This is a genomic window from Nonomuraea sp. NPDC003709 (genome assembly GCF_040610775.1).
GTDB classification, from domain to species: domain Bacteria; phylum Actinomycetota; class Actinomycetes; order Streptosporangiales; family Streptosporangiaceae; genus Nonomuraea; species Nonomuraea angiospora_A.
On record NZ_JBEXMW010000008.1, the window covers coordinates 1 to 55,927 of the forward strand.

At 71.0% G+C, this 55,927-nt stretch carries 55 protein-coding genes (1 of these 55 cut by a window edge); 26 read left to right on the top strand and 29 right to left on the bottom strand.

Translation table 11 applies throughout. The features are described from left to right. Positions 1–371, bottom strand: a 371-nt coding sequence (locus tag ABZX61_RS24385; RefSeq protein WP_355197858.1) for an MFS transporter, incomplete at its 3' end; no start/stop codon positions are given. Between the two features lie 166 nt (positions 372–537). Beyond that, positions 538–900, bottom strand: coding sequence for a hypothetical protein (locus ABZX61_RS24390; RefSeq protein ID WP_355197860.1), 363 nt, complete (start codon positions 898–900; stop codon positions 538–540). 175 nt (positions 901–1,075) lie between these two features. Between ABZX61_RS24390 and ABZX61_RS24395 the strand changes: the two genes are divergently transcribed. Beyond that, entirely contained in the window at positions 1,076–2,365 is a 1,290-nt protein-coding gene (locus ABZX61_RS24395) for a HAMP domain-containing sensor histidine kinase (protein ID WP_355197862.1), read from the top strand. A gap of 3 nt (positions 2,366–2,368) precedes the next feature. Here ABZX61_RS24395 and ABZX61_RS24400 read toward each other — a convergent pair whose 3' ends face one another. Then, positions 2,369–3,046 carry a response regulator transcription factor gene (locus ABZX61_RS24400; RefSeq protein ID WP_355197864.1) on the bottom strand — a complete coding sequence of 226 codons (678 nt, stop codon included), beginning with the start codon at positions 3,044–3,046 and terminating at the stop codon, positions 2,369–2,371. 100 nt (positions 3,047–3,146) lie between these two features. Then, a complete protein-coding gene (locus ABZX61_RS24405) occupies positions 3,147–3,578 on the bottom strand; it encodes a calmodulin-binding protein (RefSeq protein ID WP_355197866.1) in 432 nt (143 codons plus the stop codon). A 271-nt stretch (positions 3,579–3,849) separates the two neighbouring features. On the opposite strand from ABZX61_RS24405, the gene ABZX61_RS24410 reads away from it, so the two are divergent. Together ABZX61_RS24410 and ABZX61_RS24415 are read left to right on the top strand one after the other, a co-directional pair. Further along, a complete protein-coding gene (locus tag ABZX61_RS24410; RefSeq protein ID WP_355197868.1) occupies positions 3,850–4,719 on the top strand; it encodes a hypothetical protein in 870 nt (289 codons plus the stop codon). 78 nt (positions 4,720–4,797) lie between these two features. Further along, positions 4,798–6,267, top strand: a complete 1,470-nt coding sequence (locus ABZX61_RS24415) for an SDR family oxidoreductase (RefSeq protein ID WP_355197870.1) — start codon at positions 4,798–4,800, stop codon at positions 6,265–6,267. A 136-nt stretch (positions 6,268–6,403) separates the two neighbouring features. On the opposite strand, the gene ABZX61_RS24420 is transcribed toward ABZX61_RS24415, so the two are convergent. From ABZX61_RS24420 to ABZX61_RS24430, 3 genes are all read right to left on the bottom strand, one after another. Continuing rightward, positions 6,404–7,990, bottom strand: a complete 1,587-nt coding sequence (locus ABZX61_RS24420) for a cellulose binding domain-containing protein (RefSeq protein WP_355198568.1) — start codon at positions 7,988–7,990, stop codon at positions 6,404–6,406. Positions 7,991–8,029: 39 nt separating this feature from the next. Then, the gene (locus ABZX61_RS24425; RefSeq protein ID WP_355197872.1) at positions 8,030–9,289 is read right to left on the bottom strand and encodes a cellulose binding domain-containing protein; all 1,260 of its coding nucleotides are present in this window, start codon (positions 9,287–9,289) and stop codon (positions 8,030–8,032) included. 156 nt (positions 9,290–9,445) lie between these two features. Further along, positions 9,446–10,468, bottom strand: coding sequence for a LacI family DNA-binding transcriptional regulator (locus tag ABZX61_RS24430; protein WP_355197874.1), 1,023 nt, complete (start codon positions 10,466–10,468; stop codon positions 9,446–9,448). A 206-nt stretch (positions 10,469–10,674) separates the two neighbouring features. Here ABZX61_RS24430 and ABZX61_RS24435 point away from each other — a divergent pair, with 206 nt between their 5' ends. Further along, positions 10,675–11,961, top strand: coding sequence for a glycoside hydrolase (locus ABZX61_RS24435; protein WP_350739579.1), 1,287 nt, complete (start codon positions 10,675–10,677; stop codon positions 11,959–11,961). Here ABZX61_RS24435 and ABZX61_RS24440 read toward each other — a convergent pair. From ABZX61_RS24440 to ABZX61_RS24455, 4 genes are all read right to left on the bottom strand, one after another. After that, on the bottom strand, positions 11,918–12,694 hold the full coding sequence (locus ABZX61_RS24440; protein ID WP_355197877.1) for a cupin domain-containing protein: 777 nt from the start codon (positions 12,692–12,694) through the stop codon (positions 11,918–11,920). The genes ABZX61_RS24435 and ABZX61_RS24440 overlap by 44 nt on opposite strands. Beyond that, positions 12,691–13,599, bottom strand: a complete 909-nt coding sequence (locus ABZX61_RS24445) for a PmoA family protein (protein WP_355197879.1) — start codon at positions 13,597–13,599, stop codon at positions 12,691–12,693. The genes ABZX61_RS24440 and ABZX61_RS24445 overlap by 4 nt, the downstream gene beginning before the upstream one ends. After that, positions 13,592–14,725, bottom strand: coding sequence for a Gfo/Idh/MocA family oxidoreductase (locus ABZX61_RS24450; RefSeq protein ID WP_355197881.1), 1,134 nt, complete (start codon positions 14,723–14,725; stop codon positions 13,592–13,594). Before ABZX61_RS24450 ends, ABZX61_RS24445 begins: the two co-directional genes overlap by 8 nt. Positions 14,726–14,831: 106 nt before the next feature. Next, a complete protein-coding gene (locus ABZX61_RS24455; protein ID WP_355197883.1) occupies positions 14,832–15,857 on the bottom strand; it encodes a LacI family DNA-binding transcriptional regulator in 1,026 nt (341 codons plus the stop codon). A gap of 177 nt (positions 15,858–16,034) precedes the next feature. On the opposite strand from ABZX61_RS24455, the gene ABZX61_RS24460 reads away from it, so the two are divergent. From ABZX61_RS24460 to ABZX61_RS24480, 5 genes are all read left to right on the top strand, one after another. Then, positions 16,035–17,387, top strand: coding sequence for an extracellular solute-binding protein (locus ABZX61_RS24460; protein WP_355197885.1), 1,353 nt, complete (start codon positions 16,035–16,037; stop codon positions 17,385–17,387). Between the two features lie 5 nt (positions 17,388–17,392). After that, positions 17,393–18,322, top strand: a complete 930-nt coding sequence (locus ABZX61_RS24465; RefSeq protein ID WP_355197887.1) for a sugar ABC transporter permease — start codon at positions 17,393–17,395, stop codon at positions 18,320–18,322. After that, positions 18,319–19,143, top strand: coding sequence for a carbohydrate ABC transporter permease (locus ABZX61_RS24470; protein WP_350739560.1), 825 nt, complete (start codon positions 18,319–18,321; stop codon positions 19,141–19,143). Before ABZX61_RS24465 ends, ABZX61_RS24470 begins: the two co-directional genes overlap by 4 nt. Positions 19,144–19,386: 243 nt before the next feature. Beyond that, positions 19,387–20,562, top strand: coding sequence for a glycoside hydrolase family 68 protein (locus ABZX61_RS24475; RefSeq protein ID WP_355197889.1), 1,176 nt, complete (start codon positions 19,387–19,389; stop codon positions 20,560–20,562). 52 nt (positions 20,563–20,614) lie between these two features. Further along, complete coding sequence (locus ABZX61_RS24480; RefSeq protein ID WP_355197891.1) at positions 20,615–21,688, top strand: LacI family DNA-binding transcriptional regulator; 1,074 nt, start codon at positions 20,615–20,617, stop codon at positions 21,686–21,688. Here the strand turns inward: ABZX61_RS24480 and ABZX61_RS24485 are convergent. Then, the gene (locus ABZX61_RS24485) at positions 21,657–22,493 is read right to left on the bottom strand and encodes an alpha/beta hydrolase (protein WP_355197893.1); all 837 of its coding nucleotides are present in this window, start codon (positions 22,491–22,493) and stop codon (positions 21,657–21,659) included. The genes ABZX61_RS24480 and ABZX61_RS24485 overlap by 32 nt on opposite strands. A 71-nt stretch (positions 22,494–22,564) precedes the next feature. Between ABZX61_RS24485 and ABZX61_RS24490 the strand changes: the two genes are divergently transcribed. Then, positions 22,565–23,530, top strand: a complete 966-nt coding sequence (locus tag ABZX61_RS24490; RefSeq protein WP_355197895.1) for a DUF5937 family protein — start codon at positions 22,565–22,567, stop codon at positions 23,528–23,530. On the opposite strand, the gene ABZX61_RS24495 is transcribed toward ABZX61_RS24490, so the two are convergent. Beyond that, on the bottom strand, positions 23,503–24,684 hold the full coding sequence (locus ABZX61_RS24495) for an FAD-dependent oxidoreductase (RefSeq protein WP_355197897.1): 1,182 nt from the start codon (positions 24,682–24,684) through the stop codon (positions 23,503–23,505). The two genes, ABZX61_RS24490 and ABZX61_RS24495, sit on opposite strands and share 28 nt — an antisense overlap. Positions 24,685–24,824: 140 nt before the next feature. Between ABZX61_RS24495 and sigJ the strand changes: the two genes are divergently transcribed. Further along, positions 24,825–25,769, top strand: a complete 945-nt coding sequence (gene sigJ / locus ABZX61_RS24500; RefSeq protein WP_355197899.1) for an RNA polymerase sigma factor SigJ — start codon at positions 24,825–24,827, stop codon at positions 25,767–25,769. A gap of 1 nt (position 25,770) precedes the next feature. Here sigJ and ABZX61_RS24505 read toward each other — a convergent pair whose 3' ends face one another. Continuing rightward, a complete protein-coding gene (locus ABZX61_RS24505; RefSeq protein ID WP_355197901.1) occupies positions 25,771–26,724 on the bottom strand; it encodes a hypothetical protein in 954 nt (317 codons plus the stop codon). 144 nt (positions 26,725–26,868) lie between these two features. Here ABZX61_RS24505 and ABZX61_RS24510 point away from each other — a divergent pair, with 144 nt between their 5' ends. Next, on the top strand, positions 26,869–27,783 hold the full coding sequence (locus ABZX61_RS24510) for an endonuclease/exonuclease/phosphatase family protein (RefSeq protein ID WP_355197903.1): 915 nt from the start codon (positions 26,869–26,871) through the stop codon (positions 27,781–27,783). A gap of 103 nt (positions 27,784–27,886) precedes the next feature. Here the strand turns inward: ABZX61_RS24510 and ABZX61_RS24515 are convergent, their stop codons facing one another. Then, complete coding sequence (locus ABZX61_RS24515) at positions 27,887–28,492, bottom strand: histidine phosphatase family protein (protein ID WP_355197905.1); 606 nt, start codon at positions 28,490–28,492, stop codon at positions 27,887–27,889. Positions 28,493–28,556: 64 nt separating this feature from the next. Further along, positions 28,557–29,783, bottom strand: coding sequence for a PEP/pyruvate-binding domain-containing protein (locus tag ABZX61_RS24520; protein WP_355197907.1), 1,227 nt, complete (start codon positions 29,781–29,783; stop codon positions 28,557–28,559). Between the two features lie 59 nt (positions 29,784–29,842). Here ABZX61_RS24520 and ABZX61_RS24525 point away from each other — a divergent pair, with 59 nt between their 5' ends. Further along, positions 29,843–30,238 carry a DNA-binding protein gene (locus ABZX61_RS24525; protein ID WP_355197909.1) on the top strand — a complete coding sequence of 132 codons (396 nt, stop codon included), beginning with the start codon at positions 29,843–29,845 and terminating at the stop codon, positions 30,236–30,238. Then, positions 30,235–30,870, top strand: coding sequence for a transcriptional regulator (locus ABZX61_RS24530; protein WP_355197911.1), 636 nt, complete (start codon positions 30,235–30,237; stop codon positions 30,868–30,870). The genes ABZX61_RS24525 and ABZX61_RS24530 overlap by 4 nt, the downstream gene beginning before the upstream one ends. 88 nt (positions 30,871–30,958) lie before the next feature. Here the strand turns inward: ABZX61_RS24530 and ABZX61_RS24535 are convergent, their stop codons facing one another. Continuing rightward, positions 30,959–32,155, bottom strand: coding sequence for an MBL fold metallo-hydrolase (locus ABZX61_RS24535; protein ID WP_355197913.1), 1,197 nt, complete (start codon positions 32,153–32,155; stop codon positions 30,959–30,961). A gap of 267 nt (positions 32,156–32,422) precedes the next feature. Here ABZX61_RS24535 and ABZX61_RS24540 point away from each other — a divergent pair, with 267 nt between their 5' ends. The 4 genes from ABZX61_RS24540 (at position 32,423) to ABZX61_RS24555 (ending at position 37,128) form a co-directional block, all read left to right on the top strand. Then, entirely contained in the window at positions 32,423–32,866 is a 444-nt protein-coding gene (locus ABZX61_RS24540) for a hypothetical protein (protein ID WP_355197915.1), read from the top strand. Positions 32,867–34,734: 1,868 nt separating this feature from the next. Beyond that, positions 34,735–35,874, top strand: coding sequence for a hypothetical protein (locus ABZX61_RS24545; protein ID WP_355197916.1), 1,140 nt, complete (start codon positions 34,735–34,737; stop codon positions 35,872–35,874). Between the two features lie 59 nt (positions 35,875–35,933). Continuing rightward, entirely contained in the window at positions 35,934–36,797 is an 864-nt protein-coding gene (locus tag ABZX61_RS24550) for an SDR family oxidoreductase (RefSeq protein ID WP_350739519.1), read from the top strand. A 64-nt stretch (positions 36,798–36,861) separates the two neighbouring features. Continuing rightward, the gene (locus tag ABZX61_RS24555) at positions 36,862–37,128 is read left to right on the top strand and encodes a hypothetical protein (RefSeq protein ID WP_355197918.1); all 267 of its coding nucleotides are present in this window, start codon (positions 36,862–36,864) and stop codon (positions 37,126–37,128) included. Between the two features lie 7 nt (positions 37,129–37,135). Here ABZX61_RS24555 and ABZX61_RS24560 read toward each other — a convergent pair whose 3' ends face one another. The 3 genes from ABZX61_RS24560 to ABZX61_RS24570 form a co-directional block, all read right to left on the bottom strand. Next, complete coding sequence (locus ABZX61_RS24560) at positions 37,136–37,813, bottom strand: DUF2071 domain-containing protein (RefSeq protein ID WP_355198570.1); 678 nt, start codon at positions 37,811–37,813, stop codon at positions 37,136–37,138. A 79-nt stretch (positions 37,814–37,892) separates the two neighbouring features. Continuing rightward, positions 37,893–38,471, bottom strand: a complete 579-nt coding sequence (locus ABZX61_RS24565) for a DUF4232 domain-containing protein (protein ID WP_355197920.1) — start codon at positions 38,469–38,471, stop codon at positions 37,893–37,895. Positions 38,472–38,741: 270 nt separating this feature from the next. Further along, positions 38,742–40,310, bottom strand: a complete 1,569-nt coding sequence (locus ABZX61_RS24570; RefSeq protein ID WP_355197922.1) for a M28 family metallopeptidase — start codon at positions 40,308–40,310, stop codon at positions 38,742–38,744. A gap of 216 nt (positions 40,311–40,526) precedes the next feature. Here ABZX61_RS24570 and ABZX61_RS24575 point away from each other — a divergent pair, with 216 nt between their 5' ends. Further along, positions 40,527–42,032: a phosphoesterase gene (locus ABZX61_RS24575; RefSeq protein WP_350739507.1), complete on the top strand. Its 1,506-nt coding sequence runs from the start codon at positions 40,527–40,529 to the stop codon at positions 42,030–42,032. Between the two features lie 99 nt (positions 42,033–42,131). On the opposite strand, the gene ABZX61_RS24580 is transcribed toward ABZX61_RS24575, so the two are convergent. The 4 genes from ABZX61_RS24580 to ABZX61_RS24595 all read right to left on the bottom strand — a co-directional run bounded on the left by ABZX61_RS24580 (position 42,132) and on the right by ABZX61_RS24595 (position 45,376). Further along, positions 42,132–42,488 carry a BlaI/MecI/CopY family transcriptional regulator gene (locus ABZX61_RS24580; RefSeq protein ID WP_355197925.1) on the bottom strand — a complete coding sequence of 119 codons (357 nt, stop codon included), beginning with the start codon at positions 42,486–42,488 and terminating at the stop codon, positions 42,132–42,134. A gap of 45 nt (positions 42,489–42,533) precedes the next feature. Continuing rightward, on the bottom strand, positions 42,534–43,799 hold the full coding sequence (locus tag ABZX61_RS24585) for an MFS transporter (RefSeq protein WP_355197927.1): 1,266 nt from the start codon (positions 43,797–43,799) through the stop codon (positions 42,534–42,536). After that, positions 43,796–44,884, bottom strand: a complete 1,089-nt coding sequence (locus ABZX61_RS24590) for a PLP-dependent cysteine synthase family protein (protein WP_350739499.1) — start codon at positions 44,882–44,884, stop codon at positions 43,796–43,798. The genes ABZX61_RS24585 and ABZX61_RS24590 overlap by 4 nt, the downstream gene beginning before the upstream one ends. 93 nt (positions 44,885–44,977) lie before the next feature. Beyond that, positions 44,978–45,376 carry a hypothetical protein gene (locus ABZX61_RS24595; RefSeq protein WP_355197929.1) on the bottom strand — a complete coding sequence of 133 codons (399 nt, stop codon included), beginning with the start codon at positions 45,374–45,376 and terminating at the stop codon, positions 44,978–44,980. Between the two features lie 190 nt (positions 45,377–45,566). On the opposite strand from ABZX61_RS24595, the gene ABZX61_RS24600 reads away from it, so the two are divergent. Then, complete coding sequence (locus ABZX61_RS24600; RefSeq protein ID WP_355197931.1) at positions 45,567–46,979, top strand: aminotransferase class V-fold PLP-dependent enzyme; 1,413 nt, start codon at positions 45,567–45,569, stop codon at positions 46,977–46,979. Here ABZX61_RS24600 and ABZX61_RS24605 read toward each other — a convergent pair. Beyond that, a complete protein-coding gene (locus tag ABZX61_RS24605) occupies positions 46,962–47,777 on the bottom strand; it encodes an alpha/beta fold hydrolase (RefSeq protein WP_355197933.1) in 816 nt (271 codons plus the stop codon). The two genes, ABZX61_RS24600 and ABZX61_RS24605, sit on opposite strands and share 18 nt — an antisense overlap. Positions 47,778–47,904: 127 nt before the next feature. Between ABZX61_RS24605 and ABZX61_RS24610 the strand changes: the two genes are divergently transcribed. After that, positions 47,905–48,798, top strand: a complete 894-nt coding sequence (locus ABZX61_RS24610; RefSeq protein ID WP_355197935.1) for an NAD(P)-dependent oxidoreductase — start codon at positions 47,905–47,907, stop codon at positions 48,796–48,798. A 99-nt stretch (positions 48,799–48,897) separates the two neighbouring features. On the opposite strand, the gene ABZX61_RS24615 is transcribed toward ABZX61_RS24610, so the two are convergent. From ABZX61_RS24615 to ABZX61_RS24630, 4 genes are all read right to left on the bottom strand, one after another. Next, complete coding sequence (locus ABZX61_RS24615) at positions 48,898–49,905, bottom strand: GDSL-type esterase/lipase family protein (protein ID WP_355197937.1); 1,008 nt, start codon at positions 49,903–49,905, stop codon at positions 48,898–48,900. 172 nt (positions 49,906–50,077) lie between these two features. Beyond that, complete coding sequence (locus tag ABZX61_RS24620; RefSeq protein ID WP_355197939.1) at positions 50,078–50,854, bottom strand: DNA-formamidopyrimidine glycosylase family protein; 777 nt, start codon at positions 50,852–50,854, stop codon at positions 50,078–50,080. 34 nt (positions 50,855–50,888) lie between these two features. Next, positions 50,889–51,812, bottom strand: a complete 924-nt coding sequence (locus ABZX61_RS24625; protein ID WP_355197941.1) for an NADP-dependent oxidoreductase — start codon at positions 51,810–51,812, stop codon at positions 50,889–50,891. 5 nt (positions 51,813–51,817) lie between these two features. After that, complete coding sequence (locus tag ABZX61_RS24630) at positions 51,818–52,303, bottom strand: luciferase family protein (protein WP_355197943.1); 486 nt, start codon at positions 52,301–52,303, stop codon at positions 51,818–51,820. Positions 52,304–52,412: 109 nt separating this feature from the next. Between ABZX61_RS24630 and ABZX61_RS24635 the strand changes: the two genes are divergently transcribed. The 5 genes from ABZX61_RS24635 to ABZX61_RS24655 form a co-directional block, all read left to right on the top strand. After that, on the top strand, positions 52,413–52,772 hold the full coding sequence (locus ABZX61_RS24635) for a helix-turn-helix domain-containing protein (protein WP_355197945.1): 360 nt from the start codon (positions 52,413–52,415) through the stop codon (positions 52,770–52,772). Positions 52,773–52,863: 91 nt separating this feature from the next. Next, positions 52,864–53,235: a metalloregulator ArsR/SmtB family transcription factor gene (locus ABZX61_RS24640; protein ID WP_355197947.1), complete on the top strand. Its 372-nt coding sequence runs from the start codon at positions 52,864–52,866 to the stop codon at positions 53,233–53,235. Further along, positions 53,232–53,909: a cation transporter gene (locus ABZX61_RS24645; protein ID WP_350739464.1), complete on the top strand. Its 678-nt coding sequence runs from the start codon at positions 53,232–53,234 to the stop codon at positions 53,907–53,909. Before ABZX61_RS24640 ends, ABZX61_RS24645 begins: the two co-directional genes overlap by 4 nt. Before the next feature lie 92 nt (positions 53,910–54,001). Next, entirely contained in the window at positions 54,002–54,466 is a 465-nt protein-coding gene (locus tag ABZX61_RS24650; RefSeq protein ID WP_350739461.1) for an SPW repeat protein, read from the top strand. Positions 54,467–54,673: 207 nt separating this feature from the next. Next, on the top strand, positions 54,674–55,927 hold the 5' portion of the coding sequence (locus tag ABZX61_RS24655) for an endo-1,3-alpha-glucanase family glycosylhydrolase (RefSeq protein ID WP_355197950.1). The gene runs 702 nt beyond the window's last position; the window shows 1,254 of its 1,956 coding nt (coding positions 1–1,254); its start codon is at positions 54,674–54,676; its stop codon lies off the right edge, out of view.

Below are 55,927 nucleotides of genomic sequence, written 5' to 3' on the forward strand. Positions count from 1 at the left end.
TTCTGGGCGAGGATCGCCTGCTCCACCCCGGAGAACGGGGTGTTGTCGTTGGTGGAGGGCGAGATCGTCCCGATGAAGGCGGCGGCGACCAGCACAGGGTACGACTCGCTGAATGCGAACACGACGCCGGTCACCGCCATCAGGCAGCCGCACGCGATCAGCGTTCGCCGCCGTCCCCACACGTCGGCGAACAGGCCCAGCATCAGGCTCGCGAACACCGAACCGGCGGCGGCCACGGCCAGCAGCAGCCCGGTCTGCCAGGGTGCGTCGCCGTCCTGGGCGAGCAACTCGGCCAGGAGCACGCTGGTACATCCGTACCCGAAGGTCCGCAGTGCCCGGGCCGCGATGACCAGCAGGCCGTTACGCCCCACTTCGGTGGGAAATCGACCCCTGAGCTGCGCATTCGGCATGCGGCATGATGGCGCGGGCGATACCCCGGGCACACGGCGAACGCGCGAAGACAGGCAAAGATCTTCCTGCGGTCGCCGCACGCTCGCGACCGAGCCGGGCACCCGAGCGGGGTGCCCGGCGCCTGGTTCAGCCGTCCTCGGGCTCGGAGGCGTCGCCCTTGCCCTCCTGCTCGTGCTGGTCGTCCGCCTGGCCCTGCTTGCCTTCCTGAGCGTTGTCGTCCTGGCCGTCCTCGGCTTCGGACTGCTCGCCGACCTGGTCGTCGTCGCCGTCCTCGGCCTCGGCCGTCTGGCCCTGCTCGTCTTCCTTGGTGCCCTCGCCGGGCTCCGCGCTCTCCTGGGGCGTGGCTGCCTCGTTCTCGGCGGGGGCGGCGGACTGGGTGGCGGCGGGGGCAGGGCTCTGGCCGGTGGAGGAGGCGAACGCGGCGGCTCCGCCGCCCGCGACGAGGACGGCCACGGTGGCGAGTCCGGGGATGAGCATGGACTTACGCATTGAAATATCTCCGATGCATTGACGTCGTACTGACCCCGTCAGTCTGCGCAAACGTGGGACAGCGGAAGGTTCGGCCATTCATAACGCGGGGTTAATCCTGGTCCGAAGCCGGGCGGAGAGCGTCCCCAACAGCGGGTTAGCGGGGCGTTTACCTGGCGTCTGCCACTCTGGAGGGGTGACAGCGCGGGGCGTGCCGCTGCGGCGGCGGGTGCTGGTGGTGATCGTGAGCGTGACCGCCCTGGCCGTCGCGCTTTTCCTGGTGCCGCTGGCGGTCGCGGTGAGCCTGCTCTTCCACGACCAGACCGTGGCGGCCCTGCAACGCGACGCGGCCTGGGTGGCCGCAGCCGTGCCCGACGAGCCGCGGACGCCGTTGAGACTGCCGACGGGCATGTCGGGTGGCCTGGCCATCGGCGGCTACAACGTGACCGGCGCCCGGCTGTTCGGCGACGGTCCCGCTCACTCACGGCTGACCGTCTCCAGCAAGGACGGACGCGTCCACGACGCCGTCGAGGGCGGTTTCCTGGCCGTGTCCGCGCCGGTCCCCTCCGACGAGGGCACCGCCATGGTCATCCGGGTGGCGACACCGAACGCGCAGGTCGAGGAGCGCGTTCACGAGGCATGGTTGCTGTTGGGCGGACTCGCGCTGATCGTGATCGCGTTGGCCGCGGGCGCGGCCGTGCGGCAGTCGGCCAGGCTCGCCGCGCCGCTCGAACGGCTCACCACCGCGGCGCAGGCCCTCGGCGGCGGCGACTTCAGCGTCCGCGCCTCCCCTTCCGGCCTGCGCGAGGCCGACCAGGCCGGGCAGGCCCTGGAGTCGACCGCCCGCCGCCTCGGGGCCGTGCTGTCGCGCGAGCGGGCCTTCAGCGCCGACGTCTCCCATCAGCTCCGCACGGGTCTGACCGGCCTGCTGCTCGGCCTGGAATCCGCCCTGTCCCGCCCCGGAGCAGACCTGGTTCCGGCGGTACGGGCCGCGCTGAGCAGGGGCGAGCGGCTGCAGGAGGTGATCGACGATCTCGTACGACTCAGCCGCGACAGCCGCGTGCCGACCGAACACCTCGACGTCGGCGGGCTGATGGAGGAGGTCCGGCAGGAGTGGCACGGTCCGCTGGCCGAGCACGGCCGCCGCCTGACGATCACCGTGGAGCCGGAACTGCCGCCGGCGACGGCTCAGCCCGCGGCCGTCCGGCAGATCCTGCGCGTACTCGTCGACAATGCGGTACGTCACGGCCATGGAGAGGTCGCGGTCACCGTCTCCGACGTCGGCCCCGGGCTGGCCATCGAGGTGGGCGATCATGGGACGGGCGTGGCCGAGGGCGTCGATCCGTTCGTCAGGTCCAGCGGCGACAGCCACGGCATCGGCCTCGCCCTGGCCCGCTCGCTGGCCGAGGCCGAAGGCGGCAGGCTGGTGCTCAGCCGGGCCAGACCGCCGCTGTTCAGCCTGCTGCTGCCCGGCCACGGCAGGTGATGGTCATGGCTCGTAGCGGTATCCGCGCCCCCGTACCGTGACGATCCGCTCCATCCCCTCGCCGTGCTCGGCCAGTTTGCGGCGCAGCGCGAACACGTGCACGTCCAAGGTCTTGGTCGGACCGAACCAGTTCTCGTCCCACACCTCGTCCATGAGCTGCTCGCGCGTCACCACCTCGCCCGCCCGGCTCACCAGCGCCGCCAGCAGATCGAACTCCTTGGGCCGCAGCGCCACCTCCGCCTCCCCGACGTAGGCGCGCCGGGCGGGCAGATCGAGCCGCAGCCGCCCGGCGGTCAGCAGCCGTTCCCCCTGGGCCGGTCCGCGCCGCCGCAGGTGGGCGCGGATCCTGGCCATCAGCTCGGTCAGCCGGAACGGCTTGGTCAGGTAGTCGTCGGCACCCGCGTCGAGCGCCACCACGACCTCGAACTCCTGGGTACGGGCCGTGAGCACGACGATCACCGTGTCCGGCGCCCTTGCCCGGAGCCGCCGGCACAGGGCCACCCCGTCCACGTCGGGCAGCCCCAGATCCAGCAGGACGAGATCGGGTTGCCGCCGCTCCGCCGCCCGCAGCGCCTCGGCCCCGTCCGCGGCCGGCTCCGCCTCGTAACCCTGGGCGGCCAGCGCCTCGACCAGCTCGGACCGGATGACCAGGTCGTCCTCCACGACCAGCACGCACGTCATGCGCCCGATGGTACGGGCTGCGTCGTCAAGGGCGGTCGAACTGCGCGGGCGGCCCCCGGATCGCTTCTCCGGGGGCCGCGATGGCAGACGACGTCAGGGCCTATGCCGTCGGAATTTCGCGCACGAGCCGGGAAGACCAGGGGCACCAGACATAGCCGGGCAGGAACGCCCCGCCGGCCTCGTCCAGGTTCTCCTCGACGTAGGGAATGGTCGCGTCGCAGACCTCGATCGCGACGTCGAAGAAGTCGATCGTCTCGGGCCGCAGCTGGTAGCTCCAGCGAGGGTTGTAGGGAGCGGGGCGCGGCACGATGCGTCCGATGACGTGTGGCCTGTCCGCGGTGGCGCCGCTGAGCAGGTCGCGGGCGTGCTGGATCTTGTCGGGGTCGGTGATCTGGACGATGAATTGTGCCCGGGTGAAGTCGGTGAACTCGAAGTAGGCCGGGGCCGCTGCCTGGGCGGGCACGGGGGCGGCGAAGCCGAGCGTCGCGATGGCGGCGATAGCCGTGACGGTCCTGGTCAGGATGCTGCGCATGGAGACCTTTCACCTCGTACGATTACTGTGAGTAGCAATTCCATGCGCTAAGTAATCACAGGAAGATTGGGGCGTCCCCTGACGTCACAGTGATAACGCTGTCACCGCGTGCAACGGCCTCGGCGCACTCCGGTCCGCCGCCCGTCCAGGCGCTCACCCCCGGACTGCGGCTGTCGAACGGGAAACCACGCCGCCGACCGGCTCACCACGGCGCCGAGATCATCGAGACTGGCACCGGGTCCTGAGACTCGGAAAGCCAGGCGGAGGTCTCATGCGAAGAGTGATCGCGTTCCTGTCCCTGATACTGCTCCTCTCCTCCTGCGGTGGGGTCTCTCCGGCCGGCGGGTCCGATGAGTTCAAGAGGCGCGCTCGTGAGGTGGCGGAGCGCTGGCAGGGGTCGGCCGACGACCGCGCCTGGCGCAAGGGGTTCGTCGCGCTGGAGGTGCTGAATCCGCAGGGATGGAACCATGTGCGCCGAATCCCGGCCTGGGTGAACAGGAGCTCGCACAACGGCGCCTGGCGGTTGGCCGCCAGGCTGCCCACCGGCTCCCCGGCCCGCGCCGAGGTGCGATGGCCGGACGGCGAGGTCTCGCAGGTGCCGCTCATCACGGCGGAGCGGGCGTACGCGGAGTTCAGCAAACCGGCCGGTCTCATCGAAGAGGAGTGTCCGGCCAAGGGATGCCGCCTCCTCCGGGTGACCGGGGCCAAGCTGGGCAAGGTCCCGCTGGAGACCAGCCGCGGCGCGATCCAGGTGCCCGCCTGGATGTTCACCGTCGAGGGGGTCGAGCAGAAGAAGGTCCACGTGGCGGTCGACCCCTCGGCCGTCACCGCCCGGCCCGAGCGGGAGCAGGGGAGCGTCGAAGAGGTGATGGCGTTCGACCTCGTCGCCGGCAAGCCAAGAGAGCTGCTGCTCCGCTACGGGTACGGCGCCTGCGACACCGTTCACGGGGCACGCGCCTACGAGACCGGACAACTGGTGGTGGTCGACGTGGACGAGGAGGACTCCGGCTCGGGCAAGCCCTGCCCGGACATACTCAAGACGGCCACGACCACGGTCACGCTCGCCCGGCCGCTTGGAGACCGCCTGGTGCTCGACTCCGGTACGGGGCTGCCGGTGCTGCGGCGCGCCCGCGACTCGTAGCGCTCTGACGTGCGGTTATGTCCCGATCTGCTGGGTAGCCCGGCCCGAAGGGCACACCCTACAGCGGAGGGTGCGGAGATGGCGCGTTGTCTGGTCACCGGGGCGACCGGCTACATCGGCGGCCGGCTGGCCCCCGAACTGCTCGCGGCAGGTCACGAGGTCCGCTGCATGGCACGATCCCCTGAGAGACTGCGGGACCTGCCCTGGGTGGCGCGGACGTCGGTCGTCAAGGCGGACGCCACCGATCCCGGACAGACCCGGGAGGCCCTGGACGGCATCGAGGTGGCCTACTACCTGATCCACACGATGGGCGGGGCCGGGCAGTTCGCCGAGAACGACCGCAGGGCTGCCGAGACGTTCGCGGCGGCGGCCGAGCAGGCGGGGGTACGTCGCATCGTCTACCTCGGTGGGCTCGTCCCCAGCGAGCGGCTTTCCCCTCATCTGCGGTCCAGGGCGGAGGTGGGCGAGATCTTCCTGCGGGCAGGCGTGCCGGCGGTGGTGCTGCGGGCCGCGGTCATCATCGGCTCCGGTTCGGCGTCGTTCGAGATGTTGCGGTACCTGACCGAACGGTTGCCGGTCATGACGACGCCCCGCTGGGTGCACACCCGCACGCAACCCATCGCCGTACGGGACGTGCTGCGTTACCTCACCGCCTGGGCGAGCGTGCCCGACGAGGTCAACCGTGCCTTCGACATCGGCGGCCCGGACGTGCTGACCTACGCCGACATGATGCACGGGTACGCGTCCGTGGCCGGTCTGCCCCACCGCGCGATCATTCCCGTGAGGGTGCTCACCCCGAGGTTGTCGAGCCTTTGGGTGGGCCTGGTCACCCCGGTCCCGTCGGGGATCGCGCGGCCGCTGGTCGAGTCACTGCGCAATGAGGGGATCTGCGGCGAGCACGACATCGCTCGCTACGTGACCGACCCGGAGGACGGGTTGATCGGTTTCCGCGAGGCCGTCTCACTGGCGCTCAAGAAGATCAAGGAGGCGGACGTGGCCACTCGCTGGTCCTCGGCCTCCACACCCGGCGCCCCGAGCGACCCGCTGCCGACCGATCCCGACTGGGCGGGCGGCAGCCTCTACATCGACTGCCGCAGCCTCCGGGTGGACGCGGCCCCCGAGGCGTTGTGGCAGGTCATCGAGGGTATCGGCGGTCACAACGGCTGGTACTCCCTTCCGGTCGCCTGGCACCTGCGCGGCCTGCTGGACAGGCTCTTCGGCGGCGTCGGGCTGCGCCGCGGGCGGCGTGACGCACACCGGCTGAGGACGGGCGACACGCTCGACTTCTGGCGGGTGGAAGAGGTGCTGCCCGGTCGCCTGCTACGGTTGCGCGCCGAGATGCGACTGCCGGGCCTGGCCTGGCTGGAACTGAGCGTCTCCCGCTCCGGCGGTAGCACCTTCTACCGGCAGCGGGCGATCTTCCATCCGCACGGCCTGCTCGGGCACCTCTACTGGTGGGTGATCAGCCCCTTCCACGGCCTGATCTTCGGGCGCATGCCCGTCAACGTGGCGGCGGCCGCCGCCCGGCGAAAGGCCGTGCCCGCGTAGGACCCCCGGCGGGAGGTACGGGCCGCCGCCACGGCCGATTCACCGGTAGCCGGCACCGGCCGTCGACAATGCGACGACGAAGGCGGCCGGGAGTGCCACTCGTCGGCGTAAAGAGCTGACCTGTCGCATGGGTCGCTTACCTTCCTTGAGAGGTCGGGGTCGTGCAGGTGACGCCGGTGGGGGCGGTCGAGCCGTTGCCGTTGGCGGTGAAGCCGAACGTCGTCGTCCCGTTGGCGGCGATGGTGCCGTTGTAGGAGGTGTTCTTGACGGTGACCATGCCGGTGGTGCCGGTGTTCACGCCGTTCCACAGGCTCGTGATGGCCTGTCCACCGGCCAGCGTCATGTTCACGGTCCAGCCGTTGAGTGCGGACGGCCCGTTGTTGGTGACGGTCACCTCGCTCTGGAAGCCGGTGCCCCAGTCGTTGACCAGCCGGTACGTCGCCGTGCACCCGCCCGGTTGCCCGCTCGGCGTGGGCGTGGGAGTGGGCGTCGGCGTCGGTGTCGAGGAGGTGCCGCCGCTGACCCGGTAGACGACGGTGCCGTGCGAGGGCACGGCGGCCGAGATGGTGCCGGTGCTGGTGCTGACGGTGTTCGTCCAGGCGTCGTGCAGGGTGAACGAATCGCCCGCCAGGCCGATCGCCGTCGCGGTGGTGCTGATCGTGGTGGTGCTGCCGCCCTGGTTGAACAGGGCGACCGCGACGTCGCCGTTGCCGAGCTTCTTGGCCAGCACGCGCCGGGTTCCGTCGTTGCTGACCTGGTGTGCCTGCAGGCCGAGCGGGTCCTGGTTGATGGCGATCAGGTTCGGGTTCTTCAGGATGGTCGTCGTCGCCGGGTCCATGGCGCGCAGGTCGTTCCCGGCGATGAGGGGTGAGGCCATGATCGCCCAGAGGGCGAAGTGGCTGCGCATCTCGGTGTCGGTCATGCCGCCCCGGCCGATCTCCATCATGTCGGGGTCGTTGAACGCGCCTGGCCTGGCGTACGAGGCGAGCGGGACGGTGACGTCGACGATGTTCTGGATGCCCATCGGGTATCCGTTCGTCTGGCCGGTGTTCCACTTGTTGGTGATGTCCTCGGTCGTCCGCCACAGGTTGGCGACGTCGCCCCAGTTGCGCTGGGGCCCGGTCTTGGCGTGGATGCTGTTCGGGTTGATGCTGTAGACGATCGGCCGCCCGGTCGCCGCCAGCGCGTCCCGCATCTTCGCGAACGTGCGGACCTGGTCGTCGATGGTGCCGTTGGGCGAGCACCAGTCGTACTTCAGGTAGTCCACCCCCCAGGCGGCGAACTGCTTGGCGTCCTGGACCTCGTGCCCCTGGCTTCCGGTCGCGCCCGGGTAGCTGCCGAAGTACTGGGCGCAGGTCTTGTCCACGGGCACCTGGTAGATGCCGAACTTCAGCCCATTGGCGTGCAGGTAGTCGCCGAGGGCCTTCATCCCGCCGGGGAATCGCGACGGGTTGCCCCGCAGGTTCCCCGCCGAGTCGCGGGCGGGGTCGAACCAGCAGTCGTCGACCACGACGTACTTGTAGCCGAGGTCGCGCAGGCCGGAGTTGACGATGGCGTCGGCCATCTGCTTGATCAGCGCCTCGTTGATGCTGCAGCCGAAGGTGTTCCAGCTGTTCCAGCCCATGGGGGGTGTGCGGGCGACCCCGTTGTCCAGGGCGCCGGCCTGGTCTTCCAGGGCGATCAGACCGCCTATGAGAATGCCGGCGGCGAGAAGCGTTCTCACCTTGCGCAAGGGCCCTCCAAAAGCCGGATGAACGAGAGGTCAGGGGCTGGTGCAGGTGGCGGTGGGGGTGGCCGCGGTGCCGTTGGCGGTGAAGCCGAAGGTGGTGGAGGCGCCTGCGGCGAGGGAGCCGTTGTAGGAGGCGTTGCGGACCGTCACGGCGGAGCCGGAGCTGCTCTGCGTGCCGTTCCACAGGCTGCTGATGCTCTGCCCGCCGGGCCAGGTCCATTTCACGGTCCAGCCGTCGACCGGCGCGCTGCCCGCCCGGACCGTCACCGTCGACTGGAACCCGCCGTCCCAGCTGTTGACCGTCTCCAACGTGGCCGAGCACGCCCCCGGAACAGGCGTCGGTGTGGGTGTGGGTGTCGGTGTCGGTGTCGGGCCGCTCTGGAACTGGGTGAAGAACTTCCACACCTCTGCCGGGACCCAGGTCCTGGAGCCGCTGTCGCCGCCGGCCCCGTCCTGCGGCGCGGCGATGTGACCTTCGTCGAACGCCGCCCACACGACCGGATGGTCGGCCGAGCATCCGGAGTAGGTGGTGACTCTGTGCGTCAGGCTGCCCTGCGCCGGCTCGGGCGGGCTCTGGGCGGTGCAGCCGTTGTTCCGGACGAACCGGTCACGCAGGGATCGTCCGCCGGAGATGTTGAGCACGTTGTCCCTGATGCCGTGGATCCCCATGTAGGCGATGGGCTGGGTGCCGCCACTGCAGCCGCTGAGCTGGCCGCCGGACTGGACCGCGACCGCGCGGAAGACGTTGGCCCGGGCGCAGGCGATCGCGTACGACATGGCGCCGCCGTAGCTGAAACCCGTGGCGAACAGCTGCGTGGTGTCGACGCAGAGAGCTCCCTCGATCTGCCGGACCAGGTCGTCGACGAAGGTCAGGTCCTCACCGTTGGAGTTGCCCCAGCCGTTGTTGAAGCCCTGGGGCGCGACGAAGATCGTGCTGTTGTTCGCCAGGCGCTGGAGCCCGTAGTAGGCCCAGACGTCCCGTTGCACGGTCTGACCGGTGGCGACGTCGGTGGCGGTGCCGCCCAGCCAGTGGAGCCCGAAGATCAGCCGGTAGGGGTGGTTCATGTCGTAGTTGTCGGGGACCTTGAGGATGTAGCTGCGGTTCTTGCCGCTGGTCTGGATCGAACGCGTACCGCTCGCCAGCCCCGGTGCCTTGCCGCATCCCGCGGTCGCCGCGACGGCACCGGGTGACGTCCTGCCGGAGTCGGCGCTCAGCGCCGGGCCGCCGGTGGTCACCAGGACGACGAGCGCCACGACCGATAAGGCGGTCAACAAGGGTCTACGTCTGGACATCGCGCAACTCTCTCTGCCGAGCCGATGCATGAGGTGCGTTATCGATAACACCCAACGGTGTAAGGGCGGCGCACGGCGCATGTCAAGGCAGGGTGAAAGTTTCAGCGTGGCGAGTTGGTGGCCGTCGCAGCTATTGGTCGGCCCATGCGTTATCGATCACACACCGCCCCGCTCGGACGCGTACGGTGGCGGACCCACGGTCTCGCGTACGATCACCCGGTTGATCGACCGTGAGGGGGATTCCGGCACCGGCTCGCCCCGGACCTCCGCGATGAGCTTGGCCATGGCCTCCCGCCCCTGAACCGCGCGATCGACGGCCACCGTGGAGAGCGACGGGCTGGCGAAGCGCCCCAGTTCCTCGTCGTCCCAGCCGAACACGCTGACGTCGTCGGGAACGCGCCAGCCCCGGGAGAGCGCTCCTCGTACGGCGCCCATGGCCACGTGGTCGTTCGCGGCGACGACGGCGGTCACGCCGCTCCCTTCGGGCAGCCCCCGGACGGCGTCGTAGCCGGACTGCGGGCTCCAGTCCCCGAGGGCGATGCCGTACGACGTGAGCCCGTACTGCTTGATCGTCTGCTCGTAGAGCAGTTTGCGATTGCGGGCGGAGGCGAAAGTCTGCGTGCCGGCGATGTGGAAGAAGACTCTGTGCCCCAGCGAGGCGAGATATTCGATGATCTCGCGGATCGGAGAGGCGTCCGCGAGCTCGTTGACGCTGCGGAGGTTGTCGTCGTAGTCGCCCGTGACCACGATGGGGACCGGCGACGCCCCGGGGTCGATCTCGAGGGGCGTCAAGGACAGGATGCCCTCGACCTGCCCCGAGCCCGCGAGCTCCAGGATCCGCTCCGCCCTGGCGCGGGGGTCGCCCTCCATGCTGACGACCTCCAGCTGGAAGCCTTCGGCGTGAGCGGCCGTGGAGGCGGCGCTGAGCAGGCGTACCGGCCAGAGATAGGTGGAGGCGGGAAGGGTGATCGCCAGCCGGTTGGTGCGCCGGGTGCGCATGGAGCGCGCGACCAGGTTGGGCCGGTAGTTGAGCTCCCGGACGACCAGGTCGATCTTCCTGCGGGTCTCCGGCTTCAAGCCTTCGTTGTGGCGGAAGTAGCGGGAAACCGTCTGGTGGGAAACGCCCGCACGCCGGGCCACCTCGTGGATCGTGACGCGCGGCGTCTCGGACTCGCCCAAAGGGACCCCCTTTCCTCGCTCCTTGCGGGACAGCCTAGCGTTGACGCTAAAGTGATCGATCACTAATATGCGATCGCGCCGGCCAACAACCTGGCCGGCCTGCCCGCGGCACTCAACGCGGGCGACCCGTCACGGCGCCGGATCCAGAGTTCGGGCAGGATGGTCGCCAGCAAGGTCGTCGCAGTCACATGCTCGGAGTTTCCGTGATGAACGAACCCCGGCCGGCCGATCCACCGGCGATCACGATCGACGATGGAGTCCGGCACCAGACCATCGACGGGTTCGGGATCTCCATGGCGTTCCGGCGGAACGAACTGGTCAGGGCCCTCCCGGAGGACAGGCAGCGGGAGATCCTCGACCTGTGGTTCAGCCGAGAGAAGGGCGCCGGGCTGAGCATTCTGCGGCTCGGCATCGGCTCGTCCCCGGCGGGCAGCCCGTACGACGAGATGGTGTCGATCCAGCCCGAGGACCCCGGCGGCCCGGACGCACCGCCCGAGTACGTGTGGGACGGCGACGACAACGGCCAGGTGTGGCTGGCCAAGGCCGCGCAGGAGTACGGCGTGCGGCGCTTCTTCGCCGTCGCCTGGAGCGCGCCCGGCTACATGAAGGACACCGGCGAGGACAGGAACGGCGGCAGGCTGAAGCCGGAGTGGCGGCATGCCTACGCGAACTACCTGGTGCAGTACACGAGGTTCTACGCGCGGGAAGGCATCCGGATCACCGACCTGGGGTTCGCGAACGAGCCCGACTGGACGGCCCCGTACGCCTCCATGCGCTTCACCTCCGAGGAGGCCGCCCAGTTCGTCAAGGTGCTCGGTCCCATCGCCTCGGGCATGCGGGTGGTGTGCTGCGAGTCGGTCGGCTGGACGGAGGCCAGGGCGTACACGGCCGCGATCGAGGCCGACGCCGAGGCCCGTCGCTGGGTGAAGGTCCACACCGGGCACAGCTACGCCACCCCCGTGGACTCCCCGCTGCCGACGGAACGGCCGACGTGGATGTCGGAGTGGCATCCCAACGGCACCAGCTGGAACGAGAGCTGGTACGACGGCAGCGGCTCCGACGGCTTCACGATCGCCCTGGCCGTGCACGACGCGCTCACCCTCGGCCACGTCTCCGGCTATGTGTACTGGCTGGGCGCTTCCGTCGGAAACACCCGGGCGTTGCTGCTGATCGACGAGGCGGCCAAGTCCTACCGGGTCTCCAAGCGGCTGTGGGCGCTGGCCGCCTACAGCCGCTTCGTCAGGCCCGGCGCGGTCAGGCTCGAGACGGCGGTCGCGAAGCCCGCCCTGAAGGTGTCCGCGTTCCGCAACCCCGACGGCTCCCGGGTCGTCGAGGTCCTCAACACCGGCATGACCCCTGTGACCTGGGAGGGAGTGGGCGGCGAGGTCGCTGCCTACCTGACGAACGAGGACGAGTCACTCGGACCCGTCCCCGTGACGGACGGGGCGGTCACGCTCCTGCCGCGTGCCCTGACCACGATCGTTCTCGGTTGACCTCGCTCCCCGCGCCGGGCTCGGGCGTCCAGGTTTGGAGGCGTCCGCACATGCCGAACGCCCGGGGCCCCGGTCTGGGCGTGGTCCGGACGACGGCGGCCTGCCCGAGGTGGGCCGGGTCGCCGTCGGCGATCGCCGCGAGCTGCCGGCGGGTGCGTTCGGTCTCGGCCTCGACGGTCCCGCTCCACAGCTCCGCCCACGACCCGGCCCGTGGGCGGACGAGCGCGGCGGCGAGGCCATGGAAGTCCGCCAGCGCCTGGCCGCCCCGGTCGTCCACGTCCTTCAGGAGCTGCTGGAAGCCGGTGACGGCGAGGTCGCGGCGGGTCCGGGCGGCGGCCGCCCGCTCGGCCTCCGAGCCGTCCGCCGGCAGCGTGGCGGCGGCGAGGTAGGCGTCACGGTCGCGCAGGACGTCGGCGGGGAAGGTGAGGACGGCGTCGCCGGCCTCGGGCAGCCCCGCGTTCTGCATGATCACGATCAGCCGCAGATCCTCCTCGTTGACCAGGCGGTGGATCGTGCCGGGGGAGAACCACAACACCGTGCCCGCTTCGAGCCGGTCCCGGGCGAAGCCCGCGGCGCTGAGGGTGTGCACCTCCCCGCGGCCCCCGGTCACGACGTAGGCCTCCGTCGAGACGGTGTGCAGGTGCGGGGTGCCGCCATGGACGCCGTCGGCGCACTCCCAGTCGTAGACCGCCAGGTCGCTGATCGAGGTGCCGCCGGGGAACAGCGGGGTCACAGTGCGAACTCCGCGCCGAGCTCGTCCAGCTCCGCCCGGTCGCACATGTGGTCGATGAAGACGTAGCGGTGCGCGAGTTCGAGGGTGTCGCCGTCGGCCAGCGCGATCTCCTCGTCGAAGGAGGGGGAGGGGCTGATCACGGCGAACGCCTCCCTGCGGACGAACCACTTGATCGGCACGGACGCGCTGGAGTGCCCGGCGATGGCCAGTACGGTGCCGCCGCCGTCGATCTCGTCGTGCTGCCCGACCATCGCCAGCCACGGGGCTTCGGCACCCATCATCTCCTCCCCGCCCTGGCCGCCGGCGGCGATGATCGTGCCTCCGGTCCAGGACCTGGGGCCGCGCCAGAAGTAGCCCGCGTACCCGGCCATCGGCCTGCCGTGCGTGGTGGGGCTGCCGAAGTCGAGCGTGGCGCCGCGGACGTTGCGCAGCTGTGTGGTGAAGTCCAGGGCCCAGATGCCGCGCTCGGCGTCCACGCCGTGGAAGACCTGGCGGCGCTGTTCGGTGATCCAGTGCTCGCCCTGCGCCGAGACCCAGTGCAGGCTCTCCGCGACCGTCACCCGCTCTCCGTCGGAGGAGAGCTCGGTGAAGCCGATGTGGTTCATGTGGCCGAGGTTGTCCTCCCAGTGGTAGTTCCGCTCCACCGAGAACGTCGGGCCGCCCCAGAAGTTCTGCCCGGACAGGTGCGCCCAGGTCATCTGCAGGCCCTTGTGCCAGCGGTGGTCGTGCGGCCGGTAGACCGACATGGGCGCGCCGGACAGGCTGCGGATGGGGTGAATGTACGGCTTGGGCGCCTCGGCGTCGGGCGCGTCCGGCCGGTAGACGTACTGCGCGATGTCCACGTCGCCGGCGGTGACGATCAGGGAGCTGTCCTCGTCGCGGACGCTGAGCTTGGTTTCAGGCATGGTCGGACTCCTGGTGCTGGAGGCGGCGGAGAGCGGTCGGCAGGTCGCCGCCGTTGAGCGAGTGGTAGAAGGGGTTCGTCTCGTCGAGCTCGGCCCGGGTGACGGGCCGCCCCGTGATGGCCGACTGGTACATGGCCGTGATCAGCTCCATGACGCGCCTGCCGTCGGCGCCGCTCGCCGGGGGCCGCTCCCCGGCTGACATGGCGGCCAGCAGGGTGGCGAGCTGGGCGCGGTGGGAGCTGCCGGTGTTCTCGGCCGGTGCCCAGCCGGCGATTCTGTCCTGGTCGGTGACATGCGGGGCGGGCGTCCAGCGCCAGTGGGAGTTGTCGTAGCCGTAGAGGTGCTCGACCTCGACGGTGGCGTCGCTGAAGTCGAAGCGCAGGTAACTCGTCTCACGGGGGGACAGCACGCTGTTCACGATCGAGCCGACGGCGCCGGAGGCGAACCGGACGATCGCGAACGACACGTCCTCGGTCTCGACCTTGCGGCCGAGCGTCGCCGCCACGGCGTGCACCTCGTGCCAGTCACCGAGCAGGCTGAGCAGGAGGTCCATCTGGTGGATGCCATGGCCCATGGTCGGGCCGCCGCCCTCGGTCTCCCACTTGCCACGCCACGGCACCTCGAAGTAGTCGTGGCCGCGGTACCACAGCGTGTTGCACACCGCGACGAGCGGCGAACCCAGCTCGCCGTCGCCGATGTGCCGGCGCAGCCGCTGGGCCGCGCTGCCGAAGCGGTGCTGGAAGACGTAGCCGGCGTACGGGCCGCCGTCCTTCTCGTGGGCGGTGATCTCGTCGTACTCGGCCAGCGACAGCGTCGGCGGCTTCTCGCACCAGACCCACGCGCCGGCGTCCAGGCCGGCGATCACCGCCTCCCGGTGCGCCACCGGCGGGGTCGCGACGACGACCAGATCGGGGCTCTCCCGCGCCAGCAGGTCCGCCACATCCGTGTAGCGGCCCGGGATGCCGTGGGATTCGGCCAGCTCGTGCGCGCGGGCGGAGTCGACGTCGCACACGGCCACGACCCGCACCGCGTCGCCGGCCGCGGCCAGGGCGGGAAGGTGGCTGATTCTCGCGATGCCCCCGGCGCCGACGACGGCGACGCGGATCGGGGACGGAAACGCAGGCATGAACACTCCCTCGGACGACCCAAAAAGTGATCGATCACTTTTCTCGGCCAACTTAGTTTCGATCACGCCGGGGTGTCAACGCCCGCCTCGTCCCCCAGGTGGGCCTTCAGCCGAGGGGCGCGACGGACTCGCGGCTGCGTACGGGCATCGGAACCCGGTGCACCTCGCCCACCCGGTCGCCGTCCGTGCGGTCGCGGTCGATCTCGGTGAACAGCACGTCGACGGCCTTGCGGCCCAGCTCGTAATGGGGCAGCGCCACGGTGGTCAGCTTGGGGCGCACCCACGAGGCGATGGGATGGTCGTCGAAGGAGACGACGGAGACGTCGGCGGGCACCTTGAGCCCGAAATCGTCGAGTGCCTGGTACGCGCCCATGGCGATGCGGTCGTTGAAGCAGACCAGCGCGCGCGGCTGGGCGGTGTGCAGGAGGTCGCGGGTCGCGGCGAGGCCGTATTCGGGCTGCCAGTCGGGGCAGGTGCGAGCGCCCGCCACCTCGACCCCCACCTCGCCGAGCGCCTCGCGGATGCCGACGAGCCGTTCCACCGCCGCGACGCTCTCGGCGGGCACGTCGCGCAGGCCCGGACCGGCGCCGATCATGTAGATGCCGTCGCGGTGGCCGGCCTCGAGCAGGATGCGGGCGGCGCGGCGGCCGGCCTCGACCTCGTCGGGAAGGACGGCGGGCAGGGGAGTGGGCTGCTCGGGCAGCGCGTTGAGCAGCACGGCGGGCGTGGCCGTGATGGTCTTGGGCACCTTGATGGTCCTGGTGAACATCGAGGCCAGGACGAGCCCGTCCACCTGCCGGTCATGCATGGCCTGCAGCAGGAGGCTTTCGAGCTCGGCGTCGCCCTCGGTCTCACCGATGAACAGCATGAAGCCGCGGTCGCGGGCGGCCTCGAGCGCTCCCTTGATCATGTCACCGGCCAGCCGCGTGGTGGCGATGGTGTCGGAGATGAAGCCGATCGTCCGGGTGGTGCCCGTGCGCAGGCCGACGGAGACGATGTTGGGCCGGTACTGCAACTCGTCGGCCGCTTTCAGCACCCGCTGCTCGACGTCCTGAGAGATGCGCAGCTCGCGGCCGCGGCCGGACAGGACGAGCGATGCGGTCGTGCGGGAGACGCCGGCAGCCTTGGCCACATCCGCCAAGGTGACCCGTCGTGGGCTCACCCAGAACCTCCGATCGTCAAGAGTGGGTTACGGGGGGTTGACATCGTACGACACGCACCGTGAGACTAACGGGCGCTAACCCGATTTAGCAACGGAGTTCGGGACATCAGCCTGCGCCGATTGTCCCAGGCAGCAGAGGAGATGCACATGGCTCGTCGAGGTCGCTCAGGGGCCGCGCTGGTGATCGCCATGGGGACGCTGGCCGCCGCCTGCGCGGCTCCCGGCAGCAACAGCCCGCAGCCCGCGGCCACCAGCGCGTCGGCCCCGTCCGCGGCGCCCACCTGCGGCACGGCGCCGATCACGATGAACGGCTACTTCGAGACCGGTTTCCCGCTGCCCAAGGCGCTGACCACCGAGTTCACCAAGCAGCACCCGAACGTCACGTGGAACATCCGCGAGGACCAGTTCGCGGTGATCACGCAGAACGCCCCCCGCGTGCTGGCGGACAACCCGCCCGACCTGATGCGCCTGCCCCAGGTCTCCGAGCTTGTCAAGGACAACCTGCTGAAGAACCTCGACGGCTACGCGAAGGTGTTCGGCTGGGACAAGTGGCCGGCCTCCCAGCTTGAGCAGCTGCGCCTCGGCCCGGGCGGGCGGCCGCGCGGCGAGGGCTCGCTGTACGCCCTGGGCCTCAACTCCAGCATGACCGGGATCTTCTACAACAAGAAACTCGCCGCGAAGATCGGGATGTCCGCGCCGCCCGCCACGCTGGCCGAACTCGACGCGCTGCTGGACAAGGCCAAGAAGGCGGGCATCACGCCCATCGTGCAGTTCAACGGCGGCGCCACCGGCGGCCTGGCGTTCCCGCTGCAGGACCTCATGGCCTCCTACGGCCCGGCCGCCCCGATCAACGACTGGATCTTCCAGAAGCCCGGCGCCACGATCGACACCCCGTCGAACCTGCAGGCCGTTCAGCACCTGGAACGGTGGATCAAGGCGGGATACTTCCAGAAGGACGTCAACGCGGTCGACTACGCGACGATGATGAGCCGCTTCATCGACGGCCAGGGCCTGTTCATGTTCAACGGCGACTGGGAGTCCGGCAACCTCGACAAGCAGATGCCGGGCGACGTCGGCTTCTCCCTGATGCCGCCGGCGCAGCAGGGCGGCAAGCGGGCCGCCATGTCGGCGCCCCTCACCTTCGGCATCGCCGCGAACGCCAAGAACGCCGACTGCGCCGCCTTCTTCCTCGACTGGGTGGCCACCGACAAGCGGGCCCGCGAGATCGGCGTCGAGGTCGGCGGCTCGCGCCCGATGGGTCCCGCCGACGCGTACATGCCCGAGGTGGCCGCGGACAAGGTCACCGCCGGCACGCTGGCGGCCGGAGCGGACATCTCCAAGGACAACGGCGCGATGGACTTCATCGCCAACGCCACCGGCGCCATCTACGCCAAGAGCTGGACACCCCAGCTGCAGAAGCTGGTGGCCGGGCAGCAGAAGCCGCAGGAGCTGCTGAAGACGGTCCAGGCCGACTACGCCGGCCAGCTCGAAGGGAACTGAAGCAGGTGGTCACCCGTCCTGCCGGCGCCCGATCCTCGCACCGGCGCCCGGTCGCGGCCAGGCTGCGCGACGCGCGCGGCCTGGTCGGCTGGCTGTTCGTCGCGCCGGCGTTCGCCTTCTACGCGGTCTTCGTCCTGCGTCCGATCGCTCTGACGTTCCAGTACTCGCTGTACGAGTGGGACGGCATCGGCCCGTCCACCTGGGTCGGTCTGGCCAACTTCGGGAAGGTCTTCACCGACCCGGACCTGTACGACTCGCTGATCAACGCCGTCAAGCTCATCGTCTTCTTCAGCGCGATCCCGGTCCTGCTGGGCCTGGCGATCGCCGCCACCATCCGGCGCATCGCCCAGAGCCGGCTGGCCCTCGTGGCGCGGACCGTGCTCTTCCTGCCGCAGGTCATCCCGCTGGTGGCCGCCGGCATCGCCTGGAGCTGGCTGCTGGCCTCCACCGGCGTGATCAACCAGCTGCTCTCGCTCGTCGGCCTCGGCGGGATCACCCGTGCCTGGCTGGGCGATTTCTCCACCGCGCTGCCGGCGGTCGGGATGATCGGCGCATGGGTGCTCCTCGGCCTGTGCACGCTGCTGCTCCTGGCCGGCATGAGCAAGATCGACCCGGCGCTGTACGAGGCCGCCCGGCTGGACGGCGCCGGACCGTGGCGGGAGTTCGTCTCGATCACCGTCCCCAGCCTGCGGCAGGAGATCGCGGTCTGCGTCACCGTGACCGTGATCGCGGCCCTGGCCAGCTTCGACATCATCTACATCTCCACCCAGGGCGGCCCGGGCAACACGACCATGGTGCCCGGCCTGCAGATCTACTACCTGGCCTTCTCCGAACGCGAGGTCGGCATGGCCTCGGCCCTGGCCCTGGTGCTCATGGTCCTCGTGATCGCCTGCGCCCTTCCCATCCAGTGGTTCACCAAGGAGGGCAACCGATGATCACCTCGTGGCGGGAGTCCTGGACCGGCAGGGTGCTGCTCATCGCCATGATGGCGATCACGATCCTGCCGTTCCTCAGCCTGTTCGTCACCGCCCTGCACCCGTCAGGCACCTACCCGGCCGGGCTGGCCTGGCCGGCCGACCCGCAGTGGGGCAACTTCCTCGCCGCCTTCCGGGCCGCGAACATGGGTGAGCTGCTGAAGTCGAGCGTCCTCATCGTGCTCGGCGTGGTCCCGATCTCGATCGTCCTGGCGACGATGGCCGGCTTCGCCATCGGCCACCTGCGCGTCATCGGCGGTCGCGTGATCTTCCTGCTGTTCGTGCTCGGCCTGACCCTGCCCTTCGAGGGCATCATCACGCCGCTGTACTACCAGATCCGCGACATGGGACTGCTCAACACGCGCTGGGCGATCATCCTGCCGCTCATCGGCCTGTTCATGCCGTTCTCCGTCTTCTGGATGCGCGCGCACTTCGTCAACATGCCCGGAGAGCTGTCGGAGAGCGCGCGGATGGACGGGGCCAACGTCTGGCAGTTGTTCCGGCGCATCCACGTCCCTCTGGCCATGCCGGCGATCTCGTCCCTGGGCATCCTGCTGTTCCTGTGGACCTGGAACCAGTTCCTGCTGGCCATCGTCCTGGTCGACGACCCCACCAAGCGCACCATGTCCGGCGCGCTGGGCGCCTTCCAGGGGCAGTGGGGCACCGACATCCCGCTGCTGTGCGCCGGGTCGCTGCTGATCCTGACCCCCACGCTCGTGATCTTCCTCATCTTCCAGCGGCACTTCGTCAAGGCGCTGCTCCAGGGCTCCCTGAAGGGCTGACGGCGATGAACGCGACACCGCGACCCGCACGATGCCGACGACCACACCCCAGGAGACCCTCGCGGGCGCCGTGCGACCACTCGGGAATCACCGGAGCGATCGAACTGGCCCACGCCGCCCTGCTCGACCCGCAGGAGCGCAGGCGCGGATGAAAAGGAAGGTTGTCCCCATGCCCACACAAGGGCGACTGAACGCTGCGCCGGATCCGACGGGAGCCGGCCCGCGCCGTGGGCAGGGAGCCGCATGAGCGCCGGCCGACCCGCGCGCTGGACGCGGCGGCACCTGGAGCTGCTCGTCGAAGCCGCCGCGACCAGCCGGTGCAGCACGGCACCCGTCTTCGACCCCGCGGCCCTGCCCCGAATCCTGCCGGACCACGACCTGTGGGACCTGTGGCCCGTCCAGGAGGAAGACGGCTCGACCTGCGTGATCGGCGGCCAGGAGCTGTGGATGGCGCTGTCGGCGCCGATCCTCGCTCACCCCGAGGAGCGCCACGACCAGGCCCGCATCCGCCTGCTCGCCAAGGACGGCGACAGCTGGACGGACCTGGGGCACGCGTTCGCCGACGGCGCCTCGCCGGGCAGCCGGGAATGGTCGGGATCGGCGGTCCGCCGCCCCGACGACACCGTGTCGGTGTTCTACACGGCCGCCGGACGGCGCGGAGAAACGCCCCCGACGTTCCGGCAGCGCGTCGTCGAGGCCCGCCCCGGTCTGGTCGCCGACGGCCGCCGGATCCTGCTGGACCCGGGCGCCGAGCACCGTGAGCTCCTCCGCTCGGACGGCCGCATGTACCTGCCGGCCGAGGAGATCACCGGGGCGCCGGGACGTATCAGGGCATTTCGCGATCCCGGCTGGTTCCGCGACCCGGCTGACGGGCGCGATTACCTGCTCGTCGCCGCGTCCGTCGCGGAAGGCGACCCCTTCAGCGGTGCGATCGCCCTGGCCGAGACGCGGAACGGCGCCTGGTCCCTGCTGCCGCCTCTCGTCGTGGCCGAGGGCATCAACCATGAGCTGGAACGGCCGCACATCATCGTCCACCGGTCCCGGTACTACCTCTTCTTCTCCACCCAGCGCCACTCCTTCCACCCGGCCGACTTCGCGCCCACCGGGCTCTACGGCTTCGTCTCTCCCAGCCTGACGGGGCCGTACGAGCCGCTCAACGGGTCCGGGCTCGTACTCCGGAATCCCAGCGCCGAACCGGACCAGGCCTACGCCTGGCTGGTGCTGCCGGACCTCCACGTGGTCAGCTTCGCCAACTACCGGTCGTCCCCGGGCGTGGATCTCCGATCCGCGCGGGCCGCGCAGGCACGAGCGGCATTCGGCGGAACCATCGCACCGATCCTCAAGCTCACCTTGAACGGGATGGCGACCTCCGTCGTCCCGGCCGGGGCAGGTGTGCGGCACAGCGCTGCCAACCCCTGACGCACAAGCGGACGGCTCCTCGCCGAGGGAGCCGTCAAGTAGGCTCTGGACCATGGGAGTTACCGGTCACACGCCACCGAACGACACTCCTTCCGGCCGGTCCGCGAGCATCTGGGACGTCGCCCGGGTGGCCGGCGTCTCCCAGCAGACCGTCTCCCGCGTCATCAACGGCAAGACCCGCGTGAGCGAGTCGACCCGGGCCAAGGTGATGCAGGTCATCGCCGAGCTCGGCTACCGCCCCAACCGGCTCGCCCGGACGCTGGCCGGTGGCCCGGCGAGCTCGGTCACCGTGCTGACCTCCGACACCGCCCTGTTCGGCGCGGCGGCCACGCTGCGCGGCATGGAGGAGGCGGCCAGGGCGGCCGGCTTCTCGGTGGGCATCAGCGTGCTGGAGCCGGGCGCGAACAGCACGGACGTCGCCCTGCGGCTCAACCGGCCCCAGGAGCCCGTCATGGTGATCGCCTACGACGACCCCGGCGAGCGGGCGCTCCGCGAGCTGCCGCCGGACGCACCGGTGACGGCCGCCGTCGAACGTCCCGACGACGGCTCGGGCGGCGACCCGTGGCAGCTCTGGCTGGACGACCGGGCCGCGGCGGCGCACGCGACGCGCCACCTGCTGAGCCTGGGGCACCAGACCGTCCACTACGTGGCCATCCCGTCCTCCACCAGCGCGCTTCCGCAGCGGACCCGTGGCTGGCAGGACGCGCTGCGGGCCGCCGGCCGCCCCTTGCCCGACCCTCTGCGCGGCGGCTGGACTCCCCGCTCCGGATACCTCGCGGTGCGCTCCCTGCTGGCGGACCGCTCGGTGACCGCCATCCTGTGCGGCAACGACGACCTGGCCCTGGGCGTCATGCGGGCCGCGCGCGAGGCCGGTCGGGACATCCCCGGCGATCTCAGCGTGGTCGGCTTCGACGACACGCCGGCGTCGGCCTACCTGCACCCCTCGCTCACCACCGTACGGCTCGACTTCGAGGGTCTCGGCCGCGCGTGCTTCGGCCTGCTGCTGCGCAGGCTGCGGCCGGAGGCCGCACTGTCCCTTCCGACCTGGAACGAGCCGGAGCTCATCGTGCGGGAGAGCAGCGGCCCGCCGCCGGCTACTCCAGGAACGCCGCGACGGTGGACCTGAACCGGGCGGCGTCGTCGAGCCACGGGAAGTGTCCGGCTCGGGGCTGAATGACGAGTTCGGCGTTCGGGAACAGCCCGGCGAACTCGGCCATGGCCGGAGGAGGCGCTCCCAGATCGACCTCTCCGGCGAGCAACAGTACGGGCGATGCGAACCGGGCGAGCGCGGCGCGGGTGGCGTCCGGGTCGAAGGCGCCTTCGGCGCCGAAGGCCGTCATGACCTCCGGGTCCTGCCGCTCCGCGTCAGCCGCGTGATGGGCCTGCGCCACCTCGTCCCACCGGCCATAGGAGAACGGCGCGACGGCCTGCCAACTGTCGTTCGTGGCCCGGCCCGCCACGATCGCCTCGAGGGCCGCGTACGCCTCCGGGAACCACGGCTCGGCGTGGCGCAGCTGGGCCGTCTCGCGCCGGAGGTCACCTGAGAGCGCGATGCCGACGGCCCGGACGCTCGGGGTGATCAGCGCAAGCCTGCCGACGCGCCGCGGGTGGCGGGCCGCATACTGCGCGGCCAGATTCGCACCGGCGCAGTGCGCGAGCAGGTCCATCCGGTCCAGGCCCAGGTGCGCGCGCAGGGCCTCCACGTCGGCGACGAGCCGGTCACAGCGGTAGGACGCGGTGTCCTGGGGTTTCGCGGACCGGCCGGTGCCGCGCGGGTCCAGCAGGATCAACTGCCGGTGCGCGGACAGGCCGCCGAGGTCGCCGAGATAGGTGGCGGCCGTCGGCCCGCCGGGCAGGCAGACCACCGGCGCACCGTCCCCGGCCACGTGGTAGCTCAGCTTGGTGCCGTCGTACGAGGTGAAGAACTCCATGCCCCGCAGCCTGAGGGGTGGCGGCGGCGGGTGGCTATCGTTTAGCCACAGCTACATGATGGGTGGGACGGATGGCGGTCGAGATCAGGTTCACCGCGGCGTCGGTGGCCAGGGTGCGGTTCGCCGTCTCGCCGCTGGGGGAGACGGTGCTCGCACTCCGGATCCTGCTGGGCACGGGCGGGCATGCGGTGCACCGGCCCTGGGTGCGCAGGGCACGTCCGCTGATCGCGGATGAGCGCGAGCTGCCGCTGCTGCGGGCGCTCGTCGCGGGACCCATGCCGTCGTTCCTGTTCCCGGTGCCGCAGGAGCGGCTGCCGTCGATGGCCAGGGAGCTGGAGCTGCTGCGGGCCACGGAGGAGCTCTTCTTCCGGCGCGAGTACGGAGCGGTAATGGGCGTGCCGGCCGAGGAGGCCCCCGAGCCGGCAACGGTGCTGCCGCGGCTGGCGCAGGCGCTCCACCGGTGCCACGAGCTGGTGATCGCTCCACAGTGGGGCCGGATGCAGGCGGTGCTGGAAGCCGACGTCGCCAGGCGGGCGCTCACCCTGGTGGACGGCGGGGTACAGGCGCTGTTCGCCGAGCTGCACCGGGACATCGCCTGGGACGGCGGCCAGCTGGTGGTGCACGGCCGGCGCACCTCGCATGCCGTCTACACGGTGGACACCGGTGGGCAGGGCCTGGTCCTGCTGCCCAGCGTCTTCAACTGGCCGAACGTGGGGGTCGACAAGTCCCCCGTCGCCGCCGCGTCGATCCGCTATCCGGCGGTGGGCGTCGGCCTGCTCTGGGAGCCGCCCCCGCCGGCGCTGGCGGGCCTGGCCCCGGTGCTGGGGCACACGAGGACGGCGCTGCTCGCCGCCCTGGCCGAACCCCGGACGACCGCGGCCCTGGCCGCCCGCCTGGGCATCACCCCCAGCGCCGTCTCGCAACACCTGGGCGCGCTGCGAGGGGCGGGTCTCGTCTCGACGCAGCGCAAGGGCCGAAGCGCGCTTCACCTGCGGACGGAACGGGCGGATCACCTGTTGGGCAGCTCAGCCCCGTAAGGCTGCTCGGGACGCGGGCCGCCCTTCACCCAGAAGAGGGAACCCGGCCTGCGGGCCTCGCGGCGGATCCTCTTCACCGCGAAGTTGCAGGTCACCTCCTTGATCGTCGCGCCCATGCGGCCGCCGACGTAGAGGTTCACCGCGGTGTCGTCCTTGCGGGCGAGCTGTCGGATGCCGGTGTGCCGGCCGAGGCTGACACACGCGCCCGAGAAGGCCAGGCTGATCACCGCCGGTTCGGTCCCGGCGATGCGGCTCAGCACGGTGTCGGCGGCCTGCGCCCCGAGCGGGCCGGCGGCGTAGCAGCTCATCCGCAGCGGCCGGCCGGACGGCGCGGCGGCGTCGCCGGTCGCCACGATGCGGTCGTCGTCGACGCTGGTCAGCGTCTCATCGGTGAGCAGCCGGCCGAGCGCGTCGGTGCGCAGCCCGCTCGCGGCCGCCAACCGGGGCACGCCGAAACCGCCCGCCCAGATGGTCAGCGCGCTCGCGCGTACCCCACCGTCGGTGAAGACGACCGCGTCCGGGCGGACCTCGCGCACCATGCCGTCCTCGAGCACCGCGACGCGGTGCCGGGACAGCCACGTGGCCACGGCCCGGCGCGCGGGCGCGCCGAAGGACGGCGCCAGGGCCCGGCCGCACACCAGCGTGACCGCGCGTCCTCGTTCGGCCAGCTCGGCGGCCGTCTCGATGCCGGTCAACCCGCCGCCGACCACGGTGATCGGAGCATCGAGGGGCAACTCCTCCAGCCTGGCGCGCAGCCGCTGCGCGGGCTCGTACTCGGCGATGTCGAACGCGAACTCGGCCGCCCCGGGCACCGAGGACGGTATCGCCCCGGTGCTGCCGACGGCGTAGATGACGTAGTCGTAGTCCAGCGCGCCGCCCGACTCCAGCCGCACTGTACGGGTGGTGGTGTCGATGAGTGCGGCGCTGTCGACGACCAGCCGGATGCCGTCGCCGAGCAGCGTGCCGAAGTCCACCGTGGCCTCCCTGGTGCCGGCCACGAACTGGTGCAGCCGGACCCGTTCGACGAACTCCGGGCGGGGATTGACCACGGTGATGTCGACGTCGGCGCGCTTGCGCAGATGGTTGGCCGCCAGTGTTCCGGCGTAACCGCCGCCGATGACGATGACCTTGGTGAGGGTGGGGTGCGTGGACATGGCGAGGTTTCCCTTCTCGATCTCACCGAACCGACAACACAACCCCTCGGAATGTGAGGCGACGCGCCAACCTCACAGTTCACCGCGCTGTCTTGTCGGACTGGTGAGAGCGGAACGCGACCGAGGGAGCCGGCGACACCATGACCATCCAGTCCGAGCCAGGAGGCGGCCGGCTCGACCCGGGCCTGAGCGCGATCATGAGCGAGCGGCGCCAGCTGATCAATCTGGCGTACCGGCTGCTCGGCTCTCTGGCCGATGCCGAGGATGTCGTCCAGGAGACCTACGCCCGCTGGTACGCCATGTCCCGCCAGGAGCAGGACGCCATCGCGGTTCCCGGTGCCTGGTTGACCAAGGTCGCCAGCCGCGTCTGCCTCAACGTGCTCTCCTCGGCACGGGTCCGGCGCGAGACCTACGTGGGCGAATGGATCCCCGAGCCGCTACCCGAACCCACGGAGTGGATCACCGGGCGATCGGACGGCATCACCGTCGACCCGGCCGACCGCGTCACCCTCGACGAGTCGGTCAACATGGCCTTCCTGGTCGTGCTGGAGTCGATGACCCCGGCCGAGCGCGTCGCGTTCATCCTGCACGACGTCTTCCGCTACTCCTTCGCCGAAGTGGCCGAGATCGTCGGCCGTACCCCGGCGGCCTGCCGCCAGCTCGCCTCCTCGGCCCGCCGCCGCATCGGCGCCTCGCAGGCTCCCGCGACGCCGGCGTCCCGGCAGGCCGGCATCGTCAGGAACTTCAAGCAGGCGTGGGAGGCCAAGGACATCAAAGCGCTCATCGACCTCCTCGACCCCGACGCCACGGCCATCGCCGACGGCGGCGGCATCGTCAGCGCCGTGCTGCACCCGGTCCAAGGCGCGGAGCAGATCGTACGCCCGCTGGTCCATTTCACCGGCAGGCTCCGCAACCTGACGATCCTGGAGCGCACGGTCAACGGCCGGCCCGGCCTGATCGCCCTGCAGGACGGCGCCATCATGGCGGTGATGGCGTTCGACATCGCGGACGACCGGATCAAGCGCATCTGGGCGGTACGCAACCCCGACAAGCTCCGGTCGTGGATGACGGGACCGCAGCAGTAGTTCAGGAGGGCGTTCCCGGGGACGCCCCCTCGCCGGCGATCAGGGCGGCGCGCAGCCGCTCGTACGTGGGAGCCAAGCGGCGCAGGCCGGCCGCGAGCGCCACGTCGTCGCCCGACACGACCGGACCCTGCAGCCCTCCGACGATGCGGGCCTGCTCCCCGGCGACGGCCGCGGCCGCGTCGAGGCCGAGGGATGACAGGCAGGCGGCGAGGTCGTCGAGGCGCCGAGCGCCCACCCGTACCGCGAACGCCTGCCACAACTGCCTGATCTCGGGATCCAGCCCTTCCTCGACCAGCCGGGCGGTGCGTTCGGCGGCTTCCGCCTGCCCCAGCGTGCCGGGCGGGACCTCCACGTCCGTCCGGCCGGCCAGCCAGGCCGCCCCGGCGGGCAGCGAGCGGCGCAGCGCCTCCTCCGGGGTGACCACCTCCCGCCGGGTGAACCCGTACCGCATCCGGAACGGCCGGTTCAGGTAGGTGATCAGCTCCCCGCGCCACGCCTCGGCGAAGGCGTCGGCGTGCAGCGTGGCGTACGGGTAGCCCTCCGGGTCGTGCATGAGCACGGTGTCGCCGTCCACCTCCAGCACCACCACGTAGTGGTCGGCGCCGATCGCCTTGCCCGACCCCGGCTGGAACGACAGCAGACCGAGCTCGAGCGGCCCGGCCAGCACCGGGCCGTCCTGGCAGGCCCGGCGCAGCCGGTCGAGCGCCGCCGCGGCCGTTCCCCCGTCCACGCGCTCGCACTCCCAGCCGAGCAGGCCGATCGCGTCGTCGAGCCCGGTCTCGGGATCCCAGCCGAACGGGTCGAACAGCGGAAGGCGCCCGCCGATCAGCTCCATTCCGTAGGGGGAGCCCGTCAGGACCTCGATCACGGCCGGAGGCGGCGCCTCGTCACCGAGGAGCATCGCGAGGGAGTTGGAGTAGCAGTACGGCCCGGAGCCGATATAGGTGACAGACATAGCCATACCGTTCCGCCTCACACGATGTCAGGGTCAAGCCCGGCGGCCACCGGCGCGTTCGCCGAGAGCGAGATCAAGAACCGGCCGGCTCGTTGACGCATCTGTACCGTCATCACGGATCACGCAACAGCGGAAGGACTCTCGATGACGCGTTCACGCCTGTTCGGCGCCGTCATGGCGGCACTGGCGCTCACGGCCGGACTCATGGCGGCAGGCGGCGTGCCCGCGCAGGCCGCCGTCCCGGCGCGGACCATCAAGATCATGACGTGGAACGTGTGCGGCAACAACGGCGACTGCCAGTACTACGAGGACCCGGACGGGCTGATCGCGGCCGTCAGATGGCACATGCTCGGTCACGGCGCCCCCATGGACGCGGCCATCATCCAGGAGTTCTGCAGCTCCTTCGCCAAGCCGCTCGAACGCGAGCTCGAGGAGCACTACGGCAGCGGATGGGACGTGCGCTTCGCGCCCATCAAGATCAAGCGGGGCGCCGACCCGGCGGCCGCGCCCGACAAGCAGTGCGTCCGCGGCCGTGGCGACTACGGCATCGCGATCGCCGTGCCCGAGGAGAACAGCTGGTACGGAATCACCTACCTGCCCTCCGTCGAGGGCACCGAATGGCGGGTGGCCGTGTGCGCCACCGTGGAGTCCTGGCAGGTGAAGCTCTGCAACGCGCACTTCAGCAACGGCGGCGAGGATCCCACCGGCAGCTTCCGCGCCCAGCAGGTCACGGCCTACCAGGAGTTCGTCTGGCCGTCCCGATTCCGGGTGATCTTCGGCGGGGACCTCAACAGGGCACCGCCCGGAAGCGCCGCCTCCGGCGGTCTCACGCCTCTCTACAACGCGTTCGTCGAGTGCGCGCAGGCCGACCAGTCCTCCCCGCGTACCGGTCCCGGGACGTACTACACGACCACCCCACACGACAACGACGCGACCGTGAAGCTGGACTACCTGTTCACCCAGCCGGGCATCGCGCACACCTGCGGCGTGCCGGGATCTCCGGTGGCGTCCTCCGATCACCGGCCCATGTGGATGACCGTCAACCTGCCCGCGACGTGAGCCCGGGGCCCTGACTGGAATTCCTCCCGAACGGGACAGGAATCCTGAAAAGCGCGCCCGCCGAGGCCCGCGCCTCCCGTCGCCAGACCTCGCGGCGTGACCGTTACGGTCGCACGCTGTCGGGGAACCCGGTCCAGCGCAGGCCGCGCGGGAGGTGGCTCATGTCGTTGAACATCACGATCGTGGGCGGCAGGCCGTCGCGGTACTCGATGACCGTCAGCGCGGTGTTGGCGCTGTTCAGCCCGAGCCACCGGGACGGCGGCGCGTCCAGCGCGTGCCGGACCAGCCACGCGATCGGGTAGGCGTGCGTCACCAGGACCTCGTGGGTGTCGGGCCGGGGCCCGTGGTCGAGGACCTTCGCGAACCGGGCGACCAGGGCCTCGGCGAGCCTGTGGCCGGAGGCCGCCTCGGCCTCGTCGTAGCCGTCGAAGAAGCCCGCCCAGGACCGGGGTGTTTCGGCCGCGCTGGGAACGTAGGGCACGTGGTCGATGAGCTCGGCGGCCTCGGCCACGGGGACGTCCGGCAGATGCCGGGCGAGTTCGTGCGCGCTCGCCGTGGCGCGCGGCAGCGGGGAGTGCCACACGGCGTCGACCGGGATGCCGGCGAGCCGTTCGCCCAGCAGGCTCGCCTGCCGGTGCCCGACGTCGGTGAGCTTCCCGAACGCGTCGGCCGCGCCGTGGCGTGCCAGGTAGAGGTGTCGCGTTGCCATGAGCGGTGAGGGCGCGGTGCCCGTACGGGCCCGTTTCCCCGTCTCCCTTCGATGAGGTGAACGGTCACGCCTCCGTCGCCGTGACGGCGCCGGTGCTGCCGTCGATGGTGATGACGGTGCCGTCGTGGAGCCTGCCCGTCGCGTCCGGGACGCCGAGGACGGCGGGGATGCCGAGCTCGCGGGCGACGATCGCGGCGTGCGAGAGCACGCCTCCGGTCTCGGTGACGACGCCGGCGGCGATGCGTAGCAGCGGCGTCCACGCCGGGTCGGTGAAGGGGCAGACGAGGATGTCGCCCGGGTGGACGCGCGCGAAGTCGCCGGGACCCCGGACGATCCTCGCGGTGCCGGTCACGGTCCCGCGGCTGCCCGGCGTTCCGGTGAGGGCGCCGGCCGGGGTGTCCGAGGTGCCGGAAGGCGGTGGGGGAGCGGCGGTGACCGGCCGTGCCTGCAGGACCCAGATGCGGCCGTCGGCGATCGCCCACTCGATGTCCTGCGGTCCACCGCGTAGGGCGGCGATCTCTTTGCCCAGCCGGGCGAGTCGCGTGGCGGTCGCGTCGTCGATCGCCGGCCGGTCCCGGGCCGGGGCGGGCACGTCGCTGACGACGAGCTGCCGGCCGCGCCGGTCAAGGCGGGTCCGTTTGTCGGCGATGGCACGGGTGACCGACCCGTCCTCGGCGACGCGGTAGGCGTCGGGGGTGACCGTGCCCCCGACAACGCTGGGGCCGAGGCCCCAGGACGCCTCGATCTCGGTCGCGCCGTGCGGGTCCGCGGGGGTGAACATGACCCCGGACACCTCGGCATCCAGATGGCGCTGGACGATGACGGCCATCGCCAGATCGTCCGACGGCCGGTCGTCGCGGCGGTCGTCGCGCCGGTAGTCGATGGCTCGTGGCGAGAAGAGCGAGGCCCAGCAGGCACGTACGGCATCGGCGACCTCGCCGGCCCCGCGCACGGCGAGGAAGCTCTCGTGCTGGCCGGCCGCCGAGGCCTGGCCGGTGTCCTCGTTCGCCGCCGACGACCTCACCGCCACGGGCGGATCGCCGAGCCCGTCGAGCGCGCGTCCCAGCGCGTCGATCACGGAGGCGTGGACCGGGCGGGCCTCGATCGCCGGCCGCATCGCGTCGGGATCGCCCGGCCCGCCGAGGTCCAGGTCGCGGACGGCGGAGAGGTAAGCGTCGTACGAGACGACGAAGCCGTCAGGAACCGGCAGACCCGCGCGGAGCAACGCGCCGAGCGCGCCGGCCTTGCCCCCGCACGTGCCGGAGACAGCCTCCACCAAGGGTACGATCACCCGTCCCACCCTTCAACGAATTATTGACAACGTTTCGTTGATTCTGCATCATCAGTCGCATGGCACGCAAGGACGACATCGTTCACACCGGGGACGCCGACCACGTCCAGGCCCGACGTGAGCAGGACGCGAGTGAGCGTCTTCTGAGCTTGGGCGCGGACGCGCTCGACGCCCGCCCGTGGCGGCCCCCGCCCGCCCCGCCGTCGGCGGTCGACCTCGTGCAGTTCGCCGTCTGGCGGCACGCCGACCTGGGCCCGGAGGACGTGCTCAGCGCGCTCGCCCTCCTGCCCGCCGCGCGCGCCGAGGTCGACGGACTCGAGTCCGGCCTGCTGTTCATGGCCCGGAGCGCGGGGCTGACCTGGGCGCAGATGGCGCACGCGATGGGGTTCAACTCGCCACAGGCGTGCCAGCAGCACTACAACCGCCTGACGGCCCGGCAGGAGGACGGCTCGTGACGCGGGACTCCTCGCTCGGCCTCCTGGCCCTGCACTCCGTGCGTATCACCGGGTACGCGGACACCCCGGTGATCGCTCGCCGGTACGGGCTCGACGCGGCCGAGACGAAAGAGATGCTGTACGACGCCGAGGCGCGTGGCTGGGTTCAGCACACCGCCTTCGCCGGCTCCGGGGGCTGGTCATTGACGGAAGCCGGCCGGGCCGAGAACGAGCGCCAGCTCGCGGCCGAGCTCGCCGGCGTCGGCGGCGCCGACGAGGTCCATGACGTCTACCGCGAGTTCCTCCCGCTGAACGCCCTCCTGCTGCGGGCCTGCACCGACTGGCAGCTCCGGCCCACCGACGGCGACCGGCTCGCCCCCAACGATCACTCCGATTTCGCCTGGGACGCCCGGATCCTCTACGAGCTCGGCGGCATCGACCGCGCACTCGCGCCACTCGCGGGCCGGCTCGGGAGCGTCCTGAGCCGGTTCCGCGGATACGACACCCGATTCACCGCGGCCCTGGCGCGCGCCCGAGCCGGGGAGGGCGCCTGGGTCGACCGCACCGACGTCGACTCCTGCCATCGGGTCTGGTTCGAGCTCCACGAAGATCTCATCGCCACGCTCGGCATCGACCGAGGCGCGCAAGCCTGACACGCCGGCGCTCCGCGGGCGGGTGGCCGACTCTGACACGCAGGCTCGGCCACCTCGCTCGCGGGCGGGTGGCCGAGCCGACACTCGGCTACATCCGCTTCCACGTGCCGTCGATCAACCGCTGCGCGAGCGCGCGGTGAGCGTGGCCGAAGATCTCGACGTGCCGCTGGACCCCGGACTTACCCATGATCATCGGGTTGGGCGCCGCGGGGTTCGCCTTGAGGGCGCGTAGGTGGCTGAAGATGCCGCCCTGGTAGGCGTGGGTGTTGATGAAGGTGTCCGCGCCCTCCAGACCGGCCAGGCCCTGGACGTAGTCGGCGGAGACGGCGTACTGGGCGGCGACGTCGGCGTTGTCGTTGCCGCTCCAGACCAGGAGCTTGTGGGTCTCGCCCTGGTGGACGACGGGGACGATGACGTGCATCTGCCCTTCGGTGTGGCCGGGGGCGAGGATGGCGACGGCCTCCGTGCGCCGGCCGATCCGGATGCGTCTCATCCCGACGGTGTGACCGGGAGTGGCCTCGACCGTGATGTCGATCCGGCTGGGGAGGCGCGCCAGGCGGGCCCGGTACTCCTCCTCGGTGTACTCGTGGCGGTGCGCCCGCAGCTCGGCCAGGTCCTTCGCGACGGCGTCGGCATCCGGCCGCCCCATGACGAACTTGGCCCGGCGCGCGTGGTTGTCGCGGAGCAGGTTCGCGCCGCCGATGTGGTCGCCGTGGCGGTGGCCGAGGAAGACGTAGCGGATGTCCCTGGGGTCGAGGCCGGCGGCGGCGGCCTGGTCGAGGAACTGGCTCTGCATGTCCTGCGGAGTGGTGAGGGCGTCGAGCATGATCAGCCCGTCCGGGGTGCGGACGATCACCAGGCCGGTGTGGTCGGTGCCGAAATACCAGGCGTTGTCCATGAACTGCACTCCGCCGGCGGGCATCGGCTTGGAGTACTCCGAGTACAGGAAGCCCGTCGGGGAGACGAGGTCCTTGGCCGGATCGACGGGCCGGTCGACGGGCTGGCCGGTGCCCGCGTCCCTCGGGCTGCGGTAGCCGGTCTGGCACCACACCCGGTACTGCCAGCGGATGACCGGATTGTCGTCCACCTCCGCCAGGGCCCTGGCCGCGGTGTCATAGGCCTTGGCCAGCGGCAGGTCGGGAGCGAGCGGACCGCCCCAGGGCACGTCCAGCGCGACCTGGGCCGCGGCGGGAGCGGGTGGGATCAGGGCGGCGGCCAGGCCGCCGATGGCGAGCATGCCGAACGCACGCCGGGAAGACGTCATGGTCGGGCGGAGCTCAGGCACGGATTCATTCATCGCAGTCCTGCCTTGTCGGGGGGATGGTTATAACCTATACGCCACCGTGAAGCGGGCGGTCAACAGCCAATCTCTCCTCGAAGGCGGAGGCTTGACGAGCGAGGTTATAACGGTGCACAGTGTGCGGGATCGCAAGTGAGGCCGCGTGCTGGACCGTCATGCGCCCCCGTCCGGCCGTAGCGATGCGGCCGGGCGGGGCGATATCCGGATACCGGTCGTGGTGCGGGGGCCGCGCACGCGAGCCTGGAAGGGGCCATGATGGCGCAACGACCTGACAGCGGTGACTGGGGCGCGCTGCTGGTGGCGGACTCAACCGACTCAACTGGCTCGCCGGACTCGCAGGACGAGGTGCGGGACCTGTACGCCTGGTTGCGCCGGGAGCCCGAGCTGCGCGCCGCGCTCCGGCTGGTCGAGAAGCCGCCGCCCGGCGGGGCGCTGGGGCCGGTGGCCGAGGCGGTGCAGGTGCTGGCCGACGCGCCGGAGGTGGTGGCGGCCGTGGCGAGCATGGTGATCGCCTGGCTGCGGTACCGCAGGACCGACGTGAAGATCACCGTGAAGCAGCGCAAGGACGGGCCCGAGGTGCAGGTGACCGCCACCGGCCTGAGAGCGCTGAGCCCGGCACAGACGCTCGCCCTGGCCAGGCAGATCGAGTCGGCGTTGCGGGACGGCCGCAAGCCTCCGGAACTCCCGGGCGGCTGAGCCCGCCGCTGGACCGCCCTGATTGCCGGCCGGACCGGGAGTCCGGTCCCTGCCGGCTGCGAACGGCGGGCGCATCCCGGGGGTCCGGCCCCTGGTGGTCGTGAACGGCGGGCGCATCCCGGGAGTGCGGGCCCTGGTGGTCGCGAACGGCGGGCATGCCCTGGGGCCGCTCCCCGCTCCCCGCTCCCCGCTCCCCGCTCAGCGGTCACAAGGGGCCGGTCTACCAGCCGGCCTTCAGTCACGACGGGCGCACGCCGGCGAGCGGGGCGGGCAAGGGCACGACGGTGATGCCGTGGGATGTCGGCTGCCTGGCTGATCGCTCCCCGTTCGCATCGGTGTGCGCCGAAGCTCTCGGACGCCGATCACCGTCCTGCACATCTCAGATGCATGTGCATTTGCGAATTTCAGCAAATTGCCGGGGAGGGTTGGGGACCGGCGACGGCGCATCGTACGCTGTGCGATCACGGCGGAATGTTTGTCCGTTGGCGGCGGGGGCAAGGATCTTTCTCTCGTACGCCATGGGTGAACGGCACGCAAAGGCCCCAGGACAAGTCGCCACTTTTGTGGACAGGAAGCCCGCGATCTTGCTAAACCGGGCATCTGGTCTCGGGCGGCGACTTAGCCTGGGGCCTGCATCACCGGTGCATCAAGTGGTTACTTGATCAGGAACCACGCCGCGGCGGCAACCGCGATGACGATGCACAGGCGGATGGTCCGGGGGGTACTGTCAACTACATCCCGGACCATCCGCGCCACCTCCCCGATCCAGGTGGAGGGTGGTGGCGTCTCGGGGCTCGCCGGCTCGGGCTCGCGGCCCGAGCCAGATGCGGGGGGCGTTTCCGGCATCGTTCTCCTTTCAACCTTTTCGTCAGACGATTTCGTCTGATAACGAGAAAAGGCCCGCTTCGGACATTCCGCCTCATTTGTGATGCATGGGACGGTATCCAGCAGCGAGCCGTGACATATCTCCTTTCGGTTACCCCGACCGTCGCGCAGAAGTGGTGGCCGGTTGCCACCCCTTTCCAGGTCCGGGTCGCCGTTCCGGAGTCTGTCGAGTCACACCTAACCCCGCAGTCCCAACATTCGCAACCAAATCGCCACAGTCCGAAGCGTCTCACCTTGAGTGACCGTTGAGCTACCAGATGCCCGAGTTTCTTCATTGCTCGGCATCGATAGGCCCACCTGCGGAAACCGGCTTCATGCGAAGGATTCGCGGGGATCTCTCGCCCCCGGTGCGGTCAAGTCGCAGTTGCCGTGACCTTCGGCCGATACGGGCCAGGTCAGGGCTGCGTGCGAGACCGGTGACGCCGGTGCGTCACAGGCCGCGCGACCGCCGTAAGGCGAGACGGGTGATGTTCACCATCCCATGCTCGACGCCCGTCACCGTCGTGACGATCAGGAAGACCGGAACAGACCGATTCGGAACGAGCTGATATTGGAAAGCCCTTTCCTGTCACATGGGGCACAGGCGACCGGAAAGGGATCGTTCCGGATCGTTTCGGGCCACGACCTCTCTTGAGGCTCGCGCGCCGTTCCACATCGTTCCGGATCGTTCCGGAACACCTCAGTCGCGAGGTCGACGCCACGATATACGCCCAGGTTAAGACCGTTCCGAGATGATCCGGTGCTTGACGGGGGAAACGCGTAGGGCATTCGGCTCTGCGCCGATACGGAAGAATCGGAGCCGCACTTCCTCCTTCAATGGCGATCAGGATTGGCGGTGCAGATCGCCCATGCGTGAAATCCCTCCGGCCGCGACGCCGGCGGCCCGTTGCGTGGCGGCGCTGGTCGCACTTCGACAAAAGGCCGGAAATCCGTCATATGGTGAGATTGTCAGACTGTCAGGGCGGCGGCTGAGCAAAACCGCCGTGCAAAACGTCCTGACCGGCGCGCGCAAGAACCCGCCCCGCTGGAGGTGGGCGGCGGAGTTCTTCACCGCGTGCCGGCGGTACGTGGAGAACACCGGCCTGGACCCCGAGGTCGTGCTCGGCAGCAAAATGGCGTGGCACCAGCACTATTCGGCCCTGCTGGAGGCGCCGGAGACATCGGAGGCCCGCGATCAGCCCGAACCCGTCCCCGGCCCGGGCAGCCCTTCCCACCCCGGCCCGGGCGGTCCTTCCAGCCCCAGCCGTCCCGCCGCCGTCCCGCCTGCGCAGCCCCCGCCGAAGACCCGTGACGGCGACAGCGCCGACGGCGGCGCGGTGATGGTGTCGGTCCCGGTGTCCCCGCTGGAGAGCCTGACCGTGCCGGCGCCCGGCTCCTCGCCGGACTCACTGGCCGACCTGTTCGTCGACCAGGTCATGAAGCAATGGGACGGCCGCACGCCCGACCTCGTCCCGGACAACTGGCCGGCTGTGGAGAGCCGGCCCCGCGAGCCGACCGAGACCCTCCCCGCGCGCCCGCAGCCGCTGCTGGAACTGCCGCAGCCGGTGGAGCAAGAGGCCACCTACGCGGCGCTGACCGCCATCGGCGAGAAGAAGAGCCTCACCCACGAGCGCATGCGCGACTGGTTCGGCCCTCGCGGCGCGGCGCTGTGGGAGGCCGCGGACGCGCTCTGTGTCGCGGGTCCCTGCGCCGACCGATACGCCCGGGCCAACCTGCAGCTGGGCATCCTGCTGGTGAACCGGAACGCCCTCCATGAGGGCAATCAGCTCCTGCAGCGGGTCCGGCAGGTTCTGCCCGAGATCGCCATCGGGCCGGTTCCCTGTCACGGTGACTACTTCTTCGGCACCATCCCGGCGGACATCTGCCGGCGAGTGGCCCGCGACTACCGCGCCGCCGGACGTACCGACAAGGCCGAGGAGTGGCTGCGCTACGGCAACGCCCTCGTCGCACCCCTGTCCATCAGTCTGGCCATCTCGGCCCGCGGGAAGCACGTCCGCCAGGCCGGAACGTTCCAGCATCATCCGCTGACCAACGCCGCGGAGATCCACCGCCTCTTCTGGCAGGCGGAGTCGCGCACCGGGGAAGGGCGTACCACCTTCCCCCTTGCCTCGTCCGGCCATTAGCACCACCGGCGCCGGGCTCACGGACGTTAATCCCGGGCGAGTCCGGGCATGCGCGAGCCATGCCAGAACGACCGGACAGTACGCCACCCGCACAGAAACAGCCATACCCGGGACACACCGGACGCATGGAGCCCGAGCCACGTGACGAGATGCGTCACTACACCGGCAGCGGACTGCTGGCAGGCAAGCGCGCCCTGATCACCGGAGGCGACTCCGGGATCGGCCGGGCGGTGGCCGTGGCCTTCGCCAAGGAGGGCGCCGACGTCGCGATCGCGTACCTGAGCGAGCACGAGGATGCCGCGCACACGCTGAAGCTGGTCGAGGCGGAGGACCGGCGATGTGTGCTGATCCCGGGCGACCTCGCCGACCGCGACCACTGCGCCTCCGTCGTCGAACGGGCGGTCTCGGACCTCGGCGGCCTGGACATCGTGGTGAACAACGTCGCCTACCAGCAGCCCGTCGAATCGCTGGAAGTGCTGTCCGAGGAGCAGTGGCAGCACACCTTCGACGTCAACATCCACAGCTACTTCCGCATCACCAAAGCGGCGCTGCCGCACCTGCGCGAGGGCTCGGCGATCATCAACACGTCATCGGTGAACGGGCTGCGCGGCAACAAGGCGCTCATCGACTACGCCACCACCAAGGGTGCGATCAACGTTTTCACCTATTCGATGGCGCAGAGCCTCGTGGAGCGCGGCATCAGGGTCAACGCGGTGGCTCCGGGCCCCGTCTGGACTCCTCTGATCCCGGCGACCATGCCGGAGGAGAAGGTGGAGCAGTTCGGCCGGCAGGTCCCGATGCGGCGGGCCGCCGACCCCGACGAGATCGCCCCGTCGTACGTGTTCTTCGCGGCCGGTCGCCTCTCGTCGTACTACACGGGCGAGGTCCTGGCCCCCATCGGCGGGGAGACCCTGCCCGGCTGAGCGGGTTACCGGGTCTGACGGAGGGCAGGCGAAAGGTGAGTCGTCGACCGAAGGAGGGGGCATCATGGTCGTCGAGCCCACCAAGAGCGAGCCCACCAAGAGCGAGCCCACCAAGAACGGGTACGGCAGGCGGATCGCCTTGCCCGTGGTCGGTACGGTGCCCCTGCCGGGGCCCCAGCACCTCGTCTTCTACGCGGTCCTGGTTTCTCTGGGGATATTGGAGATCGTGGAGTGGCCCGTCGTGGGCATCGTCGCCATCGGCCATCTGCTGGCCGGCCAGCACCGCCACCCCAGCCTGCAGCAAATCGGAGAGGCCGCGCAAGCGGCGTAAACCGTGGTCACCAGGTCCACATCCCCACCCGTACCGGCACTCCAGGGGAGGCATGCAGGACGGGAGGTTCCGCGCAGATGGGTAGCCCCGCCGCCTGGATCAGGTCCTGATCCAGGCCGATGAGGTGAGAGTGGTGCAGCGGCCACGGCGGATGCTCCACCTGCGCGGTGGCCGGCCGACCGGCGACGAGGGTGAACAGGCGGTAGCGGGCGGTCAGGAAGTGCGCGAGTTCGTCGCGTTCGCGTTCCGCCAGGGGCGCGCCTCGCTCCGCCGCCGCGTCGCACCGCGCGCCGGCCGGGCCCGGCCGGCGCCGGCGGCAGCGGTAGCGGGTGCGGCCGTCCCTGGTGTCCACCGACATGTCCGACCAGAAGTAGGGCAGCCCGTAGCCGCCGCGGCCACCGAGGGCCGCGAGCAGGCGTCCGGCGTCCAAGGACAGGAACCAGATCCCGGTACGGCCACGAGGGTCGCGGACGTACGTGCGCAGGTTCGTCTCGGGGAAGGTGGACAGCCACGGGAGGGCGGGCAGGCCGGGAAACCGGACGCGTCGCATGAGAAAGGGCGTGAGCCCGACCCACGCCGCCCCGTCGAAGGTCTCCACCGTGAGGCCGCCCGGCACCAGAGCCTGCACGCACGCGGGCGGATAGCGCCAGTGGATGAAGGTGATCTCCGACCAGCGGTGGTACATCACCGGCCAACGGACGCGGGGCGACGGTGGAGCTCGCACCCTGGACCTCTGCCCTCGTCGTGCGGGCGGGAACGGGCTGTCAGGCGCGCGCGCCCGGGGCGAGCGGCCGGATGTCGATCCGCCCGGAGTCGCACGCCATCGCCGTGAACGGGATCTCCAGGTGGGCCACCTCGTCCGGAGGGATGATCATCAGGCGGGCCGAGGTCGGGCATCGCTTCTCGGCTCCGGTCTGCACCATCACCCAGTGCAGCCGGGCGTGGGCGGAGGCCTTCGGCTTCAGCACCACCCGTTGGGGCCGGACGTTCTCCCTGCGCACCCGCGTACGCATGGCGTCGCCGTTGCCGTCGAACATGACCAGCCCGACGAAGCCGTACACCCAGCAGGTCTGGGCGGAGGTGTTGGTCAGCACCAGCGGCGCGTACACGTTTCCCGCCCCCGGATCCTGCCGCCCGAGGTGCGCCGAGAGGGCTTCGGTACGGCAGCGCCCCGGCGCCGACCCTTCTCCGCGGGCGGAGGCCGCCGCGAGGCCGATGTTCGTGGTCGCCGGGCCCTGCGCACTGACCGCGGTGGCCTCACCGGATGCCGGGAGGCCGCACACGGCCAAGGTCAGCAGTGCGCTCGCCGTCATCGCCGATCCGGCACGTTTGAATCGCTGCATGCCCTGTTGGATGAGCCGCACGCGTGTTTTGTTGGCACGCCGTCACGGTGGTCGCTCAGTTGTTAGCGTTAACTTTCCTTCGCCGGTCGCGTTCCTTTCTTCGTCGGGCAAGTGAAAGTGATGGTGGGGCGGGGCTCGCGCTGCTGCGCGACTCGTCCGCATGGATCGGCGTCAAACGCGTACGCCACCCAGGCGCTGGGGGGAGCCGTCACCGTGAGGCGCCGTCCCCAGGTCGGCCTCGGTCGACCTGGGGACGGCGCGCCCGTTCGCTCAGCCCTTCGACCGGCCCTGGAGGTCGGCGCCGGCGCTGGTGGCGGCGCGCTTGGTGGTGGCCGCCGCGCGGGTGTCGGGGCCGGGCAGGTCGGAGGTGAAGCCGTAGACGACGGTCGCCGTGGCGATGGCGCCGGTGTTCAGTGCGAGCGCCTTGTCGTTGATGTTGGCGATGGTGTCGCAGGCCTGGTGGTAGCAGGGGTCGTACGGTTCGCCGGCGGTGCCGCCGAACAGCGCGGCCTCTTCGGCGGTCTTGATGCCCTCGGCGCCGGTGAACAGGCCGCCCGCCGGGATGCCGGTCGCGATGAACGGTCCGTAGTCGGAGCGGCCGTCGAAGTCGGTCCCGTTGTGGCCCTGGCGCAGCGTGTCGAAGTACTTCTCGAAGAGCTTCTCGATCTCGTCGGATCCGGGCGGGCCGGCGGGGGAGCCGACGGCGTCGCTGTTGTCACCGTCATAGATCTTGAACGCGTAGTTGGTGGAGCCGATCATGTCGTAGTTGAGGTACAGCTTGATCTTGGCCAGGTCGGCGGCCGGCAGGGTGTCCACGTATTCGGTGGAGCCGAGCAGGCCCAGCTCTTCGGCGCTCCACCAGGCGAAGCGCAGCTTGTTGCGGGTGGGGACCTTGCCGAGCGCCTCGGCCACCGCGAGCGTAGCGGCGCTGCCGGAGCCGTCGTCGTTGATGCCCGGCCCGGCCGGTACGGAGTCGAGGTGGGCGCCGGACATGACGACCTTGTTCGGGTCGCCCCACTTGGAGTCGGCGATCACGTTGTGGGTGGTGCGGATCTCGCTGATGGTGTCGGTCTTGAGGTGCACCACGCTGGTGGCCGAGGCCAGTTCCTGGCCGACGGCGAAGCTGGCGCCCAGGACGGGGATCGACACGGGCTCGCCGAGGTTGCCGAGCAGGGTGTCGGTACGGCCGGGCTGGCCCTCGTTGAAGATGATCGCGGCGGTGGCGCCGGCGGCCTGGGCGTTCTGCGCCTTGACGATGAAGTTGCAGGTGCCGCGCTGGAGCAGGGCGATGTTGCCGGGCGTGAAGCCGGCGAAGTCGGAGGCCTCGCAGCCGGAGCTCGAGCTGCTGGGCGTCGGGCCGGGCGGCAGGACCAGGTCGACGTTCTGCAGGGTCCCGGTCACCTCACCGGAGCCGGAGTAGCTCATGGTGGAGAACTCGCCGACGGAGGAGCCGTCGGGCGGTGTCGGGGCGAAGACCCGCGGGTTGGGGGAGGTCCGCTCCAGCAGGGCGGTCGACTTCTCCTCGAAGAAGGCGAAGTCGAACGGCTGCACCGTCACGGTGTAGCCGGCCTTCTTGAGCTTGCTGACGACGTAGTCGCGCGAGGCCGCGTGCCCGCTCGTGCCCGCCGCCCGGTTGCCGCCGTTGGCGTTGGCGATCGTCTGCAGGGCCTGCAGGTGCTTCTTGACGGCGGGCGCGGTGATGGAGTCGATCAGCCTCTTCTGCGCCGTGTTCGGTCCCGGGTCCGCCTGCGCCGCGGCGGGGACGAGCGAGAGGGGTAAGGCGAGTGCCGCTGCCATGGTGAGGACGCGGTACGCACCTCGGCGCGAGGTGATGCGCATATGAGCTCCTTTGACTCGCAGGAATCGGTGCATTCTGCCCGAATCGGCGGCATAGGAGAACGTAGACCGCCAAACCCGCCCTCGGGAAGACCCGAATCGCACAGCCGCCGGTCTCCGACTGTTCTTCTCGAGGCCGAGGATCCGTTGATGGCGCGTCACGTGTGATGGATGGACTCGTGCGGACATATAGCGCCCTTTTGAGAGGAACTATCCTCGATGTCCGCTTCTCCAGAGAACGAGCTCGTGACACGACGGCGGTTGCTCGCCGTCACCGGCGGACTGGTCGGCGCGGTCGCCGTCGGCGGCCTGACCGGTCCGGCCTGGGCCGACGACCGGCGCCCCGGCGGGAGCCGCCGGCGTTGGCTGCCCGGCGACCACCATGTGCACAGCGAGTTCAGCGTGGGGTACGACAACTCCACCACCCCGCCCAAGCCGATCATCGGCGGGGACGCGATCTACCCGTTGTCGGTCAACGCCACGCACGCGCAGCAGTTCGGGCTCGCCTGGATCGTGTCGACCGACCACGGTGGCCCGCTGCACTCCAAGCTGGACGCGGAGCAGAGATACCCGAGCCTCCTGGAGGCGCGCCGGTCCGTGCCGCGGGTGCTGCAGTTCTACGGCATGGAGCTGGACACGCCCGCGGCCGACCACTCCAGCCTGATCATCCCGAAGGTGTCCTCCGAGCGCGACATCCTGTTCCAGCTGGAGAGCCGCTTCTCCAAGCGTGACCCGTTCCCCGCGGACCCGTCGTTCGACACCGAGCAGAAGATGCTGGAGGCGCTGCGCGTGATGCGGCAGCTCCCGCACAAGCCGCTGCTGTTCGCGAACCACCCCGCCCGCTCCGCCTCCGGGCTGGGCGTCTACGGCCAGGACACCCCGGCGGAGTTCCGCAACTGGAACGACACCGCGCCGGAGATCGCGCACGGCTTCGAGGGCGCCCCCGGCCACCAGGCCGGCACGCTCAGGAAGGACGGCAGCATCGACCCGGACGGCGAGCGCGGCGGCTACGGCAACTACCCCACGATGGGTGGTTTCGACCAGATGACCGCCCGGCTCGGCGGCCTGTGGGACTCGCTGCTCGGCGAGGGGCGCCGCTGGTGGATCACCTCCACGTCCGATTCCCACCGGCACTACAGCGACGGCGGCAGCGACTTCTGGCCGGGCGAGTACTCCAAGACGTACGTGCACGCCGGCTGGGACTACGCCGACATCCTCGACGGTCTGCGCAGCGGCCGGATCTTCGTCGTCATCGGCGACCTGATCGACCAGCTCGACCTCACGGTCTCCCGCGCCGGCCAGGCGCAGGGCCAGGCCGAGGGCAACACCGTCAGCGTCGGCGAGACCCTCACGCTGCGCGGCAACGACCGTGACGCCGAGGTCGAGGTCCGCTTCCGTGTGCCGCGTACCGCCAACGCCAAGGGCGAGCGCCCGCAGGTGAAGCGGGTCGACATCATCACCGGCCGGGTCACCGGCCCGGCCAAGGACCGCTCCTCCGACACCAACCCCACCACCAAGGTCGAGGCCCGCTACGGCGCCGGCCAGTGGCGGCGCGACGGTGACGAGATCGTCGTCCGTCACACGGTGCGCGACATCGACGGCCCCATGTACGTCCGCGTCCGCGGCACCAACACCGACGAGCTCGAGCCCCAGCCCGACCCGAAGGGTTCCGACCCGTGGGCCGACCTGTGGTTCTACTCCAACCCGGTGTTCATCGAGCGCTGACGCCAAGCTGGGATGACCGGGCGCGGCGCGGCGCCCGGTCATCCCGCCACCGGCCTCGACCCCCGTCGTCAGAGGGTGACGCAGACCAGAGGCGCGCGATCACGGCGCGGATCCGTCCCGCTCGCCCAGCGCCTCCCGCAAGGCGGCGGCCACCTCCGGCGTCACCGTGCCGACGAAACGCTGCACGGCCGCCGCGACGTCGCCCGCCTCGTCCAGCGCGGCCCGCATGGCCTCGGCGACGAACGCGTCCTTGCCGGCGGTGGCCTTGTAGAGGTGCGCCCGGCCGACGCGCTCGCGGGAGACCATGCCCTTGTGGGAAAGCCGCATCAGGACGGTCAACACCGTCGTGGTGGCCGGCCGCGACGGCAGGCGGGCCGCGAGGACGTGGGCGAACATGCCGTCCGGATGCTCCCACAGAGCTTCCATGACCGATCGCTCCAGGTTGCCCAGCCGCACCGTCGCCCCCTGCCGTGTCCTGCTCCGGCTAGCAGATTACCGCCCCTATGCCGCCTGTGGCCGGTCGCCGAGCACGGCGGTCCGGCCGGCGGGGGAGAGCCGGCCGCGCCGGTCCAGCCGCCGGACGGCCGCGGCGGAGGCCAGCCCCGCGACGGCCAGGAGCAGCCACGGCAGGCCGGCCCACCCCGTGGAGCGGGCCGTGTCGACCAGAGCGCCGGCCACGAGGTTGCCGGCCAGGATCCCCAGCCCGGACAGCAGGTTGTACAGCCCGTAATAGGTGCCGATCAGCCGATCTCCCGCCATGTCGGCGATGGTGGCCATCTCGAACGGGAAGGCGACCAGCGTGCCCAGGGTGAGCAGGAGCACGCACATCACGACGGGCACCATCGCCCACACCGGCGCGAGAGCCGGCTGGGCGAGCGCCGCGGGCGGCAGGAAGGCGACCCCCATGAGCGCCAGGCCGCGGCTGATCGCCTGGCCGCGCGTCCACCGGGCCGAGCTCCAGGCGGTCAGGCGGACCTGGCCGGCGATGCCGAGCAGCGCCGAGAGGGCGTACAGGGCCATCACCCCCGCCTCGCCGCCGCCGAGGCGCTGCACCTCGAGCGGCAGGGCCAGATACATCTGGTACGACAGCGCGTACGAGGCGATCATCGCCGCGGCGAAGGACACGAACGCCCGGTCTCCGAACGCCCGCCGCCACTCCCGCAGCACCGGCTGCCGCTCCTCCGGCACGGGAGCACGCCGGGCCGGAAGGCACAGCCCCTGCAGGACGGTCAGCACCGCGAAGATCGCCGCGGCGGACAGGCACACGGCGGTGAACCCCGTGTGCAGCAGGGCGAGGCCGGCCAGCGGGCCCAGCAGGATGCCGCCCTGGTAGAAGACGTTGAACACGGCGAAGGCGGCGACCTTGCGCTCCCCGGCGGCGCAGGCCAGATAGGCCCGTGCGGCGGGGTTGAACAGCGCGCCCGCGAAGCCTGTCACGGCGGCGGCCAGGACCAGCAGGGGCAGCGAGGTGGTCAGCCCGAACAGGGCGAATCCGACGGTCCGCAGCGCGCACCCGAGCATGATCATCGGCTTGTGGCCGAGCCGGTCGGCCAGGGTGCCGCCGATCAGGAACATGCCTTGCTGGCTCATGTTCCGCAGGCCCAGGATCAGCCCGATCGTCCAGGCGGCCAGGCCGGCGCCGGCCGAGAGGTGCTGGGCGAGGTAGGGCATGAGCATGTAGAAGCCGAGGTTGATGCCCGCCTGGTTGATCTGCAGGAGCTGGATCGGCCGGTCGAAGGAGCGGAACTGCCGCAGCGTGTCCCTCATCGCCGGCCTGCCAGGGGGTCCGTCACGGTGGCGCAGCGCGTCCAGCGGTGCACCTCCCGCTCGGCCGGCTCGCGCAGGAGGTCGGGCTCCTCGGCCGGGACCGTGCCGAGCAGGCCGTTGGCGTGGCAGTAGTCGTCGTCGAAGATGCTGTTCCAGTAGCGCCACGGCCCGTCGGGGAAGATCGCCACGACGGTCTGGTCAGGCGCGGTGCGGGCCAGCCAGCGCGCCACCAGGGTGACCGCGCCCGTGCTCCAGCCGCCCGAGACGTAGTGACCGGCGGCCAGGGCTCGGCAGGCCCAGACCGCTTCGGCCGGGCTGACCCAGTGCACCTCGCCGAAGGCGTCGTAGGCGACGTTGCGGGGATGGATGCTGGAGCCGAGCCCGCGCATCAGGCGGGGCCGGGCGGGCTGGCCGAAGATGGTCGAGCCGACGGTGTCGACGCCGACCAGCTTCAGCCGCGGGAAATGGCGGCGGAGCACGCCGTGGATGCCGGCGCTGTGCCCGCCGGTGCCGACGGAGCACACCAGCGTGTCGATGTGCGGCAACCGGCCCAGCAGCTCGTGGGCGAGCCCCGCGTAGGCGTCGGCGTTGTCCGGGTTGTTGTACTGGTCGGGGCAGTAGGAGCCGGGAATGTCGGCCAGCAGGCGCCGCACCCGTTCCCGGCGGGCCTCCTGCCAGCCGCCGGCCGGGTGCGGCTCGCGGACGATCTCCAGGCGTACGCCGTACGAGGAGAGCAGCCGGCACATGAGCGGCTCCATGCCGGGGTCGCCCACCAGCACGACCGGATGGCCGAAGACGATCCCGGCCAGGGCCAGGCCGAGCCCCAGGGTGCCGCTGGTGGACTCGATGATCGTCGCCCCCGGCCGGAGGTCCCCTCGGGCCCTGGCCTGGCGCACCATGTGCAGGGCCGGCCGGTCCTTGATGCCGCCCGGATTGAACCCTTCCAGCTTGGCCCAGAACCCTCCTCCCGGTACGAACGGCTCGGAGATGAATGCCAGCGGCGTATTGCCGACGGCGAGGGAAAGCGACGAGAAACCGGTGGGCGGCGTCTTCTGCGGACGCGCAAAAGTAGCTTGTGATGACATTGGTGAAATCCCCGAAGTGAATGGCGCAATTCGCGGCATGACCGAATGGCCGCGAATCCGGACGGACATGGACGGCTGATGGACGTCGCGGTCCTATATGCGCATCACGCAGAGATTTCCCAGATACGGCGCGGCGGTCCCGGCGGCGCGCGCCGGGACTGTCGTGGCCGCCGCGGCGGCCTGCGCCGACGGGACGGACGAGACCGTGGACATCGCCGCGAAGATCGGCGTGTCGGCCGGGTTGGTCGCCGAGCAGTCCTGCTCGGTGCCGTGCTGGTGGCGCGGCGGCAGCTCGCGGTGCAGGCATCGCGCGCTGTAGACGGCGGTGTTCTTGAGATCGACGCTGTGGGCGACCGGCTCCGACAGCTCCACGGCCGCGCACGCGCCGCCATGGGCGAACACCACGCCGATGAGCAGCACGAGCGCGAGCACCGCACGCGCCGCCGGCCGGCCGGGCGGACGGCGGGAACGGGTGGTCCGTGTCGTGAGCATCACCGGTGATAATGCCCGCGAGGCCGCCGGCCGCGCCCGGAGAATTCAAAGATTCCGGTAAAGCCGTAAGGCGCTTTATGGAGAGTGCGGGGCAATCCGCCGCACCTGCTGCCGACACGGGGAAATGAACCCGCGGTTTGCCGTGACCGACGCCACACTGGGGATTCGCGTGTCCCATTGATGTCAGGTGGTGAAGCCGTCCATTACCGTGTCGAGACGCCGGGTCGTCGCCGGACTCGGTGCGCTGGCCGCCGCTCCGGTCGCCGCCGGACCGCCGGCCATCCGGCGCGGCGTCACCGCCGAGCGGCTGGCCCGGGACGAGGATTTCTGGGCCGCCGTCGCCCGCCGGTTCCGGGTGAGCCCGGACTTCGTCAACCTGGAGAACGGCTACTACGGCGTCATGCCGGAGCCCGTACGGCAGGCGTACCACCGCAATGTGGACCTGCTCAACGAGCAGAACTCGCACCTGCTGCGCACCACGTACAAGGCCGGCGCCGACAGGATCCGCGATCGCCTCGCAGGCATGCTCGGCGTCACCAGGGACGAGATCGCGCTCACCCGGGGCGGCACCGAGGCCCTGCAGAACCTGATCTCCGGCTACCGCCGCCTGCGTCCCGGAGACCAGGTGATGTACGCCGACCTGGACTATCACAGCGGCCAGTACGCCATGAACTGGCTGAAGGACCGGCGTGGAGCCGAGGTCGCGCGGATCGCCATGCCCGAGCCCGCGACCTGCCAGGCGGTGCTGGACACCTACGAGCGCGCCCTGCGCGAGCACCCGAAGACGAAGCTGCTCCTGCTCAGCCACATGAACAACCGCACCGGCCTGGTCACGCCGGTACGCCGGATCGTCTCCATGGCCCGCGACCGGGGCGTCGACGTGATCGTGGACGCCGCGCACTCCTGGGGGCAGCTCGACTTCACCCTCCCCGACCTCGACGCCGACTTCGCCGTCTTCTCGCTGCACAAGTGGATGGGCGCGCCGCTGGGCGCCGGGTTCCTCTACGTCCGCGAGCAGCGCCTGGGCGACATCGACCCGCTCTACGCCGACGAGACCTACCCCGCCACCGACATCCGCTCGCGCGTCCACTCCGGCACCATGAACGTCGCGCCCTTCCTCACCGTCGACGCCGCCCTGGACTTCCACGACACCCTCGGGGCGCAGGTGAAGCAGGCCCGGCTGCGGTTCCTGCGCGACCGCTGGGTGCGCCCGCTCCGCGACGTCCCGAACGTGGAGATCCTCACCCCGGACGAGCCCGGCATGTACGGCGCCATCACCGCCTTCCGCCTGCGCGGGCTCACCACGGAGGCCGACAACACCGCCATCGCCGACCGCCTGATGCGCGACCATCGGATCTTCACCGTCGCCCGGACGGGCATGGCGGGCGGTGGCGGCGTCCGCGTCACGCCCGCCCTGTTCACGTCCGCGGCTGACATCGACCGGCTCGCGGCCGCACTGCGCGACCTCCGCGAACCTGCCGGCCCGCCTGCCCGATCCGAACCGGCTCGCCGGACGGCGGGCTGTGCGACGGCCGGAGGCGTCGGACGCGCCGTTACGAGGAGCCGCCGTTACGAGGACCCGCCGTTACGAGGAGCGGCCTGACGGCTTTCCCCGGCCCTGGGCGAGGATCAGGCCGGCCACGCCGGCGGGGTCGTCGGACATGGGGACATGCCCGCTGCCGGCCAGCCTGACGTGGCGGGCGGCGGGGAGCAGCCTCCGCGCCCGGCGGGCCTGGCCGCCGATGAGCAGCAGGTCCCGGGTGCCCCAGGCGATCGTGATCGCCTCCTGATCGATGCCGCGGCCGCTGCCGAAGAAGTAGCGCCGGCTGTACGGCAGGATCGCCCGCACCCCCGGGGCGTCGGCGAAGGCGCGTACGGTGCGCAGGGTCTCGTCGGCGCTGAGCCGGAGGGGGTGGGCGAAGTACAGGCCCATCGTCGTGGCGCGTACCACGCTGCGGCGCACCAGCGCGGGCAGCAGCGGGGCGAGCAGGCGGGCCAGGCCGCGGGAGCCGCGCAGCGCCGCCACGACGTAGGCGACCTCCAGGCGCGACCAGAAGCCGATCGGCGCCAGCGCGACCACGCCTCGGGCCCTGCCCCGGCGTGCCAGTTCCAGCGCGATCGCGCCGCCCAGGGAATTGCCGGCGATCAGCGGGGAATCGAGGTGGAGCTCGTCCAGCAGGCGTTCCACGCGATCGGTCAGCTCGATGACCCCGAGGGGGCCGCCGCCGTGGGAGAGCGGCGAGCCGCCGTGGCCGGGAAGGTCGGCCAGCACGAGCTCATGGTGGGGCGTCAGCCGATCCGTCACCGGATCCCAGCCGTGGCGATCGTGCCCGATGCCGTGCAACAGCACCACAGGCGGCCCTTCCCCTCGCCGTTCGAAGGCGAGCTGTCCGGTCGTCATGGCGCCCCTCCTGGAATGCGTTCCGGACCGTTCGAGGATAATAACCTGAACATAGATGTTCAAGTTAGCGTGCGCGCCGCCGGGAAGGGTAGCCGGACCGGGCACGACAAGATAGAAAGGCGACCTCATGACCGACAACCTCACCGTGAGCGTTCTGGGCACCGGGATCATGGGGGCCGCGATGGCCCGCAACCTCGCCCGCGCGGGCCACGCCGTCCGCGCCTGGAACCGCTCCAGGGACAAGGCCGAACCGCTGGCCGCCGAGGGGGTGCACGTCGCCGGCACCCTCGCCGACGCCGTGCGCGACGCCGACGTCGTCCTCACCATGCTCTACGACGGTGCCGCCGTGCTGGAGGTGATGCGGCAGGCCGCGCCCGCCCTGCGCCCCGGCGCCGCCTGGGTGCAGTCGACCACCGCGGGCCTCGACGCGATCGGCGAGATGGCCGCCTTCGCCCGCGAGCACGGGCTGGTCTTCTACGACGCGCCCGTCCTCGGCACCCGCCAGCCCGCGGAGGCCGGGCAGCTGCTCGTCCTGGCGGCGGGACCCGGCGAGGGCCGGCAGAGCGTGACGCCGGTGTTCGACGCCGTCGGCGCCCGCACCGTGTGGAGCGGCGAGGACGGCGCGGCCGCCGGCGCCACCCGGCTCAAGCTCGTGGCCAACAGCTGGGTCCTCGCCGCCACCAACGCGGCCGGCGAGGTCCTGGCCCTGGCCAAGGCGCTCGGCGTGGACCCGCAGAGCTTCTTCGACGCCATCGAGGGCGGCCCCCTGGACATGGGCTACCTGCGCGTCAAGACCGGCCTGGTGCTGGAGGGCCGCCTCACGCCGCCCAGCTTCGCGGTCACCACCGCCGCCAAGGACGCCCACCTGATCGTCGAGGCGGGGGAGCAGCACGGCGTCCGCCTCGACGTCGCCGCCGCGGCGGCCGCGCGCTTCGACCGCGCCGCCGCCCAGGGCCACGGCGACGAGGACATGGCCGCCGCCTACTACGCCAGCTTCGACGACGATCCCGCCACCGCCTGAGCGTCCCCGACCACCGGCCCGTGCGTTCCCGCGGCGCGGTGCCGGCCGCCGAGATCGTCGAGGGCCTCGCCCGCCTGCTCGGAGCGCAGGCGCCCTCCCTCAGAGCCTGGCGCTGATGATCGGCGCCAGGCGATCGGCGATGACCACGTGGCCGCTGTCGTTCGGGTGGACGTTGTCGGACATGTTGGCGCTGGTCAGCCAGCCCTCGGTGGGCACGTAGTAGACCTTGGCGTCGCCCGCGGAGTTGCGGGCGGTGACCGCGGCCCGGGTCTGCGTGGCGTACCGCTTCGTGAAGGTCTCCAGCGCGAAGATCGCCGCCCCGGGGTAGGCCGCCCGCACCTCCTGCAGCAGGTGGGTGTAGGACGTCTGGAAGGTGGTGGTGCTCACGCCGTGCCCCACGTCGTTGGTGCCCAAGTTGATCACGACCGCGTTGGCCTGGTAACGGGAGAAGTTCCAGTCCGGGGTGGCGGCGTTGGGGTTGAGCTTGGGGAAGCGCGCCTCCAGGCCGACGCAGCCGTCCGCGGTCGCCACCAGGCAGGCGCCGCCCTGGGCGATCTGGGTGTGCCGGGCCCCGAGGCGCTCGCCGATGAGCCAGCCGTACGCGGTCAGGGCGTTCTTGGAGGTGGTCGTGCCGACGGTGATGGAGTCGCCGACGAACTCGATCAGCTTGGACGGGGGCGCGATCGCGTACGTCGTGGCCCCCGGGTCGAGCACGAGGCCCTGGAAGACGGCGTCACCGTGGTAGGACCCGGCGACGACCCGGTAGGAGACGCGTAAGGTGTGGTTCCCCGCGGCCAGGGGCGTGGGGGTGAGGTTGACCGAGCCGCGTACGTTCTGGATGTAGACCCACGCGCCGCCGTCGACGCTGTAGTACAGGTCGATGGTGTTGCGCTGGTTCAGCCTGACCGTCCTGCCGGTGAAACCGGTGGTGAGGTAGGCGCCCGCCCAGTACGGCACGTACGCGGTGGAGACGGTGGTGTCCCACCGCCCGGTGAAGGAGATGTCGGTGTCGGTGGGGGATCCGTCGCCCGTCGCCGCCTCGGCCCGCGGCGTGACCGCTGTGACCAGGGCGATGACGAGCGTGCTGAGCAGCAGCCGTGTCCTCATCGGAGTCCGATCTGGGGGCGACGATGGGTGCGAGCCGGTCGGCGACCGTGATGGCCGGCAGAGGGCTTGCGCACCAGTGGACTCTTGGTCATGAACGACCGTCAACGAGATCGTTCGCGCAGCGCGTTTCCGGGCAGGTCGGTGGCGCGTACCCGGTGAAAGGTTCATGCCTTCAGAGAGGCTGGCAAACCGGGCACCAGACGGTCGTACGGCCGGCGATCCGGCAGCGGGACAGGGGTGCGCCGCAGCGCGGGCAGGGACCGCCGGGCTCGTCGCGCACGCCGGTCAGCCAGGTGTCACGCGCGGGCACGCATCCGGCCCTGATCGACACGCGCAGGACCCGGCGCATCGCCCCGTACAAATTGGCGCGTGCGGCTTCGTCCAGATCTGCCACGGCACGCCGGGGATCGACGCCGGCGTGCCAGCAGATCTCGTCGGCGAGCAGGTTGCCCAGGCCGGCGAGGAACGCCTGGTCGATCAGCGCCGGCTTGAGCCGTCCCCGGCGACCCGACAGCAGTCGGGCGAAGCACGCGTACGACACCTCGCGCGCGTCCGGGCCGAGGCCGCCGAGCACCCGCTCGGCCTGGGCCTCGTCGGCGGCGAGGCGGATGCCCTGGAGTTTGCTCATGTCGCGGTAGCGCAGCTCCCCGTCGTCGAACTGCCAGACGACCCGGTCATGCCGGTGCCACGGCTCCTCGGGGGAGTGCCAGGACAGCGAGCCGGTCATGCCGAAGTGCAGCATCAGCACCGGCCCGCCGGCGGGCGCGATCAGCCACTTGCCGTGCCGTCGCGGCCGCTCGAACCGGTGTCCGCGCAGCGCGGCGGCCAGCCGCCGGGCGCCGATGCCGCGCAGGACCCCCGGGTCGCGAACGCGCACGGCCCTGATCGGCTCGCCGGTGTGCTCCGACAGCACCTGGCGGAAGCCCTCCACGTCGGGGAGTTCCGGCATGGGGAAACCCTGCCCACCAGGGCCGCCTACTTGCTCAGATCGTGACGGCGAGCTTGCCGACGGTGCCGGCGGTGAAGTCGGAGACCGCGCGCGGCGCCTCGGCCAGCGGGTAGGCGCGGGCCACCGGCACGCGCAGGCGTCCCGCGGCCGCGTCGGCGGCGAGCCGGGCCAGGGTGTCCGGGTTCGGGTCGGCCATCACCGCCGTGGCCTTGAGGTCCCGGCCGGGTTCGTCGGGCACGTAGTGCAGGGTGGAGGCCAGCCGCCCGCCGTCGGCCAGCAGGGCGGCGACCACCGGGCCGTCGCCCGCCAGGTGCAGCGCGGCGTCCACCCCGCCCGGCGCGATCGCGCCCACCTGCGCCGGCAGATCGGCGTGGTCGACGGCCCAGGTGGCGCCCAGTCCTGTGACGAAGGCGGCTTCGGCTCCGGGCCTGGCGGTGGCGATCACCCTGGCGCCGCGCGCGGCGGCCAGCTGGATGGCGAACGCGCCAACGCCGCCGGTCGCGCCCGAGATCAGGACGGTCTCGCCCGGTGCCGGGGCGACGGCGTCGACGGCGTCGATCGCGGCGGTCCCGGCCAGCCCCAGCACGCCCGCGCGGGTGTGGCCGAGCCCTTCGGGGATCCTGGCCAGGCCGTACTGCTCGCTCACCACCACGTATTCGGCGAAGCCGCCCTGGCCCAGGGTCGGGCGCATGACCACGCCGAACACGTCCGCACCCGGCGTCAGGCCGGTCACGCCCTCCCCGACGGCAGCCACGGTGCCGGCGAAGTCCTTGCCGAGCACGACCGGGAACTCGTAGTCGTACACGCCCTTGAGATAGCCGCCCAGCACGCCCAGGTCGAAACCGTTGACCGAGGAGGCCAGCACCCGGACCAGCACCTCGCCGGGACCCGGTTCCGGCACGGGCAGGTCGGCGGCGGCCAGGTCGGCGCCGAAGCCGGTGAAAGCCATGGCACGCATGATGATCACTCCGTTTCCGTGGAAGCTGTGGTGGCCTGCCGCCAGGAGGCGCGCAGGACGGCGCGGGCGACGGCCAGTTCGGCCTCGTCGCGCGGGGCGTAAAGCATCACGATCGTGTCGGGCCACTCGGGGCGCCGGCTGATCGGATGCGGCTCGATCCACCCGGCCCGTTCGAGCGGATCGATGAGCGGCGCGGGCACCGTGAGATGCAGGAAACCCGAGCGGTGGATGTGGCCGAACTCGTCACGGCTGGGGTGCAGGAACGCCGCCCACGGCCCGGCGGGCTCGCGCAGCCGCAGCGCGAGTGAAGCGGGCTCGGACACCTGGCTGGGGCCGGTGAACACGCCCGCCAGCGCCTGCGCCTCCGCCACCAGGGCGGCCCTGATGCGCGGCGGGGAGAACTGGTCGAGCTGGTCGTGCGGGATCTCCAGACCCGTGGTCCGCGGGCGAGGGCCGGGCCGGAGCGGGGGATCGGTCAAGTCGATGCTCATCACAACAGCACTTTCTGTGCGCTGGTTACTTCTTGTGCGCGCATCGAGTCTGATCCAGAATGCCGTCATGACGGAAGAAGGCACTTTGACCCGCGTTAGGCACACCGATGTGCGTGAGACGGTCGGCGAGCATCACCCGTCCTGCCAGTTGCGCGACATCCTCGACCGCGTCGGGGACAAATGGAGCGTGCTGGTCATGGACCTGCTCGGCGGCGGCCCCAAGCGCTACTCCGAGCTGCAGCGCGCCATCGAGGGCATCTCCCAGCGCATGCTCACCCTCACCCTGCGCAGCCTGGAGCGGGACGGGCTGGTGGAGCGCACCGTCACCCCCACCTCGCCGCCCCGGGTGGACTACGACCTGACCCCGGTCGGCCGGACGCTGTCGTCCCAGGTGGCCGGGCTCATCGATTGGGCCGAGCGGCACCGCGAGTACGTGGCCGCCGCCCGCGTGCGCTACGACGCGTCCTGAACGGGCCCTGCGCCGCGCGCTGACGGGTGCCGCGGCCGGACTGCCGGGTGACCTGATGACAGCGATCGCTCCACCGCGTTATCATCGCCATATGACGATTGATAACGACGGTGGCCGCTGTGTCAGTACCGACATCGCCGCCGGGGTCCCTCCGGCGGCGGCGCTGTTCCACTCGCTGGCCGACGAGACCCGGCTGCGCATTGTGCAGCGCCTGGCCAGGGGCGAGGCGCGAGTGGTGGACCTGACGGCCGAGCTCGGGCTGGCCCAGTCCACGGTCTCCAAGCACCTGGCCTGCCTGCGCGACTGCGACCTGGTGGACTACCGGGCCGAAGGCCGCCAGTCGTTCTACTCCCTGACCCGGCCCGAGCTGATGGACCTGCTAGCCTCCGCCGAGCAGCTGCTGGCCGCCACGGGCCACGCGGTCACCCTGCGCCCCGCCCCGGTGGGGGAGGCCGGGTCGTGACCGCACAGAACCTGGGCCCGGCGCCGGCCCGGCGCGCCGTGCTCCGGCGCCGGATCCGGCTGCTGGTCGCCGCCACCATCACCTACAACGTGATCGAGGCCGTCGTCGCCATCACCGCGGGGACCATCGCCTCCTCCACGGCGCTCATCGGCTTCGGGCTGGACTCGGTCGTCGAGGTCGCCTCCGCCGCCGCGGTGGCCTGGCAGTTCTCCGCAGCCGACCACGAACGCCGCGAGCGGGCCGCGCTGCGCGTCATCGCGATCTCCTTCTTCGCCCTGGCTGCCTACGTCACCGTCGACGCCGTACGCGCCCTGCTCGGCGCGGGGGAGGCCGGACACTCCACCCCGGGTCTGATCCTGGCCGCCCTGTCCCTGGCCGTCATGCCGTTCCTGTCGTACGCCCAGCGCCGCGCCGGTCGTGAGCTGGGCTCGGCCTCGGCGGTGGCCGACTCCAAGCAGACCCTGCTGTGCACCTACCTGTCGGGGGTGCTCCTGGCCGGGCTCGCGCTCAACAGCGCCTTCGGCTGGTCCTGGGCCGACCCGATCGCCGCCCTGGTCATCGCCGCGGTCGCGGTCAAGGAAGGGCGCGACGCCTGGCGCGGAGACGCCTGCTGCGCCGTGCCCGCCGGCGCCGAGCCGGACGGCTGCGCCGACGGTTGCTGCTCGCCGTCATAGGCGCCCCAGGCGATTTGGAGAAATGTTGACCCTGGTGGGCGCGTTGGCGTGACCGTGGGGGAAGGGGTTACGTATTCAAACCTCCACGCGGTATGGGGAAGGTGGTGTGGGACATGGCTGATAGTCCACTCCATCCGAAACTCGACATGGGTCAGCACCCGGACATAGCGGCCCTGCGAGCTCAATACGACATGGCTGCGCAGAGCCCGTCGGGGCAGTCCGTCAGCGGACTGACATTCCTGAGCGGTCTCTATCTCGCCATCTCACCATGGGTGGTGGGATTCTTCGGGCGTTCGACCCTGACCGTCAACAATCTGATCACCGGTATCGCCCTGGCGCTGCTGGCGGCCGGGATAGCCTCGGCGTACGGCAGGATCCACGGGCTGGCATTTGTCGTACCGGTCATCGGAGTGTGGACGATCATCGCCCCGTGGGTGCTGCCGCCGCACACAGCCAGCGCCGGCACGATCATCAACAACGTCATCACGGGGATCGTCATCGTCGCATGCGGCCTGGCCTGCGTCATGCTGGGCTCGATGTCCCTACGCCGGCGTTGACGCCTCCGGGCGGACCGCCGGTCCGCACCGAGAAGCGGCACGCCGCCGACTGCGTCCCGTCTCCTGGAGGAGAAGGGGACGCAGTCGACTGTCCGGCACCTGTGAGTTATCCGAAACGTGTGGATCCGACGCTTGAGCATGATCCATCCTTGGCCGTGCAAGACGGCCCCGCCGAGGCGGGGCCGTACCGTAAGGCAAGGGAGTTTCATGGCCAACCGATATCGGACGTTATTGGGGGCGGCGGCGGGCGTCGCCATGCTGGCGACAGCCGCTGTGGCCCCCGCGCAGGCGTCCGCCGTCGCCCCCGTCAGCGTGACGTTCGCCGCGGCGGAGGACGTGTTCGTCAGCCAGGCCGAGCCGGCCAAGAGCTTCGCGACCGCGACCTGGGTGAGCGTCTGCGGCACCGCGTGCGGCAGCGCCACCGCGGGGCAGCGCGCCGCCCTGACCCGCTTCAAGGTCACCGGCATCCCGCAGGACGCCGAGGACGTCAAGGTCACGCTGGACGTGGTCTCGGCCAGAACGACGGACACCACCGTCTCCGTCCGCCCGGTGACGGGCGCCTGGACGGAGGCCGCCACCACCTGGAACACCCGTCCGGCGCTGAGCGCGCCGGTCATCGGCTCGCACACCGGCTTCACCACCGGCGCGACGGCCAAGCTGGACGTCTCGTCGGCCGTCAAGGGTGACGGCACTTACGCGTTCGCCCTCACCGGGACCGACGCCACCACGACCGTCCTGATGTCCTCGCGCGAGAGCGGGGACCGGGGGCCGAAACTCACGGTCACCTATACGGAGGGCACCGGGGAAGAGCAGACCGACGGGCCGCTGCCCTTCACCCTGGCGGGCACCGCGGCGCTGCGGGCCTCGGCCAAGAAGGTGTTCGCGCACTACTTCAGCCCCTATCCGATCTCCCTCGACAACCAGGCTCCTGCCGGCGACTACTACGCCAGGAATTACCTCAAGCCGGACGGCGAGAGCGGCAAGCACGCCGCCTACGGCGGGCTGCTGCGCGACCGGCCGCTGGGACGCGACCCGATCACGGGCGACTACGCGCTGGCCGACCTCAAGACCGAGGTGCGGCAGGCCATCGCCGCGGGCCTGGACGGCTTCACCGTCGACATCCTCTCCGTGACCAGCGCGCAGTGGACCCGGGTGCAGAACCTCGTCAAGGCGGCCGAGGCCGTGGACCCCGGCTTCAAGATCGTGCTCATGCCGGACATGAACGGCCTGTCCTCGGTGGACAGCGCCGCCTTCGCCACCGCCATGGCCAAGCTGGCCGCGTCGAAGTCGGTCTACCGGCTCGCCGACGACCGCCTCGTCGTCGCGCCGTTCAAGGCCGAAGGCCGCACCCCCGCCTGGTGGTCGGACTGGATGAAGACCATGGAGACGCAGCACGGCATCAAGGTCGCCCTGGTGCCCACGTTCGTCGACTTCAACAAGTACCGCGACGCCTTCGCCTCC

Bases quoted from the DNA above. Each gene is read 5' to 3' on its own strand.
- ABZX61_RS24390 (WP_355197860.1), bottom strand. From the start codon at position 900: ATGCGTAAGTCCATGCTCATCCCCGGACTCGCCACCGTGGCCGTCCTC.
- ABZX61_RS24400 (WP_355197864.1), bottom strand. From the start codon at position 3,046: ATGACGTGCGTGCTGGTCGTGGAGGACGACCTGGTCATCCGGTCCGAG.
- ABZX61_RS24405 (WP_355197866.1), bottom strand. From the start codon at position 3,578: ATGCGCAGCATCCTGACCAGGACCGTCACGGCTATCGCCGCCATCGCG.
- ABZX61_RS24410 (WP_355197868.1), top strand. From the start codon at position 3,850: ATGCGAAGAGTGATCGCGTTCCTGTCCCTGATACTGCTCCTCTCCTCC.
- ABZX61_RS24415 (WP_355197870.1), top strand. From the start codon at position 4,798: ATGGCGCGTTGTCTGGTCACCGGGGCGACCGGCTACATCGGCGGCCGG.
- ABZX61_RS24425 (WP_355197872.1), bottom strand. From the start codon at position 9,289: ATGTCCAGACGTAGACCCTTGTTGACCGCCTTATCGGTCGTGGCGCTC.
- ABZX61_RS24435 (WP_350739579.1), top strand. From the start codon at position 10,675: ATGAACGAACCCCGGCCGGCCGATCCACCGGCGATCACGATCGACGAT.
- ABZX61_RS24445 (WP_355197879.1), bottom strand. From the start codon at position 13,599: ATGCCTGAAACCAAGCTCAGCGTCCGCGACGAGGACAGCTCCCTGATC.
- ABZX61_RS24450 (WP_355197881.1), bottom strand. From the start codon at position 14,725: ATGCCTGCGTTTCCGTCCCCGATCCGCGTCGCCGTCGTCGGCGCCGGG.
- ABZX61_RS24460 (WP_355197885.1), top strand. From the start codon at position 16,035: ATGGCTCGTCGAGGTCGCTCAGGGGCCGCGCTGGTGATCGCCATGGGG.
- ABZX61_RS24470 (WP_350739560.1), top strand. From the start codon at position 18,319: ATGATCACCTCGTGGCGGGAGTCCTGGACCGGCAGGGTGCTGCTCATC.
- ABZX61_RS24475 (WP_355197889.1), top strand. From the start codon at position 19,387: ATGAGCGCCGGCCGACCCGCGCGCTGGACGCGGCGGCACCTGGAGCTG.
- ABZX61_RS24480 (WP_355197891.1), top strand. From the start codon at position 20,615: ATGGGAGTTACCGGTCACACGCCACCGAACGACACTCCTTCCGGCCGG.
- ABZX61_RS24485 (WP_355197893.1), bottom strand. From the start codon at position 22,493: ATGGAGTTCTTCACCTCGTACGACGGCACCAAGCTGAGCTACCACGTG.
- ABZX61_RS24490 (WP_355197895.1), top strand. From the start codon at position 22,565: ATGGCGGTCGAGATCAGGTTCACCGCGGCGTCGGTGGCCAGGGTGCGG.
- ABZX61_RS24495 (WP_355197897.1), bottom strand. From the start codon at position 24,684: ATGTCCACGCACCCCACCCTCACCAAGGTCATCGTCATCGGCGGCGGT.
- sigJ (WP_355197899.1), top strand. From the start codon at position 24,825: ATGACCATCCAGTCCGAGCCAGGAGGCGGCCGGCTCGACCCGGGCCTG.
- ABZX61_RS24505 (WP_355197901.1), bottom strand. From the start codon at position 26,724: ATGTCTGTCACCTATATCGGCTCCGGGCCGTACTGCTACTCCAACTCC.
- ABZX61_RS24510 (WP_355197903.1), top strand. From the start codon at position 26,869: ATGACGCGTTCACGCCTGTTCGGCGCCGTCATGGCGGCACTGGCGCTC.
- ABZX61_RS24515 (WP_355197905.1), bottom strand. From the start codon at position 28,492: ATGGCAACGCGACACCTCTACCTGGCACGCCACGGCGCGGCCGACGCG.
- ABZX61_RS24525 (WP_355197909.1), top strand. From the start codon at position 29,843: ATGGCACGCAAGGACGACATCGTTCACACCGGGGACGCCGACCACGTC.
- ABZX61_RS24540 (WP_355197915.1), top strand. From the start codon at position 32,423: ATGATGGCGCAACGACCTGACAGCGGTGACTGGGGCGCGCTGCTGGTG.
- ABZX61_RS24550 (WP_350739519.1), top strand. From the start codon at position 35,934: ATGCCAGAACGACCGGACAGTACGCCACCCGCACAGAAACAGCCATAC.
- ABZX61_RS24555 (WP_355197918.1), top strand. From the start codon at position 36,862: ATGGTCGTCGAGCCCACCAAGAGCGAGCCCACCAAGAGCGAGCCCACC.
- ABZX61_RS24560 (WP_355198570.1), bottom strand. From the start codon at position 37,813: ATGTACCACCGCTGGTCGGAGATCACCTTCATCCACTGGCGCTATCCG.
- ABZX61_RS24565 (WP_355197920.1), bottom strand. From the start codon at position 38,471: ATGCAGCGATTCAAACGTGCCGGATCGGCGATGACGGCGAGCGCACTG.
- ABZX61_RS24570 (WP_355197922.1), bottom strand. From the start codon at position 40,310: ATGCGCATCACCTCGCGCCGAGGTGCGTACCGCGTCCTCACCATGGCA.
- ABZX61_RS24575 (WP_350739507.1), top strand. From the start codon at position 40,527: ATGTCCGCTTCTCCAGAGAACGAGCTCGTGACACGACGGCGGTTGCTC.
- ABZX61_RS24585 (WP_355197927.1), bottom strand. From the start codon at position 43,799: ATGAGGGACACGCTGCGGCAGTTCCGCTCCTTCGACCGGCCGATCCAG.
- ABZX61_RS24590 (WP_350739499.1), bottom strand. From the start codon at position 44,884: ATGTCATCACAAGCTACTTTTGCGCGTCCGCAGAAGACGCCGCCCACC.
- ABZX61_RS24595 (WP_355197929.1), bottom strand. From the start codon at position 45,376: ATGCTCACGACACGGACCACCCGTTCCCGCCGTCCGCCCGGCCGGCCG.
- ABZX61_RS24605 (WP_355197933.1), bottom strand. From the start codon at position 47,777: ATGACGACCGGACAGCTCGCCTTCGAACGGCGAGGGGAAGGGCCGCCT.
- ABZX61_RS24610 (WP_355197935.1), top strand. From the start codon at position 47,905: ATGACCGACAACCTCACCGTGAGCGTTCTGGGCACCGGGATCATGGGG.
- ABZX61_RS24615 (WP_355197937.1), bottom strand. From the start codon at position 49,905: ATGAGGACACGGCTGCTGCTCAGCACGCTCGTCATCGCCCTGGTCACA.
- ABZX61_RS24620 (WP_355197939.1), bottom strand. From the start codon at position 50,854: ATGCCGGAACTCCCCGACGTGGAGGGCTTCCGCCAGGTGCTGTCGGAG.
- ABZX61_RS24625 (WP_355197941.1), bottom strand. From the start codon at position 51,812: ATGCGTGCCATGGCTTTCACCGGCTTCGGCGCCGACCTGGCCGCCGCC.
- ABZX61_RS24630 (WP_355197943.1), bottom strand. From the start codon at position 52,303: ATGAGCATCGACTTGACCGATCCCCCGCTCCGGCCCGGCCCTCGCCCG.
- ABZX61_RS24640 (WP_355197947.1), top strand. From the start codon at position 52,864: ATGACGATTGATAACGACGGTGGCCGCTGTGTCAGTACCGACATCGCC.
- ABZX61_RS24650 (WP_350739461.1), top strand. From the start codon at position 54,002: ATGGGGAAGGTGGTGTGGGACATGGCTGATAGTCCACTCCATCCGAAA.